Raw genomic sequence first — 43263 nt, 5'->3', positions numbered from 1 at the left:
CCGAAATGCCATCATTTTGTCCGGGGAACTCTGGTGCTCGATCACGCAATACACGTAACCGTCACCCTGCGCCGTTTTCAATGAATACAAAATGTCGGAATAATGCGCCCGCAGATTGTCTTCAATAAACGATCCTGATTCCAACCGCAATGTATCCAGATCACAAACTGCCCGTAATGTCGCAGGCAAATGAATCTCCAGGAAGTCTCTGGCCGTATCGATATGACTTAAAAACTTTTTAAAAACAGCGTCATGTGGCGTTGATGTCTTTTTTTTCTTCATCGGTGAATGGTAGCATACTTTCTTTTATATTGAAGGAATATTAAGCAAGAAACCGAGCTGACTGAGATGTCTTAAATTTTCTTTGACAAAAATGTTGATCGTATCTCAGATACTTTTATTTTCTTCTTAAGCGAAGTTCAGATTTATTATCTAATGATTTCTGTGATCATTAGATAATATTTTTATGGAATTTTTCATCATTAAAGCAATTTGATCATCCTATTTTTATAAAAAAGTAATTTTGACGATGACTGTTTTTAACTATATCAATGAAATACCTGACTCATGCGCTCTGAACCGGAGTTTAACTCCGGCTCTTTATATATTAATTTATTTTTTTATTTTATGAATAAAGCGCTTTTACTGGCAGGGAAAGAGAGTTGCCTGTGAGCACTTTTTGTAAAAAATCAGTCAGGTTTTTCTGATGGTTTTCAACCTCTTCTTTGCCAAACATTGCTGAATCAGCATCAAGATCAACAATTAATTCTCCGGCATCTACTTTCCCGCGATAGATAATGTTAAAGCTAAAGCAATCATAGAGCCCGCTGGTAAGTATATGGCGTTTAACTTGACAATCGACAAAATTGGGAGAGTCAAAAGGTAACACATTGATGAGTGGCGAAAATAAATAACGGGTATCTTGAGGTAGTTTATGATCTAAAAAGATCTGTTCTATACGATATCTGGCATGAATTCGTTGAGTATGAAGCGCATTGATTGTCTTTTTTAAAAAGGTTTCTAATGTTTCATCCGGATTGGTGTTTATCAATAAGGGAAGAATATTAGTCATTAATGCCGGTGTATTGGTTCTGAAACGGGTTCGGCGATTCATATAGGGTAGCCATAACGGCATTGAGTATTCACCATTTTGTGTCTGTGCAGCGAAATAGTGAAGCAGGTAGATGCTTGAAAGCGCTATTAACAGATCAGGCCAGGCGATACCTGTATCAGCCGATAAACGTGTTAAGCCTGTGACAATATTCCCGGAGAGCGCAAAACTGGTGTAATGGTGTTTGGTGCTATAGTCGGCACGGGCGATATCCACGGTTGGAAGGCGCGCGGATGAAAGATAATTTTGCCAGTATAAGCGATCCTTTTCATATTGCTCGCTGTTACAGTACTCTTGTTCTTCAGTAAAGTAGCTGCTGAGTGAGTGAAAAGAAGCATCAGCATTAGCTTTACCAAGATAGTACGAATAGAAATGCGCGCAACGATGTTCAATGAGCGCCATACCAAATCCATCAAGCAGAATATGATGAGCCCGGTTGTACCAGAGATAATGAGACTCGCTTAATTTAAATAGCCACTGAGCGGATAGCAGTTGAGTTAATAAATTCAGCGGAGATTCCACATCGGCCCGCATAAGTTGCAACGCTGTGTGGAAAGGATCGGGCTGCGTCTGTAAATCGGTGAATTTTAACTGTGGTATGGCGGCTTGATTCGGTTGTTGTAAAGGCAGCGGTTCTTCTTCAAGGCGTTTAAAACGGACAGAGAGCACATCTGTTTCATTGGTCACTGTCGTTATTGCTTTGCAAAGCGCTTCTTGATCGATATTGCCCTGAATATCAAGATAGTGAGCGATAGTCGAAACAACTTTTTCGGAATGCAGGCTGAACTCGTGCCAGTAATATTGTTGTGCTTGCGTCAATGGCATCCAGCTAGAAGTTTGATCGATGTTTAACATTGTAAACCTCATGAATTCATCATAGAAAATAGAATAAAAAATAAAAAAACAGATAAAGCTTTCTTCTATGTTTGTGATAGGTGTTCATACAATGTTAAGCCACGATATTCCCGTCTGAACAAGCCAATGCATAATCGCCTATTTATTCCCATGACATTTATTCTCCTGTTTGATCACCATTTTTCGTTGATTGTTTCTGGCTGAAATCTGAATTGGTTTTATATCTGAGAAAATGAAACATTTGTTGTGTGATACAACAAGAATGTGACGTATTTCGTGATCAGCGTTATTGTATATGATAATCATTATTAATCTCATTGTCGGATATTAGACAAAATGATACATTACGTCCACTTTGGATTATCTGAATGGGTATGCGGGGTTTCTGCATCGCAGATCCACAATCACTGTCTGAGAATGCCAGAATGAAATCGATATTAACCCTTGTATATGGCTTGGTAATTACTCTGGTCACTCTATTTGGGGGGACTGTTTATGCTGTAAACGCGAAAAATGCAGCTCAGACGGAAAGCCTTTCCTGGCCAAGAGATTTTAAAAATGCTGATGGCGCTATCACCACAATTCCGACAAAACCTCAGCGTATTTTATCGACCACTGTTTCGATAACCGGAATCCTGTTATCGATTGACGCGCCTGTGGTTGCGAGTGCAACGGCCACGAATGGGAAATTTTTTGCGCAATGGGACAAAGTGGCTCAAGAGCGGAAAATTGAAAAGCTCTGGTCAGCCGGCAATATTGATCTGGAAATGGCTTATGTTGTCGCGCCCGATTTGATCGTGGTTTCTATGAGCGGCGCTGATTCCGCATATGCTCAGGTAGAACAACTTAAACAAATCGCGCCTACGATTATCTTAGATTATGGTAAACAGACATGGCAGGATTTGGCGACTGAATTAGGAAAGGCGACAGGGCTTGAAGATAAAGTTGCGGCCAGAATTACTGGTTTTGATCATTATCTTGCTGAGTGCCGGGCAAAAATTGCTATCCCCGAAGGTAAGGTTAATATTATCAGCTATGCGGGGCCGGGAACCATTAACCCCATATCAACGAGTATAAGCCCGCATGCTTTGTTGCTTTCACAGCTTGGGTTTACTATCGAGTCGGCAGATCCGGCTTGGCATAATAATGCGAATAAAACCGGTGACTTTGTTTGGGCGCAATATGAAAATATTACTCAGTTAACCGCGCCAACGACATTTCTTTTAAGTGCAGGAGAGCGCAGAGCGGCTGAATTCTTAAAGGATCCTGTGCTCGCTAATTTGGCCTCAGTCAAAACAGGGCAAGTCTATGGTCTTGGTGTGAATTCGTTTCGAATTGACTATTACAGTGCAAAAGAAATTGCCGATAGCATTGTTAAACGGTTTGGCATTAAGCCGAAAGCGAAATAACTTAGCAATTGTTTGAGTTGGATATGAAAAAATTGATTTTTTCAGTTGCTAATTCTGTTGCGCAATCCGATAACCGGCAATTCAAATTTCAGCGAAAAGGGTTGCTGATTTGCGGGTTATTACTTGTGGTATTTTCAGTTTTTAGTCTTTTTGTCGGGACCCGCCCTGTCACGATTAAAGTTACCTGGGAGGCATTCACCGCTTTTAATCCTGCCAATAGTGAACATTTATTGGTTCGTTATCTGAGAGTGCCTCGTACTTTGCTGGCGATTATCGTTGGTTGTTCATTGGGTGTCGCTGGCGCCATTATGCAGGCGCTTACCCGTAATCCACTGGCTGATCCGGGTATCTTGGGCGTCAATGCCGGGGCTGCGCTTTCCATTGTCTCAGCAATTGCTTTTTTTGGCATTTCCGATGTTATTGGCTATATGTGGTTTGGTCTGGCAGGGGCGACAATTGCAGGTGGTGGCGTGTATCTGCTTGGGGGGATCCGGCATGGGTTGAACCCGGTAAGAATGGTATTGGCGGGCGCTGCACTGTCCGTTGTATTACTTGCTGTCACCCAGATTATCACCATAAACAGTGAAGATGAGGTATTTAATCAATTCCGGCACTGGGTGGTGGGTTCACTTCAAGGGCGAGGTTATGAGGTGCTTTTCCCTGTTTCTATACTGGCGGCCTCCGGAGTGATAATTGCTTTAATGCTGACAAAGTCTCTTGATACGGTAGCACTTGGTCATGATCTGGGAAAATCATTGGGTGTTAGCCAAACCAAAGTCTGGATTCTATCTGCACTGGTCATCATTATATTATCTGGCGGCGCTACGGCGGCGGCGGGGCCCATTAGTTTCATCGGTCTGACCGCCCCTCATTTTGCCCGTTTAATTGCAGGGCCTGATTATCGTTGGGTACTTCCTTATTCTATGCTGATATCTGGCGTTATGGTGGTAGCTGCTGATAGTCTGGGACGAGTTGTAGGATATCCTGGGGAAATTAGTGTTGGCATTATGGTGTCGCTAATCGGGGGACCGTTCTTTGTTTTCTTGGTCAGAAAATGGAAAATTGTTCAATTATGAGCAGACGGAATGATTGTGAGACCGAGGTTAATATTTCCGGTAAGGTCTGGCGACAAGGAAAAGTGTCTCTTGTTTTTGTTCCCAGAAATCTTATGGTGATTTGCGCCATATTGTTGTTGATTATGGTATTAGCGCTTTTTTCCATGACTATTGGTAAATTCAATATCACCATCGAACAAATTATCACTATTTTCTGGGGACGGGGCTCGGGTACAATCAGCGAAAAGATTATCATGGATATTCGTTTACCTCGCGTGTTAACCGCAATTTTTGTTGGCGCGGCGCTGGGGGTATCTGGTGCGGTTTTTCAGTCCATTTCCAGAAATGCGTTAGGTTCTCCAGATGTGATTGGTTTTACAGCTGGTGCGGCGACGGGGGCGATTCTACAGATAGTTTTATTTGATAATAGTGCAGTGCAAGTAGCGATTGCTGCTGTTGCCGGAGGGACGTTGACCGCAGTGGTAGTGTATCTGTTATCTTTAAAATCCGGTGCAATAGGTGGGTATCGCCTCATCCTGACGGGGATTGGTGTAGGTTCAGTGCTAAGTGCCTTGAATGGCTTATTACTGGTAAAAGGAAATCTCGATAATGCCGTGATGGCAAATTTGTGGCTTGCCGGATCACTTAATGCCCGAACATGGATACATGTTTTCCCTGTTTTAATGGGAGTTGTATTGCTGGTGCCTTTGGTTCTTTTTATGGCAAGGAAACTGAGCATTATCGAGATGGGGGATGATATTGCCAGTCAGCTTGGTATTAGGGTGGAACGCGTTCGTCTTATTATGATTTTTTGCGCTGTGGTTTTAGCGGCTCTTGCCACTGGCGCCGCAGGACCGATTGCTTTTGTTGCTTTGGCCGCTCCTCAACTTGTGGTTCGTCTGACCCGTTCGAGAAATATGCCGGTTATCAGTGCCGCACTAATGGGTGCTTGCCTTTTGCTGTCAGCTGATCTGTTTACGCAGCTTTTACCTTTACGAGCGGCAATTCCTATTGGGCTTATGACGGGGCTCATTGGCGGAATTTATTTGATTTGGTTGTTGACTCGTTCTCGGCAAATTTAGCAAAAACCGCCGTGAATTTTCTCCTAATGTGGGCGGAGATATCTGGGAGTAAGTCATTCAAGTAACAAATATAATAATATATTTGTTGGAGTCTTTATCTGTCTCAATTGATGGAATATTTTCGTTATTTATATTATTAACTTAGTCTGTGAATTATTTCTTTATTTTCCCGATTTTTTTAGGTTTCAAATTAATTCCATAAAATATAGGGATATACTTTCAGTCAATTTTTTCTGGCTAAATATCGTCCTAAGACCACAGATTTTATCGAATTATATTTTGTTTTTTTTATTTCCTTAAAATAATGAATTGTTTTATATAGGAAATTTATTTTTCTGTTGCATTGATCACAGTTAGTGATAATGATTTTTATTTACATACAATAATGCACCTTGTTATGATAATTATTACTATTTAAGAAATATTATAACAAAGAAACACCGAAGAGTAATAATAACATTACGAAACTACTCTATATGAAATTAGCATGGGTTGAATCGCACCATGTTTTTCCAGACTGGGATCCACCGGTCAGCAATGTCACGATTTAACTTATTTAATTTTATTAAAACGATTTCGTGTAAGCTGGCTAAAGGAGAAAGATGAATGAATAGGTTGCACTCAACTCTGCAACATGATGTATCAGAAAAAGAACATACTGAAAAATCGAATTTTGTAGGTATTTTTGGGGCTTTATTTTTTAGTGCTATTGTTCTGACAGGAACTGACGCTATTGCGGCAGAGGAAAAGAACACACAAAAAGCCCAAAAAGGAAATACCAAGGCAGAAGAAGATGTATTAGTGGTGACTGGAGAGAAAGTCAATCGCTCTATTTATGATAGTGGTTCAAGCGTCGAGGTTTATAATCTTCGCAAAATGAAATCTATTCCTAATCCTGATGTTAACATGCTGCTGCAAATGACGCCGAACGTGGTTGATAATGGTATTAGTAATGCTCTTCCCGCCGTTCGCGGTGTTGATGGTTCAGGTCCTTCACAAGGGGGAATGGCTTTCATTAGTGGGACGCGTCCCAGAATCAACGTCTCTATTGATGGGCGTTCGTTTACCTATAATGAATTAGCTTTCGGTACGCAATCTTTGTGGGATATAGAGAGTGTCGAAGTATTTCGTGATCCACAAAGTTATATTCAGGGAAGGAACGCAATTGCAGGCGCGGTGATCATTAAATCACTCGATCCTACCTTTTATTGGGAGAGCGCAATCAAAAGTGGGTTCGCTAATCAGGGCTATCAGCAAGTCGCTGCGATGGCTTCCGGCCCTTTGATTGACGATCAACTGGCTTTCCGTCTTAGTGTCGATCGCCAAAATCGCGATAGCTTTGCTAACCTGGTTTCTTATGATCCTGCTGGCGATCCGCACAAAATTGAATCAACAACGGTCCGAGCGAAGCTGCTGTTTGAACCACTGTCCATTCCTGAGTTATCCACGAAATTAACGGTTAACCATCTTGATAGTCGTGCTCCCCAGAACGAAGCATACAATCCAAGAGATACGCTTAATTTAAGGCATGAGCTGTTCAGGCCAGTTATAGAGCGAAAAACGACCAGTGGGATCTGGGATATTTCATGGGCTTTGTCGGATACTATGAGTCTGGAAAATAAATTAATTTATACCGATCTTGCTTATCACAGATTAACCTCGTCTAAAATTCCAAAGGCTGATACTGATGGTAAAGAGTTAGAAGTTGAACCTATTATCCGTTTTCAAGGGCTTAATAATAGGCTGAATGGTTTGGTGGGTGTGCGTTATTTCAATGGTAAACAGGATGAATCTATCAATCTTTTCGGGGGCAGCAAGTTTGATGATAAAACGGAAACAGCCTCTGCCTATACTGTCTTGACCTACACGGTTGTTCCTGAAATTGATGTGACTTTATCAAGCCGCTTTGAGCGTGAACACAGAACACGTAAAGGGGGAAGCGAAAGTGTAGCAATCGATTTTGATAAAACCTATAACGCTTTTCTGCCTAAAATTGATGTAGCCTGGAAACCGCAGAAAGATCAAACCGTTGGGGTATCTGTTGGTAGAGGTTATAACGCAGGAGGGGCGGGAGTGACCTTTGGCAATCCTGTCATTAGTTATACCTATGACCCTGAATATGTCTGGAACTACAGCCTTTATACACGTAACAGCTTGCTGGATGGTAAACTGGAACTCACCTCTAATCTTTTCTATAACGATTATAAGGACATGCAGTTACCTTACTATCTGTCACTCGATTCAACCATGATTCGGAATGCTAATAAGGTTGAAACGTATGGTGCAGAAATCGGTGCCCGTTGGCTGCCGGTCGAAAAACTTGAGCTAAACGCTAATGTTGGCTTACTGAAAACGAAGATTAAAAGTTTCGCGGAGAGTGGTGTTCAGGGTAATGAATTACCTCGGGCGCCGGGATATACCGCAAACCTCCTGGCTAAATATTTACTGACAGACGATATTGATGTTAGCGGCAATGTTATGTTCTCAGATACTTATTACTCTCAGTATGACAATTCTGCCCGTGGAAAAATCCCAGCATATTGGATAGCTAACCTTCAACTTGGTTATAACTTCAAGTGGGGACGCGCCACATTATTTGCTCAGAATCTGTTTGACTCTGATAAACGTTTATTAGTTCCGGATAATAACGTTAATTCGATAATTTATCAGCGTCCGAGAATGATTGGTGCAACGTTTGAACTGAAGTTTTAAGGTGATTAGTCAATTGGTTAGGACATTAATTCAATAAGTAACCGGACAGTGGTGTGAAACTTATTCTACCCGACAGAAAATGGAGGGCGGTTGTATGAGTGGGATCACATCTTCTGTCCGGAAAATGGTAAAAGATTAATATGTAGATGTAGCCCTGCGTTGACTGGAGAAGCGGGAATATGGCAAGAGAGTTTAAGCGGATACTGACAGATGATGAAGCATTGCTTTTGGATGAGGTATTCAATGCCCATGCTGATGGTCATTTATCTTCGGAAGCCCAAGAAACTGAAAAGGATTTAACTGAATTTGAAGAGATGGTGTGGCTTCATCATCAACAGGATCCTGATGTTTCAGGTCAGTTTGCCTGTGCCTGGTCATTGACAGGAAATATCAACATAGGCCGACTCATCAGGGCATTAGAGCTTCTTACTAAAGAGATAGTTGGAATTAATGTTAGGTATCGTTTTGATGATGAAGGCGATTTGCATAAATATTGCGATCCAACAGCGGATTCTCCTATCGAAATTTATCAGATTCAGTCTGATGAAGAAGCGATAAATAGGCTACTTAAGGATCAGTGCAAACCTATCAGGCTTGATGAACATCCACCTGTCAAATTCATGTTGTTTATGAATGGCAAGCATGGGGTTATTTTAGGTGTGATTGTGCATCATATTCTAAGAGATAGTGTGTCATGGCCTCAGATGTTTACCATGCTTTCTGATGTCTATAATAATGGCCTGAAGACTATCGGATTTGGCAAGGAAGATTTATTTCGCAAGGCAATCCCGGCTAAATGGTTATCATGTGAGTCTGGAAAGATTGGCATTCCCTGGCTCTATAAATCCGATACCGCCAGAGGGGCGCTAATTAAAGAAACGGGTAAAATCAGTTGCCTTGATGATTCTCTTCATCATCGTCTTGTGGGCAGATATCGTACTACAATCAATGTTGATGCACTTGCTCCATTGTTGCCTGCGGAAAACACAGCATATTCAGCCTTGGCAACAGTAACCGCATTATTTGGTTACTATATTGCTATGATAGGCTCTCATTTGGACGTGAATATCAGTGTGTCGTGCGACCCGGAATATACACATGATGAACTCAACAGCCCATTTTTCTACCCAGAATTAATGTCGTTGCGTGTGTGCCGGGATGACAAAAGCCTGGATAAAATAATTGCCGATCTTGAAAGGCAGATAGAAAGCGGCAATCTACAAACTGGCAATGAGATGGAGTTCGGGCATGACAGCCCGCATATCCTTGTGACTTGGCTTAATCAATCCCAGCCGTCGCTTAGGTTGAATGATGCAATGGTTGAGTTATTACCTATTCCACCGTTAAACGCGCATTTTGATATCTCGCTGGCAGCTGGAAATGTAAATGATGGGCGATGGTTTCTTGAATTAATAACGGGCCCGTCAGTATCCGCACATATTGGCGCGTTTTTGTTAGAAGGTTTTTGTACATTTATTCATGAACAAGATGTCACTATTGCGCCAGAACTTACGTCTGTTTTTTCGCTTCCAACGAAGAAAAAACATGAAGATATCAGTGATACAGCACTTATTATCGCCAAACAACAAAAAGAACATAAGGCAACTGACAAAAGCGATAGCCATCGTAAAATAGCCAATATTATCCTGAATGAATTCAGGCAAGCGCTCTCCTCACCGGAAATGACAGCCAGTGATGACTTTTTCGATCTTGGCGGGCATTCACTCATTGCCACCCGCGTGATAGGCAGATTACTGAGCTTACATAATATAGAGATCCATATTAACCATCTCTTTAGTTATCCGACCGCGTTGAAACTTGCCGAATATGCGCAATGTCATGATCCTATTGATGAAAACAAAGATGAATTGAGGGAAGAACAATTTGAAGAAGGTATTTCGGTTGTCGCCCCTTTATCTCTTGCGCAAAAATCTCTATGGAAAGCGTATGCGGCATTTGATTTCAACGATATCTTCAACTTACCTTTTATTTTAAAATTTTCTGCAATTATTAATGAGCAGGTACTTAAGCAAGCTTTTTTTGATGTACTGCAAAGACATTCTGTATTGCGTAGCCTATTTTATCAGGAAGAGGGCGAAGTCTATCAACGTGTCGTTCCAATGAAGGACTTATCGGGCTATCAGTGGTTTTGGGGTTCTCATGAATATGGTCTCCTTTCCTCAGAAGAAATATTAAAAAAAGAGGGGAAATATCTGTTTGATCTATCTGAAGAACTGCCTTTGCGCATTAAATTTGTCACCGATAACGCTTCAGGGCAGCAGTTTTTATCCATGTTATTTCATCATGTGGCACTTGATGAATGGTCTGTTACTTTGCTGATGGAAGAGCTGAAACATGCCTATAAATATAGGTTGATAAATGAGACGCCAACATGGCAAGAGCAACCTTTACCATTCCTTCAATATGCAATCAGGCAAAATAGTGAGGGAATGAATCAGTCTCATCTTGATTATTGGGTTAATAATTTACGGGGCGCGCCAAGCGGGGAACCCATTTTTAAAAATGCGGCCACCGAGTTATCTGGGCAGGCGAATTCCTGTGAAGGCATTGAGTTTGGGATTGAAAAAGTGGTGGCTCAAGGCTTGCAGTCACTTGCCAGAAAAAATGGCGCTTCATTCTTTAATATTCTTTACGCCAGTATTGTTGCATCGCTCAATTTACTGGGGGCAACCGATGATCTTATGGTGGGAACATCGGCTTCAGGACGTGATGACGCGAGCTTCTTTGACACTGTTGGTTATTTTACTACGGTTGTGATACACAGGGTTCGCTTTACTGAACAGATGACATTTACTGATCTGATCACTCAGGTTAAGAACAACATCAATGACTCGTTGCCTTATACCGATATTCCTATTGATCTGATTGAAGAAGCCTTATCAGGCCATGCAGATCAAGGAAAAGATCATTTATTCGAGGTATATATTCAGTTACATGCAAAAAATAGTTTGAGTGGTGAGTTCCATATGTTGGATGGAAGCCATATTGCATTTCAGCAGATTGTTTTGGAAAAGCAGGAATCGTTACTGGGGCTCCACTTTGAAATTATGGAAGAGATGATTGCAGGTGAAGAAATGGTACGTGTTTTGTTTAATTATCGTTCAGATCGTTATAGTGCGGCTCAAATTGCTCAAATATCAGAGACTATCAATGGTATTTTGAGGCTGTTTGCAAAAACACAGGATAGCAATATACCGCTTAGGACGATCTTGCCAAGATTATCCGAGCGCATAGAAACCTTTTGAATACCAGAGTTTCTATTCAACACTGAATAATCCTCTTGCAGTCTGCATTGATATGAATCTTGATGCAGACTGATTAATAACGTTTTTGTGAGAGAATTGATGACAACGCTAACGCTAAAACATGATAACCAAAGTGTTTTATCACCTTGTCGCTTGAGTGTGGAAGAATTGCGTCTGGGCTACGGTGAACATATTGTCTGTGATGAACTGAATCTGCGTATCCCTGATGGTCGTTTTACCGTGATTATCGGTCCTAATGGCTGTGGTAAATCCACGCTGTTGAGAAGTTTATGTCGTCTGCTGCGTCCGGAATATGGCAGGGTTTGCCTTGATGGTCATGATATTCACGCTATACCAACACGCGCTTTGGCCCGTCAGCTGGGGTTATTACCGCAAAGTGTGCAGGCTCCTCAGGGGATCAAAGTGGTTGATTTAGTCGCGCGCGGGCGTTTTCCCCACCAGCGGTTATTACGTCAATGGAGTCATGAGGATTATGAAGCGGTGCGCCAGGCAATGGATGCGACCGGTGTGACCCAGCTTGCTGAATGTGTTGTTGATGAACTTTCAGGTGGGCAGCGCCAACGGGTTTGGGTTGCTATGGTGCTGGCTCAGCAAACGCCATTGTTACTGCTTGATGAACCGACAACCTATCTTGATATTGCTCATCAAATTGAGTTGCTTGAGCTGTTTTGTCGCCTTAATCAAGGATCCGGATATACGCTTATTGCTGTGCTTCATGATTTGAATCAGGCTTGCCGGTATGCAGATCATTTGATTGTGATGGCGGGGGGACGGATTGTGGTGGAAGGGGCGCCTGGTGAGATCATTACAACAACGTTAGTCTCTGAGGTTTTTGGACTCGATTGTGTCATTATTGATGATCCCGTCAGCCATACCCCCTTAATTATTCCGCAGGGACGGCGTTTTACAAAGGGATAGATATGATTTTTAAATGTATTTTTTAATAATAATATTGATGATTATTATCATTAAAATAATATTAATATCGTTGAGCTATGCCTGATAGATTCAATCAACAACTTTTAATATCAGGCAGAATAACAGGATGGCGCGAAATGAGATCTCCAAATGGAATAAGGGGGGAATGTTTTAAATATATACATTTTTATAAAATTAAATCATATCGAAGTTTTATTATTGGCAATTTACGTCGTTATTTTATTTATAGCAAGTGGTGCAAAGTTATGTCGAGGCAAGAATTCCATTTTCGTGGTCACACGATTAACAGATAGAGGTAAAACTTGTGCCAGATCTATATAGAGATACTTTGCTGACTGGTTTTAATGATCTTAATAATAAGGATTTTCTGTTTCTTTCATCCAGTAAAAGTCTATTGGCACAAGGGCAATATGCGATTGTGTCAAGGCCACTTAATGATGCAGCAAACCCTGATAGCCTGATTCAGCAAGAAATACGTCAATTATTCCAACAAGCGAAGAGTGATGGGATTGAAAATCCTGTTCTGGTGGGGGCAATTCCATTCGATAAACAGCAAAATGCGGCGCTTTTTGTCCCTGAACAATGCAATTGGTTCCAAAGAAAGCAGTTTCCCTCGCTTATTGCCAATTCAATCTATACAGAAAAAAGACGTACCCAGTGGCCTGATAAAGCACACTTTAGCCAGATGGTGAACACTGCGATTGATGCAATGCGCAATCATACATTAGACAAAGTTGTTCTTTCGCGGCTACTCGATATTGAAACCCATCAGCCATTAGATTCAATTCAACTATTACGGCATCTTAATCGGCAAAATAGTTGGTGTTATAACTTCCATGTTCCGTTGGAAAATGGAGCATTGATTGGGGCGAGCCCAGAATTATTAGTGCGTAAACAGGGCAATACTATCTTTTCTCAGCCGCTGGCAGGCTCTGCAAAGCGCAGTGAAAACCAGCAAGATGATTACAAATTACGCCAGGCGCTTATTCAGTCCGTCAAAGATAATTATGAGCATCGGTTGGTAACCGATATGATGAGAAACGTACTTGAAAGCCGTTGTCAAAAATTACATATCTCTGAAATGCCTTCCACCATCAGCACGCCAGTACTTTGGCACCTTGCCACCGATATTGAGGGAGAGTTAAAGGCGCCACAGGAAAATGCACTTTCTGTTGCTTGCCTGCTTCATCCTACTCCGGCCCTCTGTGGCACACCGTATCAGACCGCGAAAAACTTAATTGAGGAATTAGAGCCGTTTAAACGAAACCTCTTTGGCGGCATTGTGGGGTGGTGTGACGAGAAAGGGAATGGTGAGTGGGTGGTGACTATCCGCTGTGGTGAAGTGAATGGTTCACGGGTAAGACTATTTGCGGGAGCTGGCATTGTGCCTGATTCGAAACCAGAGTCAGAGTGGCAGGAAACAGAGGTTAAGTTTTCAACGATGATGCGTGCATTCGAGTTTTCACAGGAGGCATGCCCAGCATGATAGTTGAATTTAATCGTTGGCCGAAAGCGCTGGAACAGCGCTATCGTCAGTGTGGTTATTGGATAGATCTCCCGCTTAGTGACATTTTGACCCGTCAGTCAAACAACGGGCAAATTGCGCTTATCTGTGGAGATCGTCAGTTCAGCTATGCTGAACTTAACCTGTTGGTGGATAGTTTGGCCGCAGCATTACAACGACAAGGCGTTAAACGAGGACAAACTGCCTTAATTCAATTGGGGAATGGGGCCGAGTTTTATATTGTTTTCTTTGCTTTATTACGGCTTGGGGTCGTTCCGGTCAACGCTATATTTAGCCATCAGCGCAGTGAACTTTGTGCTTATGCTGATCAGATTAACCCCGCACTGTTGATTGCTGATCGCAACCATTCCTTGTTTAGCGACGACAATTTTATTGATGAGCTCAGAGCCTGTACGCCGTCTTTGCGTCACGTTGTCTTATTTGGTGATAATGGCAGTATTCTGGATTTTGAGACGCTATTGGCAGAAGGCGCGGATGATTTTATCGCTGATCCAACACCGGCTGATGAAGTCGCATTTTTCCAATTGTCGGGGGGGAGTACAGGGACACCTAAACTTATTCCCCGAACGCATAATGATTATTATTACAGTATTCGCGCCAGTGTGGAAATTTGCCAGTTTAATGCTGAAACTCGCTATTTATGCGCACTTCCTGCTGCGCATAACTTTCCTATGAGCTCACCGGGGGCATTAGGGGCGTTTTACAGCGGAGGGCAAGTTATTTTAGCGAATAACCCCAGCGCTGATTGCTGTTTTCCGCTTATCCAACAACATCAGGTGAATGTTACTGCATTGATACCGCCAGCAGTCAGTGTATGGCTTGAAGCGATAGCGCTTAGTGGTAACCGTGACGCACTAAAAAGCTTGCGACTGCTACAGGTCGGTGGGGCAAGGTTAAGTGAGAACCTGGCAAGACGTATTCCAAAAGAGATGGAATGCCAGCTACAACAAGTTTTCGGTATGGCTGAAGGATTAGTGAACTATACCCGGCTGGATGATGACGAACGGCATATTTTTACGACGCAAGGCCGTCCGACCAGTCAGGATGATGAAGTTTGGGTTGCTGATAACGATGGCAATCCTGTTCCTCCCGGCGTCGCTGGCCGATTGATGACTCAGGGGCCTTATACCTTCCGCGGATATTACCGCAGTCCACAGCATAATCAGCAATGTTTTGACAGTAATGGGTTCTACTGTTCTGGTGATCTCGTCATCATAGCGCCTGATGGTTATTTACAAGTCGTGGGGCGTGAAAAAGATCAAATCAATCGCGGTGGGGAAAAAATTGCGGCTGAGGAAATTGAGAATCTGCTGCTTCGGCACCCTGATGTCATTTATGCCGCGCTTGTCGCTATTCCTGATTCGCTAATGGGTGAAAAAAGCTGTGCTTTTGTCGTATTACGAAAACCGATAAAAGCCGTAGTCTTACGGCGTTATCTGCGTGAGCAGGGAATAGCAGATTATAAATTACCTGACCGGTTTGAACCTATTCCCTCACTGCCGATAACACCTGTCGGAAAAATAGACAAGCAACAATTACGTCAACTTGCTAAACAATTTGTTCAGCCATCACTCGTTGGAGAAAGAAATGAGTATTCCTAAACTTAATAGTTATGACTTACCTGTGGCAGAAGGACTTCCGACAAACAAGGTCAATTGGTCGTTGGATAAAAATCGGGCTGCGTTATTAATTCATGATATGCAAAATTACTTTCTTAACTTCTGGGAAGAAAATAGTCCATTAATTGATCAAATCGTGACTAATATTGCCAAGTTGATAGAAATCTGCCGGGAAAATGGAATACCGGTATTTTATTCCGCTCAACCTAACCAGCAGAGTGATGAGGAGAGGGCGCTGTTAAATGATATGTGGGGACCAGGGCTGAACTGCCACCCTGAACTACAAAAAATTACAGATGCGCTTGCACCGCAGGCGGGTGATATTGTCATGGATAAATGGCGATATAGCGCATTTCAGCGCACTGATTTTGAGCAACAGCTCAAAATAGCTGGGCGTGATCAACTTATTATCTGTGGCGTTTATGCGCATATTGGCTGTTTAATGACGGCGACTGACGCGTTCATGCGTGATATACAGCCCTTTATGGTTGCGGATGCTTTAGCCGATTTCAGTTATGAAGAACATATGATGGCGCTTAAATATACCGTTGGGCGCTGTGGGCGTGTAGAGACTACCGAGCAGCTTCTTGTTGCCTTAGATGTAAAACAAGAGCAATGGAATAAAACCCGCCTCAAAGCGCTATTACTGCCTTTGTTAGATGAGGATAGCGATGATATTGGTGATGATGAGAACTTGCTTGATTATGGGCTGGATTCTGTACGCATTATGTCTCTCATTTCCCATTGGCGCCAGCAAGGATATGAAGTGGATTTCATTTCGTTAATGAAAAATCCGACAATAAATGGTTGGATGGCATTATTCACTGAGCGTCAGGGAGCCTGAAATGAGTATTGCGCTTGATTTTAGCGATAAAATTGTCTGGATAACTGGCGCTGGCAGCGGTATTGGTTATCAGACGGCTTACCGTTTTCAGCAAGCGGGCGCGAAGGTAATTGGGTTTGACATCACGTTCCCTGAGGGGGATTTGCCTTTTACGCCGTATTTGCTTGATATCAGTGATCCTATTGCCGTTTCGCGTTGTTGTGAACAACTCCTTGCACAACAACCGCAACTAGATGTGCTGGTCAATGGTGCAGGAATATTACGTCTTGGCACGATTGAAGAGACAACATTTAACGATTGGCAACAGTGCTTGTCTGTCAATGCGGGAGGGGTATTCAATCTATTTCAGGCGACTATTCCCCAGTTTCAACGCCAAAAGGCGGGGGCAATTGTCACTATTGCATCAAATGCGGCTCATGTTCCTCGTGTTGGCATGTCGGCCTATTGTGCTTCTAAAGCTGCACTGCGTAGTCTCTGCCTGAGTGTTGGGCTGGAATTAGCGCCTTATGGCGTTCGTTGTAATCTTATTTCACCAGGATCGACAGATACACCAATGCAGCGTGGTATGTGGCAAACCGGAGCGTCTAAACAGCAAGTCATTCAGGGATCTCCTGAATTATTTAAACTTGGCATCCCACTTGGGAAGATAGCGACGTCAACAGAAATTGCTGATGCGGTCTTGTTTATGGCTTCTGATCTCGCCGGCCATATTACTTTACAAGATATTGTCATCGATGGTGGTGCAACGCTTGGCGCTTAATCGCCTGTTATGATGAATAAAGTGCTGTATTAGAGATTGCTGGAAATGAAAATACTTTTTATCATTTCCAGCATTTGAAATCTTCAATACAGACTTAAGTTTTCGGGGCAGTTCATCAGGACTGGATTTTACTTTTTATGGTGATTTTCATCATGAAAAGTGATTTTTAATTGGTAGATTCAATTATTAGAAACCATTCCCTATAATTTATGCCAATTACTCATAAAATATCGATAAGCTCGCTTTTATACGAGCTTTTATTAAGTCAAAAAGAGGATTAAAAAACAGCTTTTTATCAACATTCAAAGATGGTGAAATTTTAACGCTATTATTCTTGCGGTTTTTCGGGCCAATTAATATCTGGTGCCGATGAAATATCAATCCGACTTAATAATACCAGATACTTTTTCCAACCCAACAATAACGTTTTTTCAGCTTCTGATGCCATTTCAGTTTCAACCGCATATTGCAGCACAGTTATAACTTCATCGGCTTGTCGGCGAAGAGCGGCACGTTGTTGTTCTGCCTGTTTAATTTGACTGACTTTTTGCGCTTCAACATCTATTACCCATATTTCACCATCCCACTTATCAAACTCGGTAGCCGGTTGCTTGAATGTCAATGTTTCTGGTAATTCGCCCAATTCAGTCACTTCTTGTTGTGCACCTGTCTGCGTGTTGTGAGCTATTTTCCCTCGGTGGTCAGGTATGATTTCCCAATAACTTCCGTCCTCACTGCGGCGCACTGCCATATTATCAGCATTGGGAAGGTCTGGCGCGTCAAGGTAAGAATGTGCTGACAAACCTACACCTTCTGCAACATATTCGAAATCAGTCCCAGCGAATTCCCTCGAATAAGTATTAGCATGATAAACCTTTATCCAGCCAGCTTGAGTTGCTAATCCATCTTCACCTAATATGGCGGTTTCTGAATCTGAAATATAATTTTGTGTCATTATTATTCTGCCTTTACGATGTAGTTAAATGCGATATTGCGAGGTCTTGATACGCCTAGATATCCCTTACTCGCTACTCCAGTCGGCCTACCTCCAGTATATTTAACTCTTGTCGAAATATCGCTACTTCCGGGAACATCCCACTTCAATTTTTCACGATCATTGAGTGAGAAGGTAACAATATTATCGCCATAACCAACTTCCTGTACCAAATAAGCCCCTTCTTGCCATGACAATAATGATCGAGATGGATCTACCCCTCTACTATCATCCCAGCCCCGGATAAACTCGCCTCTTAAATCGGGCAATCTACCGTCAGGATAAGCTTCCGCTAACGTTGGGTACTGTGATCTATTAAAAGCTGAACCATTACAAGTGAAATAGCCTATAGGTGGATTGGGCAATGGCCAGGGAATAGGAGCGCCAACAGGAACTTCACTGATTGTTTTAATCAGTTTATCTACCTCTGCTCGTGTATAGACTTCTGTTCGAGTATATGCTCCCACATCACTCGCATTTAGATTAATATCTTCAGTTAACGCCTTACCATTTATTTTCCGGCTATTGGGTATTTTACTGTTAATATTTTCACGCAATGAATTCATGATTTCCTGAGCAAGTTTTTGTGTCACTGCCAATGTGTCATCATTACCAGTCTCATTGGTCAGTTGAACAACACCTTTTTGTGTTAACGAGGCATCGGGAACTCCTACAGCAATTTTCTGTTCTAAGGCTTTGTTTAATTGAGCGGTGAGTTTGGCTATATTACCATCATCCAAAATATCATCACTAAATTGTGTCGCAATAAAATTGGCTACAACAGAGGCTATTGTTGATGATTGGCGTAATACCTTATTTAATACATGGGTGGAGATGTTATTTTGTGGAAACCCAGTCTGAATATTTTGACTTTCTTCATATCTTTCTTGACTCACTACATTAGCATGATCACTAATGGAAAAAGCCTTAAAATCATTCTTCTGGCTCATATACTCCTCTTGAGTTGAATAATGTTTCTATGTGATTAATATGTTAAATTATCGTACAGGTGATTTCTCTCAATTGGTACCAATTATAGTCTAGCTCAGAAAAATAATAATTGAGTGTTTTTATAACTTACAGGGTTAATTATTTTTGTATAAGGGAAAGGGAGTATTAATGGCTGTGAACTATTACCCACCTATTTCCTCTTGGGTTTTTTATATTTCATGATGTTACTGTGACTCACTGGAAAATAAATTCATATGACAATAAAGTTAAAATCTGAAAATCAGTATATCTGGGTTTTCATTAAAAAACTTTTAGTTGGAAGTATATAGGCAAGCCAGTTTTCCTTCGTCGCTTTTCAAGTCTTGAATATACTCACACACCGAAATCTTTCCCTCTAATACCTTGGTATTCACGCTTTTTAAATAATTATAGGAAATTAAGTAAATATAAAATAAGCAAAGTATAGAATCGTTGATAAATAAATTAAATATAGCAGGGTAAATTAAAGTGGAATCCTGTCCTGCTTTTTATGATTGTCAGGCTTTAAACTGTTATTAAAAGTCATTGTTTTAACTTGTGGCTTTAATCGGTATAAGGTTTTCACCGTTTTTTTACTGCTTTTAACGCCGTTTTTTGTTAATTTTAATCATTATCAGATATTGTGTTTTACCTTTTAACGAAGGTTAATCATACCTGTTTTTTCAGGGTTTAAATCCTGCTAAATGAACTGTTTTATCCTTTTTTTAATTGCGTTATTTTTAGCGTTTTCTCCGTAAAATAACCGACGAGAAAGCCTTTAATGCTATTTGTTTTGATAACATTATTTTACGTGCAGATTTATTTTCAACTATTTATTAATGGTTGATGGTTTTCGATTAAATGTGATTGATTCACTTTATTAAAAGTTACATTTATTGAGTTAAACCTACCTTTTATATAAAAGCTTTAATATCTCTGTGTTAGCGCTTTTAAATGATTATGGCGAGTTAATTAAATGTAAAATAAGCGAAGTATAGAATCGCTGATAAATGAATTAAATATAGCAGAGTAAATAAAATGGAATCCTGTCCTGCTTTTTATGATTGTCAGGATTTAAACTGTTATTAAAAGTCATTGTTTTAACTTGTGGCTTTAATCGGTATAAGGTTTTTACCGTTGTTTTTACTGCTTTTAATGCCATTTTTTGTTAATTTTAATCATCACCAGATATCGTGTTTTATATTTTAACGAAGGTTAATCATACCCGTTTTTTCAGGGTTTAAATCCTGCTAAATGAACTGTTTTATCTTTTTTTAATTGCGTTATTTTTAGTGTTTTCTCCGTAAAATAATCGACGAGAAAATCTTTAATACCTATCTGTTCGGATAATGTTCCTTTACGTGCGGATTTTTTAAAACTCTTTATTAATGGTTGATGGTTTTCGATTAAATGTGATTAATTCTCTCTATTAAAAGTTACATTTATTGAGTTAAATCTACCTTTGATATAAAGTCTTTAATGTTTCTGTATTCTCATTTTTAAATGATTATGGCAATTTAGGTAAATGTAAAATAAGCAGAATATAGAATCGCTGTTAAATGAATCAAACTTGGCAGGATAAACAAAGTGAAATCCTGCCATGGCTTTTTATTATTTTCCGCTATTATTTGTTATAACGAAACTCCGGTGAGAGTTTACTTATTCCAAGTCCATTAACTTTTTTAACTTTAATTTGTACTGGTATCCGTTCTTTCATGGCTTCGACGTGGCTTATAACACCAATGGTTTTCCCAGAAGCATTCAGATGATCCAGAGCGTCGAGCGCAATATCGAGGGTTTCCGGATCAAGTGTGCCAAAGCCTTCATCCAGAAACAGCGAATCAATACAGGTTTTATTGCTGACTAAATCAGACAAAGCTAAAGCCAGAGCGAGGCTGACCAGAAAACTTTCACCACCGGAAAGCGTTTTGGTATCACGAATAGCATCGGCTTGCCAGGTATCAACGACTTGCAGTTCAAGACCATCACTGTTTTTGCGTTGTAAATAATAGCGTCCGTGAAGTTTTCTCAGCCGTTGATTGGCAAGATAAACCAGATGATCCAATGTGAGTCCTTGAGCAAAACGGCGGAATTTAGCGCCATCGGCTGAACCAATCAGGTTATTAAGGTAACTCCAGTCATCATAATTTTGTTGGCAATGGCTGATCTCTTCCAGCAAGGATTTCTGCTGTTGGCGTCGTACTGCGTCATTACCAAGCAGGTTTCTCAATTCTCCTTGTTGTAAGGTGTTTCTTTTCAGCTCATCAGTGATGTTTTCCAACTGTTCAGTCAGTTGTGATTTTGTATGTTGAGCAAGGAATTCAGGACGATTTTTCAGATGTTGCTGCTGGGCTTCTGCTGCTTTTTGACACAAGGTTTTGATCTGTATCTGTTGTTGTTCGAGCCGTTCTTTGAGTTGTTGCAACTCCTTACGTTGCTCTGGTGATAATAGGGCTGCTTCAAAGGTACTTTGATCGGTAAATATACTTTCAGCTAATGCAGAGTTGAAATTCTGTTCTGACTGCTGTTTTTGTTGTTCAGCTTGTTTGCTGCTTTTTTCAGTCTCATGAATTGCGCCGGTAAGCTGGCTGATACTGGATTGTGCTTGTTGCAGATGTGACAGCGCCTGTTTGTATTTTTCTTCCAACTGCTGAGAATGTTGCTGTAATGCCTGAGTAATTTTCGCGACCGACTGTTCACCAAATAGTTTTTGGCGCTGTTGTTGCGTCTCTGCGAGTTGCTGTTTCTGTTGTTGTTCTTTTTGATAAAATACGTTTAAACGGGATGTATATTCTTCTTTTTGTTTATTCAATGATTCAATCTGACTTTGAACGATGGCTTGTTCTTTCTGAATCTGTTGCCAATTTTCACGACAGTTTTGATATACCTGCCACTCATTTCTACGTTGTTGCAGCCAGTTTTCAGCATCATTCAGGATTGGTAGTGATAAGCCATATTTCTGTAATTCAGAAGTCATTTTTTCGATAATATCAGCCAGTTTACTCTGTTGTTGCTGTATCTCTGGTTGCAGTTCAGACTGGCCCTTTTTCAGGGCATTGTATTGTTGTTTATTCAGTTCAATTTGTTGCTCAATTTTTTTAATTTGTTCTTTATGGACTGTTAGCGTTTTTTCTGTTTTTTGATGTTCTTTTTCTGCCAGTTGAAACTCGGCTAATTGGGTCAGACAAAGCTGATAAGCCGATTGGTTCTGCTGTACAAATGCTTCAAGTGCCGGTTTATCTGAAGGAGAAATTTCAGTTTGTAATGTTTCGCAAGTTTGTTGCCATTGTTGAATTAATGAATTCAATGCTGGTTCAGCATCAGCAATTTCTTGCAAAATATGGTTGTATTGTTGCTGTTGAAATTCGTTTTTATTAACTAATGATATTCTGGTAGTTTGTAGTTCTTCAAATTCCTGACGTAAATCTTTTAGGCGTTGTTCTGATTTTGGTAGTTCAATCTTTTGATAAGCTTGAATAGCCGGATGATGTTCGGAACCGCAAAGTGGACAAGGAACGCCTTCTTTGAGTTGTGCCCGTTCTTTTTCCAAGCTGACAATTTTTTGTTCTAACTGAATACGTTGAGAAAGATCGGCTAAATGTTGCTGTTTGTCTGAGAGTTGTTTATCAATAGATCCAATTTGAACAGGCAGTTCCTTTAATAATTTTTCCGGTTGTTGTAAACGAACACGATTACTGGCAATTGTGGTTTGTAATTGCAGGATCTGCGGGGATAGTATTTCCAGTTTATGTTGTAGTGGCTGTCGTTCCTGATATTTAGTTAATTGTTTTTGTAATTTCTCCGGTGAATATTGTTTTTGCAGATGAAAAAATTGCTGCTCTGCCAGTTCAAATGCCAGTTTCAGAGGTTGGTTATTTTCAATCTGTTGTTTTAGGTCTGCTTCTTGTTTATGCAGGTTAGTGTTGAGCTGTGTGATTTCGGCGGTGAACTTGTCAATTTTTTGAGTCTGGTGATTAATCTGTTGTTGCTGTTCTTGCCACCAAGAGAATTGGTGTTGCCAGAAAGCAATTTTTTCACCGAAATATTGATGGTAAGTCTGTTGTTCGAAATAGTTTTCTAGTTGTTTTCTTTGACTGGTTAATGATAGGGCGTGCTGGTTTGCCGCGTTATATTGTTGATCATTGTTTTCAAACGCTATTTTCTGTTCGCCGATTTGTTGCAGTGTAAGATTAAGATCTTTAATCTGACTATCAATCTGATGCTCCAATGGGATCACCTGTTCTGATATCAGTTTTTCTTGTTGTTGCCGGTGTTGTTGATGTGCTTCTCTGGCTGAATCGGCATCAGTCACTTTTTGTTGTATCGGCGTGAATATCTGCTGCTGTTGATGAAGTTGCTGACGCATATCTTCCAACTGTTTATTGATTCTCTGATGTTCATACTGAGTTCGGTTTTTGTTATCCAATAATGGACGAAGTATTTCTGCTGGTTCACTGTTGGCCAGTTTTTGCAGCTGCGGCTCTGCATGGGTAAGCGCTTTTTCTGCTTGTTGTAAAGCAACCTGATTTTCAGTAGCAAATTGTTGAAGTTCTTCCTCTCGAATCAGCCATTGCTCCGAATGTTGCAGGGTTTTTATTTGTTGATTCAGTCGTGATTCAGAATCAGCGAGTTGTTGCTGTTGTTCGAGATATTGTTGATGCTGTTCTTCCGTTAACAAATCAATGGCAGAGGTTTTGGCTTGCAAAATACCCAGTTCTGACTGGGCTTCTTTATGTTGCTGGTAAATTTGTTGGGATAAAATACCGTAAATTTCAGTGCCAGTTAATTCTTCTAATAAATCAGCCCGTTCATTAGGTTGGGCATTGAGGAAAGCAGCGAAGTCTCCTTGGGATAACAGCATGGATTTGGTGAAACGACCGTAATCCAATCCGGTAATTTCGATAATTTTCTCTTTCTTATCCTGGATCTTATCTGCCAGAATTTTGCCGTTGCTGCTGAATGCGAGTTCCACTTTGGGGGCTTGCAGATTGCCGTCCGGCTGGTTGCGCGCTCGCCGTTGGCTCCAGAAAGCGCGGTAAGCGACACCTTTCACTTCAAACTCAACTTCTGCCAGGGATTCTGCTGTGTGGCGGGTCATCAGCTCATTTTGTGATGCTGAAACTGTCAGGCGCGGGGTTTCGTGATAAAGGGCAAGGCAGATGGCATCCAATAATGTGGTTTTACCTGCACCGGTAGGGCCGGTTATTGCGAACAGGCCACTGCTGGCAAACGGCTCTGTTGTGAAATCAATCTTCCATTCGCCTTGTAATGAATTAATGTTTTTCAGCCGCAGACTCAGAATTTTCATGCCTGTTCCTCCTTGTTTTTATCCTGATAGATATTATTCAGTGTTTGTTCGAAAAGGGTGGTCAGACGTTTTTTGTGTTCTTCATCTTCAAGTTCTGACTGTTCAAGCCGCCGGGTAAAAACTTCGTTAACGCTGAGTTCTGTCAGGGTTTCTCTGTTTTCTTGCGCCAGCATATTTTGTCGCTGTGTTTTACTACGCCGTAGCAGAATGACTTCAACAGGAAGTTTTGTAACCATCAATTGAACTCTTTTCTGGATATCGTGGAGATAATCTTGTGTGGCAACTTCAATATCTAACCAGACGGGTTGCTCGCCTTTATAGTCATTAAAAGTCTGTAACTGTTGCTCAATTTGTTGCAGATCACCCCTGATAAGTTGCATGGGCTGATATTGAGGAATAGGTAAAAGTGTAATGGATGCCAGTTTGTCTTGGGTGAATTCCACCAAACAGACGCTTTTTTCCTGCCCGACTTCATCAAAACTGAGCGGTATGGGGGAACCGCTGTAGCGAATATGTTCAGATTTAGCCACGATTTGTGGCCGGTGAATATGCCCAAGTGCAATATAGTCCGCCGGTGGGAAAGCTTGCGCCGGGAAGGCATCAAGTGTACCAATATAAATATCCCGGACTGAATCTGTGGCTGAGGCGCCAACGGTGGTTAGATGCCCGGTGGCAATAATAGGTAAGGGTAAATCCAGTTCATCACGTAATTTACGTGCTTGCTGATAGAGTTGATCATAGTGTTCTGCAATTGCTTCCTGTAACGCCAGTTGTTTTTGTTCTCCTGACTGACCTGACTGGCTGGTCATAATATCTCTTGGCCGCAGAAAAGGGATTGAGCAGAGAATGGCGCCAGCTTGACCTTCCCTGGTGTTAAGTGTTTTTATCTGTTTTTGTGGATCTTCGTCAGCATTCGCAATGACGGTGGTATTCAGGCAGGAAAGCAGTTCTTTTGATTCATTCAACGTTGCCACGGAGTCATGATTACCACCAAGGATAATTAACTGACAGCCAGTAGGTTGCAGTTCAACAACAAAGCGATTATATAGCTCACGGGCGTAACTGGGCGGCGAGCCGGTATCAAACACATCTCCGGCAACAATTAATGCATCAACCCGGTAATTTTCAACCTGTTTAATCAGCCAACGCAGAAAATGTTGATGTTCAACAGCCCGGCTTTTTGTAAAAAAATATTGACCAAGATGCCAGTCCGAAGTGTGAATAATACGCATAGTGCCGCCGCAATGGATTAAAGTGAATGATGATTATAATGGCTATATTCTGAATGTCGCCTTTAAATCTGGCTTCGTGAATATATCTCCGAGCCGCTTCGCATTCATGATGAAATATGATAGTTGTTTGAATTAATTATTGCGAAACAGATTGCAGGTGGAGGATAACCGAGGCAGGATTTCATAAATCTGTCATAAAACTGACGCATAATGCCTTTTAAAACTCAGTCGCGTTTATCTCAATATTTAACAGGATTAACCCATGACAAGACGTATTCTGGTCGTTGAAGATGAAGCTCCGATTCGTGAGATGGTCTGTTTTGTGCTGGAAAAAAATGGCTATCAACCGGTAGAGGCGGAGGATTATGATTCTGCGCTGGCATGTTTATCTGAACCCTATCCTGATTTGGTGTTATTGGATTGGATGATCCCTGGTGGTTCTGGTTTGCAGATGATCAAGCAAATGAAACGGGATAATAATGTCCGTGATATTCCGGTGATGATGCTGACCGCACGTGGTGAAGAGGAAGATCGGGTTCGCGGCCTCGAAGTTGGGGCAGATGACTATATAACCAAGCCTTTCTCTCCTAAAGAGCTGGTTGCCAGAGTCAAAGCGGTATTGCGGCGTATTTCACCTATGGTGATGGAAGATATCATTGAAATGAATGGCTTGGTTTTGGATGTTACTTCCCATCGTGTGACCAGTCAGGACCTGGCTCTGGATATGGGGCCGACCGAGTTTAAATTACTTCATTTCTTTATGACTCATCCTGAGCGGGTCTACAGCCGTGAACAGTTGCTCAATTATGTTTGGGGAGCAAATGTTTATGTTGAAGACAGAACTGTTGATGTGCATATTCTCCGTTTACGTAAAGTATTAGAGATTGGTGGTCATGATAAAATGGTGCAGACCGTTCGCGGTACTGGTTATCGTTTTTCTACCCGTTACTGAGTTTGCGCGCCGGAGAACATGATGTGTTAGAACGTTTATCCTGGAAAAAACTGGTTTCAGAACTGTTTCTTTTTTGTTTGCCTGCATTAGTTTTGTCGATATTTATTGGTCATTTGTCCTGGTGCTTGTTTGCTTCGGTATTTTTGGCGCTGATATGGCATGGCTATAATTTGCTGAAACTTTCGGATTGGTTATGGTTAGATCGTAGGATGTTGCCGCCGTCGGGAAGGGGGGGATGGGAGCCGATTTTTTATGGTATTCACCAAATGCAGCAACGGAACCGGAAACGGCGCCGTGAACTGGCGCTGTTGATCAAACGGTTTCGTAGCGGCGCTGAGTTATTGCCGGATGCTATTGTTATGATGACAACTGAGGGTAATATTTTCTGGTGTAACCGTTTGGCCCAGCATTTACTGGGTTTTCGTTGGCCTGAGGACAATGGGCAGCCTATTTTTAATTTACTTCGTTATCCTGATTTTAATCGGTATATGCTTTCCAGGGATTTTGTACGTCCGTTATCAATAGAATTAAATAATGGTTTCACTGTTGAGTTTCGGGTTATGCCTTACTCTGGAGAGCAACTATTAATGGTTGCCAGGGATGTGACGCAGAAACGGGCCCTGGAAAATGCCCGCCGTGACTTTTTTGCCAATGTCAGCCATGAAATGCGTACCCCTTTAACTGTATTGCAGGGTTATCTGGAAGTCATGCAGGATCAGGAGGTGTCTGGCTCGCTGAGTAATAAGGCGCTGAATACAATGCAGGAACAAACTCGGAGGATGGATAGTCTGGTGAAGCAATTATTGCTGCTTTCTAAAATCGAAGCGGCTCCTCAGATTGATATGAATGAAGTAGTTGATGTGCCTTTGATGCTTAAGGTATTGCGTCAGGAAGCCGCCGCGCTTGGTAATGAATGCTATAAAATTAATTTTGATATTAGTGAAAAACTAAAAGTTTTCGGCAATGAAGAGCAGATTCGTAGTGCAATGTCGAATCTGGTTTATAACGCGGTTAATCATACCCCGAAAGGCACTCAGATTGATATCAGTTGGAAAAAGAACTCCCACGGCGCCGAGTTTATTGTGAAAGATAATGGACCAGGTATCAGTGCAGAACATTTACCCCGTTTGACTGAACGTTTTTATCGGGTAGATAAAGCCCGTTCCAGGCAAACGGGTGGAAGCGGTCTCGGTCTTGCTATTGTTAAGCATGCTTTACATCACCACCATTCCCACCTTGAAATCTCCAGTGAAATAGGTCAAGGAACAACTTTCAGTTTTACTTTATTGTCAGGATTGATTGTACCGGCTAAATTAACCAGTAAAAGAGATAATAATGATTTAATTAAAAGCAATAATTAACTTGTGAAATTAATTATTAGCTTTGAAGGTTAAAAAAAACACAAATCATATAGTGTGTATTCAATGATAGCTAACAGCAATCACTGGTTTTGAAAAAGAGTGCAGTATATGACTCTGCATTCTGGTTTATCTATTGCCTTCTGACACTATAAAAGTTTTACTTGTGGGCAGTTGCTGGCGATTCTATCTATAATAACCACTATGGTTCTGTATTAAACAGGTACAGGTGAATATTATTTTGATAATAAATCGTTAAATTAGGGTTCAATATTGCCAATGCGGGCTTAACTATTGGCGGTATTTATATTATTCAAGCCATTAAAATGGTAACAAAAAATTAACAATTATTATGACAAATCGTTTATCATCTAAGGATATTTGGGCGTTAGGGTTTATGACCTTTGCCCTGTTTGTAGGAGCGGGAAATATTATTTTTCCTCCTATGGTGGGATTACAATCGGGTGAATATGTTTGGGTAGCTGCATTAGGCTTTCTGGTCACCGCGGTTGGTTTACCGGTAATTACAATCATCGCGTTGGCAAAAGTAGGCGGTGGTATTGAAGAGCTGAGTTCACCCATTGGTAAGGCTGCGGGGTTGCTGCTGGCGACAGTTTGTTATCTGGCTGTTGGTCCTCTATTCGCAATTCCACGTACTGCGACGGTTTCTTTTGAAGTGGGTATTGCTCCCCTTGCCGGTTCGGGTGAATTATCGCTCTTTATTTACAGCCTGATTTATTTTGCTTTGGTGATTGCTGTTTCGCTTTACCCTGGTCGTTTACTTGATACTGTCGGGCATGTGCTGGCGCCCATTAAAATGCTGGCGTTAGGTATACTTGGCGTTGCCGCTCTACTTTGGCCTGCGGGGGGAGCAATTCCTGCAATTGAGGCTTATCAACAAATCCCATTCTCTAGTGGTTTCGTTAATGGTTATCTGACGATGGATACCTTAGGCGCTATGGTATTCGGTATTGTTATCGTTAACGCGGCGCGTTCAAGAGGTGTTGCTTCAGCTTCATTGTTGACCCGTTATGCGACGTGGGCAGGGGTGATTGCCGGGTTTGGTCTGGTGCTGGTTTATCTGTCTCTGTTCAAACTGGGTTCTGGCAGCGGGTCATTAATTCCTCATGCGGAAAATGGCGCTGTAATTTTGCATGCCTATGTTCAGCATACTTTTGGTGGTGTTGGCGCTCTTTTCCTCGCCGTGTTGATTTTTGTCGCCTGTATGGTGACTGCGGTGGGATTGACTTGTGCGTGTGCTGAGTTTTTCAGCCGTTATCTGCCTCTGTCTTATCGTTCATTGGTTCTGATCCTTGGTTTGTTCTCCATGCTGACTTCTAACCTTGGTTTGAGTCATTTGATCAATATTTCTATTCCAGTACTGACTGCGATTTATCCACCTTGTATCGTTTTGATTGTTCTGAGTTTTACTCTGCGCTGGTGGAATAATTTTAGCCGTATTTTGGCTTCGGTTATGCTAATCAGTCTGCTGTTTGGTATTTTAGATGCTATCAAGTCATCAGAAAACCTGGTGTATTTATTACCAAATTGGGCAACTCGTTTACCATTGGCTGATCAAGGGTTAGCTTGGTTAGCGCCATCCCTGTTGGTTCTGGTTGTGTTTGGTATTTATGACCGTATTTGGGGTCGTTCTGGTTCACAAGAAAGTCAAAGTCATTAGTGATAATGGTCCGTTTATTTAACCGTTTGTCATCGTCAGATAGTTAGAGAAAGCGCGGGATGGCGTGCCTGAGAAAGGTGTTCCATCCCGCTATCTTGGTATTCTTTTACATGGTTTGCTGAATTACCTATTGTTAGTAACCAATAGCGGCACCTGCTGGGCGCCGAACATCATTGGCGCCATAGAAATAGTTTTCACGAACTTGACCAGATACAGCAGCATCATTACCTGAAGAACCTGTATTTGAAATGTTAGCGGCTTTTGGTAAACCGACCATAATCAACTCAGCTGCGCCCCACGGTGTTTGTTCCACCATCTTATATCCCATTTTTTCCAGCAAATTCAGTGAGTCTTTAGAAATACCTCGTTGTTCATAATAAACTTCATCTGGTAACCATTGGTGATGAATGCGAGGGCTATTGACCGCTTCCTGAGGAGTCATACCGTGATCAATGATGTTTAAGGCAGTTTGTAGCGTGATAGAGATAATACGGGAGCCTCCGGGTGAGCCCAGGACAAGGAATATATTATTGTCTTTAGTGACGAGTGTCGGGCTCATTGATGATAGTGGGCGCTTACCAGGGGCGATAGAGTTAGTCGCACCTTGAACGAGTCCATACAGATTCTTCTCACCAATTTTTGTCGTGAAATCATCCATTTCATCATTGAGGAAGAAACCTGTTCCCGGTGCAATGACGACAGCACCGAAAAGCCCATTGATTGTATAAGTGGTTGAAACTGCATTACCTTCTTTATCTACAATGGAGTAGTGCGTGGTTTCTGGTTTCTCATGTGGTTCAATACCCGGCTGAACATTTTCTGATGATGTTGCTTCTCCTGGTTTTATTTTTTTACGCAGAGATTCGGCATAGCTCTTACTCAGTAAACGATCGATTGGGTTTTTGACAAATTCTGGATCGCCAAGGTGAGTATTTCTGTCCATATAGGCATGACGCATCGCTTCCGTCAGTGTGTGAATATAATCAGCAGAGTTGAATCCCATTTCTTTGAGGTTGTAGCCTTCCAGAATATTCAGGGTTTCACACATTGTTACCCCTCCTGAACTGGGTGGCGGTGAAGAGATAAATTTATAACCGCGGTAGCTACAGGTGACGGGGGCTGTTTCTGAGATCTTATAATTGGCGAAATCGGCTTCGGTAATAATGCCGCCTGATTTTTTAGCTGCTTCTGCAACCCGTTTAGGAATATCCCCATGATAGAATGCTTCCTGTCCTTTTTTGGCGATTAATTCCAGTGTATTTGCCAGATCGGTTTGTATCAACTTATCGCCCGGTTGATAAGGGGAGCCATCTTTACGCAGGAAGATACGGGCTGCTTCTGGATCTTTGCGGAAACGTTTGATTGACGTGTCCAGAATATCTGTGTCTGCTCGGGTCAGTATATAACCTTCACGTGCTAGTTTAATTGCCGGCGCCATGACCTGTTCGCGGCTCAATTTGCCATATTTCTTTAAGGCACTCTCCAGCCCCATGACGGTTCCCGGCACACCGGCAGCCAGGTAGCCATATAAACTGGCTCCTTTAATGACGTTGCCTTCTTTGTCCAGATACATATTGGCACTTGCCGCATTTGGTGCGGTTTCGCGGAAGTTAATAAAAGTATTTGTGCCATCAGCCAGGTGAATTGTCATAAAACCACCACCGCCGATATTGCCGCAGCATGGGTTTACAACGGCCTGGGCATAGCCAACAGCAACAGCTGCATCAATAGCATTTCCACCTATCTTGAGGATATCTACACCAACTTGTGAAGCAAGGTGTTGGGCTGAGACAACCATACCATTTTTAGCTTCAACGGCAGGTTCTGAAGCGGCATAAAGATGAGAAGAGATAAGTAAGGATATTATTACCAGTGGTGTTTTCCATGTTTTCAACATGTTGTGAGCTCCTGTCGTTTTGCGGGATGATTTTTATAAAGTGGAAGCGCTTATTTTATTTACACGAATTTTAATGTTAATCAATTGTAAATTTAATTATAAGTGATGATAATTATTAGAAAGATTTATTTTTTGTGCGCAAGGTGGCAAAACGAGGAATTTCAGCGATAAAAAAACCAGTTGGCAGCAACCAACTGGTCTGAATTATGGGTAACGTTTGAGGTTACAGTTTAGATGCGTTCTGAGACAGGTATTTAGCTACGCCGTTTGGAGACGCGCCCATACCTTCTTTACCTTTTTCCCACTGCGCAGGGCATACATCGCCGTGCTCTTCGTGGAATTGCAGTGCGTCAACCATACGTAGCATTTCGTCAATGTTACGGCCCAGTGGCAGATCGTTAACAACTTGGTGACGGACAACGCCGTTTTTGTCGATCAGGAAAGAGCCACGCAGAGCTACGCCAGCTTCTGGGTGCTCAATACCGTATACTTTTTGAATTTCACGTTTAGTATCAGCAACCATTGCATATTTAACTTCGCCGATACCACCGTTATCGATAGGAGTTTTACGCCATGCGTTGTGGACAAATTCAGAGTCGAAAGAAACACCAACAACTTCAACACCGCGTTTTTTGAACTCTTCGTAGCGGTGGTCGAATGCGATCAGCTCAGAAGGACATACGAAAGTAAAGTCCATCGGCCAGAAGAAGATAACGGCAGGTTTACCGTTCAGGTGTTTTTTCAGGTTGAAATTCCCAACTATTTCGCCGTTGCCAAGGACAGCTGCTGCTGTAAAGTCAGGGGCTTGACGAGTTACCAGAACCATGAGTTACTCCTGTAGTTTTAACCGAGGTTTATGTAAAAATTGGATGTAGAATAAGGAATTAGCGTACATCAATAAAGGGTAAAATACTAATTTTTGCAATAGATTTTACCTATCAATACTTTATTTTTATTTTCTTTACTGTAACGCTTTACCCATGTTGTTAATTGGGTGAGGTTTCCAGTTTCATTTGGGGGAGGTTATAAAAATCTTTATTTTCCGCTTTTTCTATCATATAGGGATAAAATTGCCAGAATAACGCTTCGAGGTCAGAGTAATGTTGTTCTATATCCTGAAATGATCCCGATAAGGCAGATAATCTGGGATGTCTTCGGGCCATGCCATTTAGTACATTGGCGATAAATGCAAGATCTGCATAGCGGATCAACCAGTTTTGCGACCATAAAAACTCATTCATTTCCTGAAATTTTTCGGGAGTTTTATGGAGATGAGGTTCTATCTGATTGCGGGCACGGTGAATAAATGCGGGTAATGAGTCATCGGGAACCAGTTTATCCCAATATAAGGAAAGGAAGTGATCCCAAATAATATCCAATGTAATCGGCGCAACCCGTCGGTATTGGCTACTGAACAGGTGGCGGGCTTGAATAACCAACGGGTGGGTATCTGTTAATACATCAACCCGTCGATGCATGCGAATGCCTGCAACTACGTCAGCGCTGTATTGCCCCTCTGGATTACCGCGAACAAAATCCGCCATCAGATTCCCTAACAGGGAGCTTTCAGCCAGAGTAGCTAAATGAAGGTGAGCGAGAAAATTCATCCGGCGATTATAATATAAATCAGCGAAGTTATGTGCTTATTTGTTGCACCCTCAGAGTTGCGGCACTAGACTAGTCCGCCTGTTTTTCTGAATGATTAAATATAATGCGAGTCTCCGATTTTACTTTTGAACTTCCTGACGAAATGATTGCTCATTATCCTCAACCACAACGCAGTGGCTGCCGTCTGCTCTCTCTTGATGGTGAAACGGGGGCGTTAGCGCATGGTGTTTTTACGGATGTTCTTGATAAGCTGAATGCCGGGGATTTGCTGGTTTTCAATAATACCCGAGTTATACCCGCGCGTATTTTTGGCCGGAAGGCCACCGGCGGTAAATTGGAAGTTCTGGTTGAACGGGTGCTGGATGATAAGCGGGTACTTGCACATGTGCGTGCTTCCAAAGCGCCAAAAGAGGGGGCGGAGCTGTTGCTGGGTGACAGTGAGAACGTTAAAGCGACGATGCTGGCCCGCCATGACACGCTGTTCGAAATACGTTTTGATGATCAGCGTGATGTGCTGTCCATTCTGGATGATGTCGGCCATATGCCCTTGCCGCCTTATATTGATCGTCCTGATGAAGAGGCGGACCGCGAGCTGTATCAAACGGTATACAGTGAGCGCCCAGGCGCAGTAGCCGCGCCAACGGCAGGCCTTCATTTTGATGAGCCATTATTGGAAGCCCTGCGTGAAAAAGGGGTGGAAATGGTTTTTGTTACCTTGCATGTTGGTGCCGGTACTTTCCAGCCAGTGCGTGTGGAAACCATTGAAGACCATATTATGCATGCTGAATATGCTGAAGTGCCGCAGGATGTGGTTGATGCGGTCCTCGCATGTAAGGCCCGGGGGAATAAGGTTGTCGCTGTCGGAACAACATCAGTCCGCTCGCTGGAAAGTGCAGCAAGAGCTTGCCAAAATGGATTAATTGCGCCATTTTTTAATGATACGCAGATTTTTATCTATCCGGGGTTTGAATATCAGGTTGTTGATGCGCTGATTACGAATTTCCATTTGCCGGAATCGACACTTATCATGCTAGTTTCTGCATTTGCTGGTTATAAAAATACCATGAGTGCTTATAAAGAGGCGGTGGCAGAGAAATACCGTTTCTTTAGTTATGGCGATGCCATGTTTATTCGCCGTAATCCTTTGGCTTTCAAGGAAAAAGTTTCTTAATTTATTGTCATAATGTATGAAATCAGCATCAGACTGTTTATCTGATGCCTGGAGGTTAAGTGAAATTTGAATTACAAACTACCGATGGTCGGGCCCGGCGCGGTCGTCTGGTTTTTGAACGTGGTGTTGTGGAAACGCCGGCATTTATGCCAGTGGGGACTTACGGCACAGTAAAAGGCATGACGCCGGAAGAAGTAAAAGAGACCGGTGCGCAAATCCTGCTTGGCAACACTTTCCATCTGTGGTTGCGTCCAGGGCAGGAAATAATGAAGCTGCATGGCGACTTGCATGGATTTATGCAATGGCATGGCCCGATTTTGACGGATTCAGGCGGTTTTCAGGTATTCAGCCTTGGCGCGATGCGTAAAATCAAAGAGGAAGGTGTGCATTTCCGCAACCCAATTAATGGTACGCCTGTTTTCCTCAGCCCGGAAAAATCAATGGAAATCCAGTATGACCTGGGTTCTGATATTGTGATGATTTTTGATGAATGTACGCCATATCCTGCTGACTGGGATTATGCGAAACGTTCGATGGAAATGTCCTTGCGCTGGGCGGCTCGTAGTCGTAAGCGTTTTGATGAGTTACAGAATAAAAATGCTTTGTTTGGTATTATTCAAGGGAGCGTTTACGAAGATTTACGTGATATCTCAGTAAAAGGTCTGGTAGAGATAGGCTTTGATGGGTACGCTGTAGGTGGTCTGGCGGTTGGGGAGCCTAAAGAAGATATGCACCGTGTTCTTGAACATGTCTGCCCGCAAATCCCGCAGGACAAACCGCGTTATCTGATGGGGGTAGGAAAACCAGAAGATTTGGTGGAGGGGGTTCGCCGTGGCATTGATATGTTCGATTGTGTAATGCCAACCCGTAATGCCCGTAATGGTCATCTTTTTGTCACCGAGGGTGTCATTAAGATCCGTAATGCCAAACATAAAGAAGATACTTCGCCGCTGGATGAGCAATGTGATTGCTATACTTGTCGAAATTATAGTCGGGCGTATTTGCATCATCTTGATCGTTGTAACGAAATTCTCGGTGCAAGGCTGAATACTATCCATAATTTGCGGTATTATCAGCGTCTAATGGCTGGGATCCGTAAAGCCATCGAAGAAGGTAATCTTGAACAGTTTGTTGAAGATTTTTATCAGCGGATTGGTAAACCTGTTCCGCTATTAAATATTTGACTTAAGTAGTAATTGACTGACCTCAGTGTGTATAGCATATTGCGGTTGGTTTTTTTGATTACTATCAATTTTGATAACAATGAGGGAAAAGTTTAATGAGTATTATTTCTGAAGCAACGGCATCTGCTGGCGCACCGGCGGCTCAGGGAAGTCCATATTCTCTGATCATCATGTTGGTTGTTTTCGGTCTGATCTTCTACTTCATGATCCTGCGTCCACAACAGAAACGTACGAAAGACCATAAAAAACTGATGGATTCTATTTCCAAAGGTGATGAGGTTCTGACCAATGGTGGTTTGATTGGTCGTGTAACTAAAGTTGCTGATACGGGTTATGTCGTTTTAGCACTGAATGACACCACTGAAGTGACTATTAAACGTGATTTCGTCGCTGCCGTTCTACCGAAAGGTACAATGAAGGCTCTGTAATTTCTGATTTTCCCGAAGGGAACTGCCGTGCTAAACCGTTATCCTTTGTGGAAGTATCTGATGCTGATCGCTGCGATCCTCATCGGTTTGCTTTATGCACTTCCCAACCTTTATGGTGAGGATCCGGCTGTACAAATCACTGGCGTGCGAGGTATTGCCGCCAGTGAGCAAACGCTGGACCAAGTCCGTAATATTTTAGAGAAAGATCAAATCACGAGTAAATCTATTGTGCTGGAAAATGGCGCGATTCTTGCTCGTTTCAATAATTCTGATATTCAGCTTCGTGCCCGAGAGGCCTTGATGCCCGCATTGGGCGATCAGTATGTGGTGGCATTGAACCTGGCGCCGGCAACACCAGCCTGGCTGGGCAAATTTGGCGCAGAGCCAATGAAACTGGGCCTTGATCTGCGTGGTGGCGTGCACTTCCTGATGGAAGTGGATATGGAAACCGCATTAGGAAAACTGCAAGAGCAGAATATTGATGGCCTGCGTACTGATTTACGCGAAAAAGGTATTCCTTATTCCACTGTCCGCAAAATTGATAATTACGGTGTAGAGATCCGTTTCCGTGATGAAAACGCCCGTTCTGATGCGGAGAGCTATCTTACCAATCGTCACCGTGATTTAGTTTTCAGTGTTGGAGCCAATAATACCCTGAAAGCGGTGATGAGTGACGAGCGCCAGCGTGAAGCCCGTTCTTATGCAGTGCAGCAAAACATTACCATTCTGCGTAATCGCGTTAACCAACTGGGGGTGGCCGAACCGTTAGTTCAGCGCCAGGGAGCTGACCGTATCGTGGTTGAATTACCAGGTATTCAGGATACTGCCCGCGCTAAAGAAATTCTTGGCGCGACAGCAACCTTGGAGTTCCGTTTGGTCAATACAAGTATTGACTATACTGCGGCTGCATCAGGTCGGGTACCGGGTGATTCTGAGGTGAAAAATACCCGTGATGGCAGTCCGGTTGTGTTATATAAGCGCGTTATTCTGACCGGGGATCATATTACAGATTCAACCTCTGGTACTGATGAATATGGTAATCCGGAAGTGAATATTTCACTGGATAGCGCCGGAGGCGCTGCGATGTCTAATTTCACCAAGGACAACGTTGGTAAGCCAATGGCAACGCTGTTTGTGGAATATAAAGACAGTGGTAAGAAAGATGCTAATGGTCGTGCTGTGTTAGTCAAAAATGAAGAAGTGATTAACATTGCCAATATTCAGGTTCGTCTGGGAAGTAATTTCCGTATCACCGGTATTTCCAATGCAACTGAAGCCCGTCAGTTATCCTTGTTACTGCGTGCTGGCGCTCTGATTGCGCCGATTCAGATTGTGGAAGAACGTACCATTGGGCCAACCCTTGGCCTGCAAAATATCGAGCAAGGTCTGGAAGCCTGTTTGTGGGGCTTGGTCGCATCAATCCTGTTTATGGTGATTTACTACCGTAAATTCGGTTTGATTGCGAGTAGTGCGCTGTTGGCTAACTTGGTGCTGATTGTCGGTGTTATGTCTCTGTTGCCGGGGGCTACGCTCACTATGCCGGGGATTGCAGGTATTGTTCTGACGCTGGCGGTGGCAGTCGATGCTAACGTGTTGATAAACGAACGTATCAAAGAAGAGCTGCGTAATGGCCGTACCATACAGCAAGCGATACATGAAGGCTATAAAGGCGCTTTCTCCAGTATTATCGACGCCAACCTGACTACGCTGATCACTGCGGTCATTCTTTACGCTGTTGGTACAGGGTCAATTAAAGGCTTTGCGATAACAACGTCAATTGGTGTCGCTACTTCTATGTTCACTGCTATTGTAGGTACTCGGGCTATCGTGAACCTGCTATATGGCGGTAAGCGTATTAAGAAGCTGTCAATCTAAGGAGCACGTTGTGGCACAGGATTATACTGTTGAACAATTGAACTATGGCCGCAAAGTCTATGACTTTATGCGCTGGGACAACGTTGCTTTCGGAATTTCGTTGCTGCTGTTGGTGGCTTCTGTTTTTGTGATGGCAACCCGCGGGTTTAACTGGGGATTGGATTTTACCGGTGGTACGGTAATTGAAATCAAACTCAGTAAGCCGGCTGATTTGGATAAGATGCGTGATAGCCTGGCGAAAGCGGGTTTTGAAGATCCTTTGTTGCAAAACTTCGGTAGCAGCCGTGATGTGATGGTGCGTATGCCACCGCTGATGGGCGCTGCTAATGAAGAATTGAGCAAAAAGGTTATTAAGGTCATCAATGACTCCGTTGATAAAGACGCGAGTGTGAATCGTGTTGAAATTGTTGGGCCAAGTGTCGGTGCTGAACTTGCTCAAAATGGTGCGATGGCGTTACTGGCGGCCCTTATCTGTATCTTGATTTATGTTGGGATCCGTTTTGAATGGCGTTTGGCGTTGGGGGCGGTTCTTGCGCTTGCGCATGATGTCATCATTACGCTCGGGGTTCTGTCGTTGTTTCATATCGAGATTGACCTGACGATTGTGGCGTCGCTGATGTCCGTTATCGGTTATTCATTGAATGACAGTATCGTGGTTTCTGACCGTATCCGTGAAAACTTCCGTAAGATCCGTCGGGGTACGTCGTATGAAATTATGAACGTCTCTTTGACGCAAACACTGAGCCGTACCATCATGACTTCTGCGACTACCTTACTGGTGGTGCTGATGTTATATATTTTCGGTGGTGCGATGCTGAAAGGCTTCTCGCTGGCGATGTTAATCGGTGTTTCTATCGGTACGATATCTTCTATCTATGTTGCTTCCGCATTAGCGTTGAAACTGGGTATGAAGCGTGAACACATGATTCAGCAAAAGGTTGAGAAGGAAGGGGCTGATCAGCCATCTTTATTGCCTTAACTATTCTGCCTTGATGCTGTTCAAACACCCTGTGAGTATCTGGCTGGCAGGGTGTTTTTTGTTCAGATTAAGGTAAACTGTAAACCTAGTTCGGACTAACCATCAGGAAGTGATATGCATTGCCCATTTTGTGCCGCTGTTGATACCAAAGTGATTGACTCCCGTTTGGTGGGGGATGGCTCGCAGGTACGCCGGCGTCGCCAGTGTCTTGAGTGTCATGAACGATTTACCACTTTTGAAATGGCGGAGTTAGTTATGCCGAGAGTGATAAAAAGTGATGATATCCGGGAGCCATTCGATGAAGAAAAACTGCGCCGAGGGATGCAAAAAGCATTGGAGAAACGTCCGGTCAGTTCTGATGATGTAGAAGTGGCGATTAGTTATATTAAATCTCAGTTACGTGCTACTGGTGAACGGGAAATTCCATCTAAAATGATTGGTAATCTGGTGATGGATGAATTGAAGAAATTGGATAAAGTCGCCTATATCCGTTTTGCTTCCGTCTACCGCAGTTTTGAGGATATTCGTGAATTTGGTGAAGAGATTGCTAAATTACAGGATTAATAAGTAGTGAATAACGATGAAAAATATATGACGCGTGCTTTCGAATTGGCGCGTCAGGGATGCTTTACTACGTCACCTAATCCTAATGTCGGTTGTGTGATTGTGAGTGATGGGCAGATTGTTGGGGAAGGTTTTCATTTACGTTCTGGTGAGCTACATGCCGAAGTCCATGCTTTACAGGTGGCCGGTGATAGAGCTAAAGGCGCAACCGTTTATGTCACTCTTGAGCCGTGCAGTCATCACGGTAAAACGCCTCCTTGCGCTGATGCCCTGATTGCTGCTGGCGTTAGTCGTGTGGTTACGGCTATGCAGGACCCTAACCCTCAAGTAGCGGGAAGAGGGTTTTATAAGCTGCAACAGGCGGGGATTGAAGTCGAACACGGATTGATGATGGAGGCGTCGGAATCCCTCAATAAGGGGTTTCTGAAGCGGATGCGTACAGGGTTCCCGTATGTTCAGTTGAAGATGGCGGCTTCTCTTGACGGAAGAACTGCGTTAGCTTCTGGAGAAAGCAAATGGATTACATCATCCCAGGCTCGTTATGATGTGCAAAAGTTCCGGGCTCAGTGCAGTGCGATTCTGAGTTCCAGCAGTACTGTTCTGGCTGATGATCCTAGCCTGACTGTTCGCTGGAATGAGTTGGATGCAGAAACTCAGATGATTTATCCTGAGGAAAATCTTCGTCAGCCGGTGCGTGTCATTGTTGACAGTCAGAACCGTGTTACCTCGCAGCATCAGGTCATACAACAGCCGGGCTATTGCTGGTTAGCCCGCACCAAAGCGGATGAATATAACTGGCCTGAAAATGTAGAGCAGATACTGTTGCCTGCTCATGGTGCTGGTGTAGATTTAGTGTTACTGATGATGCAATTGGGTAAGCGTCAGATTAATACTGTCTGGGCCGAATGTGGTCCGCTGTTGGCGGGGGCATTACTGACTTTGGGGCTGGTAGATGAGTTGATACTTTATGTTGCGCCAAAAGTGCTGGGTGATGCCGCCTGTGGTTTGTTTACCATTCCTGAACTTAAAAATCTGGCGGATGCGCCGGAATTTAACATTTTTGATGTACAGCAAGTCGGGCCTGATCTTCGTCTGTGCCTGCGGCCTGTATACTGACTGAATGTGTGAGTGTGGGTTAACCCGCCTGTTTTTATGCTCTGTTGCTAAATCGGCAGGCGCGGCTAACGAAAGAATATGATAGAATCCGCCCCCCTGCGGATATGAACAGATATAAGGAAGGCTATGAACGTAATCAAAGGTATTGTTGCGGCTCCACAAGCTCGTGTGGCGATTGCCATTGCACGTTTTAACAACTTCATTAATGATAATCTGTTAGAAGGCGCGGTAGATGCACTTGAGCGTATCGGTCAGGTTGCCTCAGAAAATATCACTGTTGTCTGGGTTCCTGGCGCATATGAATTGCCGTTGACGGTAAAAACATTGGTCGAAACCCAAAAATATGACGCAGTTGTCGCGCTGGGTACCGTTATCCGTGGTGGTACCGCTCACTTTGAATACGTTGCTGGTGAATGCAGTTCCGGTCTGTCTGATGTGGCAATGACCAGTAAAATCCCAGTGGCATTTGGTGTTCTGACTACAGAAAGCATTGAACAGGCGATTGAACGCGCGGGAACCAAAGCGGGTAATAAAGGCGCAGAAGCTGCATTAACCGCACTGGAAATGATCAATGTAATTAACGCCATTAAAGGCTGATTTTAGTTTTAATAAGGGGAATCTTGTGAAACCTGCTGCTCGTCGTCGTGCTCGTGAGTGCGCTGTTCAGGCTATATACTCATGGCAATTATCTGGCAATGACATTGCTGACGTTGAATTACAGTTTCTGTCGGAGCAGGACGTCACTGGTGTTGACGTAACCTATTTTCGTGAATTGCTGTCAGGAGTAGCTGTGAACGCAGTTAAGCTGGATGCTTTGATGGCTCCTTATCTTTCCCGTCAGCTTGAAGAGTTAGGTCAGGTAGAAAAAGCCATTTTGCGTGTTGCTATGTTTGAACTAAGTTATCGTGATGATGTCCCTTATAAAGTGGCTATTAACGAAGCTATCGAATTGGCAAAAGTCTTTGGTGCTGAAGATAGTCACAAATTCGTGAACGGGGTACTGGATAAATCTGGCCCAGCAGTACGCAAGAAAAGATAATTCTCACTGCTCACCGGGTTTTTCCCACCGTAGACGATGATTTGTAAGGCCGGGATACCGGCCTTATGTTCATAATCGTCAGTAATTTTTTGGGATTTTATTATGGCATGTGGCGAATTTGACCTCATTGCGCGTTATTTTGATCGCCAAGCAACTAACCGGCGTGACGTAAATCTGGGTATTGGTGATGACTGTGCACTGATGACGCTGGCCGATAAACAGCAATTAGCTGTTAGCACGGATACCTTGGTTTCAGGCGTTCATTTCTTACCTGATATTTCTCCTGAAGATTTGGCTTATAAATCTCTGGCGGTGAATTTAAGTGATCTGGCTGCTGTCGGTGCTGATCCTGCCTGGCTTTCACTTGCGTTAACATTACCGGAAATAGATGAATGTTGGCTAAGTGGTTTCAGTGACAGCCTCTTTGAACAATTGCGTTATTACGGTATGCAGCTTATCGGTGGTGACACCACCCGTGGCCCGATGAGCCTGACGCTAACGATTCATGGTCTGGTTCCCGCAGGCAGAGCATTGCGGCGTGCCGGCGCAAAAAATGGCGATTGGATTTATGTGAGTGGCTCGTTGGGTGACAGTGCGGCAGGTTTGGCTCTGTTACAAAACCATTTGCAAATTTCTGATCCAGTGTCTCGTGATTGGCTAATTCAACGTCATCTCCGGCCGCAACCCCGTATTTTGCTAGGGCAGGCATTGCGTGATCTGGCAACGTCAGCAATTGATTTGTCTGATGGCTTGATTTCCGATCTGGGCCACATACTGAAAGCCAGCCGATGTGGAGCCAGAATAAATCTGGATGCGATCCCTTACTCTGGTGCAATGAAACAATATGTTGAACCGCAACAGGCGCTTATGTGGGCTTTGAGCGGCGGGGAGGACTATGAATTATGTTTTACTGTCCCGGAGAGAAATCGTGGCGCGCTGGAAATCGCTTTGGCTCATACCGGCGCCGGTTTTAGTTGTGTCGGACAGATTATGCCTGAATCAGAAGAGATTCGTTATTACAGCAAGAATAAAGAGATTAAATTGGATCTGAAAGGGTTCGATCACTTTATTGCCGAGGAAGCACATGGATGAGGCAAAACGCCGTTTACGGATGAAGAATCCCTGGCATTTATTAGCGACGGGTTTTGGTAGTGGGCTATCGCCAGTAATGCCAGGAACAATGGGGTCTGCTGCTGCTGTTCCATTCTGGTTATTACTGGTTCAGTTTCCAGAATGGATTTGCTGGCTGGTGATTATTGTCGGAATATTGTTCGGGATAATGATTTGTCAACGTACTTCTGATGATATGAAAGTTCATGACCATGGCAGTATTGTCTGGGATGAATTTATCGGTATGTGGATCACATTGATGGCTATTCCTGTGATTAATTGGCAGTGGGTTTTTACTGGTTTTATTGTATTCCGTATTTTGGATATGTGGAAACCGTGGCCGATTCGCTGGTTTGATCGTTATATTCACGGCGGATTAGGTATCATGTTGGATGATATTATCGCGGCTGTGTTCTCGTTCGTCATTGTTTGGTTATTGGCGTTTTATCAGATTTTGACTTTTTGATGTGCGGTGCGTTTGATTATTAAATAACCTGAGGTTTGCTTAAGAAGGGAACTAAGTGCCTGAGGCACGATCAAAGTTTTTGTCAAAGAAAACAAAATCGTGGAGATCCTCAGGCATGTTTAATTTAGAAGAAC

At 42.8% G+C, this 43263-nt stretch carries 33 protein-coding genes; 24 read left to right on the top strand and 9 right to left on the bottom strand.

Annotation, left to right across the window (positions count from 1 at the left end; translation table 11 throughout):
• Together ABR397_RS17020 and ABR397_RS17015 are read right to left on the bottom strand one after the other, a co-directional pair.
• Nucleotides 1–282 (bottom strand): Rpn family recombination-promoting nuclease/putative transposase (locus ABR397_RS17020; RefSeq protein ID WP_350306804.1); only part of this gene is annotated, 282 nt, incomplete at its 3' end.
• Between the two features lie 343 nt (nt 283–625).
• On the bottom strand, nt 626–1966 hold the full coding sequence (locus tag ABR397_RS17015) for a condensation domain-containing protein (protein WP_350306803.1): 1341 nt from the start codon (nt 1964–1966) through the stop codon (nt 626–628).
• A gap of 425 nt (nt 1967–2391) precedes the next feature.
• Here ABR397_RS17015 and fepB point away from each other — a divergent pair, with 425 nt between their 5' ends.
• The 10 genes from fepB to dhbA all read left to right on the top strand — a co-directional run bounded on the left by fepB (nt 2392) and on the right by dhbA (nt 17198).
• Complete coding sequence (fepB, locus tag ABR397_RS17010) at nt 2392–3375, top strand: Fe2+-enterobactin ABC transporter substrate-binding protein (RefSeq protein WP_350306802.1); 984 nt, start codon at nt 2392–2394, stop codon at nt 3373–3375.
• A gap of 23 nt (nt 3376–3398) precedes the next feature.
• Nucleotides 3399–4451, top strand: a complete 1053-nt coding sequence (locus ABR397_RS17005; RefSeq protein ID WP_350306801.1) for a FecCD family ABC transporter permease — start codon at nt 3399–3401, stop codon at nt 4449–4451.
• The gene (locus ABR397_RS17000) at nt 4448–5512 is read left to right on the top strand and encodes a FecCD family ABC transporter permease (RefSeq protein ID WP_350306800.1); all 1065 of its coding nucleotides are present in this window, start codon (nt 4448–4450) and stop codon (nt 5510–5512) included. The genes ABR397_RS17005 and ABR397_RS17000 overlap by 4 nt, the downstream gene beginning before the upstream one ends.
• Nucleotides 5513–6118: 606 nt before the next feature.
• Entirely contained in the window at nt 6119–8224 is a 2106-nt protein-coding gene (locus ABR397_RS16995) for a TonB-dependent receptor (protein WP_350306799.1), read from the top strand.
• Nucleotides 8225–8403: 179 nt separating this feature from the next.
• Nucleotides 8404–11490, top strand: coding sequence for a condensation domain-containing protein (locus ABR397_RS16990; RefSeq protein WP_350306798.1), 3087 nt, complete (start codon nt 8404–8406; stop codon nt 11488–11490).
• A 99-nt stretch (nt 11491–11589) separates the two neighbouring features.
• Nucleotides 11590–12429, top strand: a complete 840-nt coding sequence (locus ABR397_RS16985; RefSeq protein ID WP_350306797.1) for an ABC transporter ATP-binding protein — start codon at nt 11590–11592, stop codon at nt 12427–12429.
• A gap of 325 nt (nt 12430–12754) precedes the next feature.
• On the top strand, nt 12755–13936 hold the full coding sequence (locus tag ABR397_RS16980) for an isochorismate synthase (RefSeq protein ID WP_350306796.1): 1182 nt from the start codon (nt 12755–12757) through the stop codon (nt 13934–13936).
• Nucleotides 13933–15576: a (2,3-dihydroxybenzoyl)adenylate synthase gene (locus tag ABR397_RS16975; protein ID WP_350306795.1), complete on the top strand. Its 1644-nt coding sequence runs from the start codon at nt 13933–13935 to the stop codon at nt 15574–15576. The genes ABR397_RS16980 and ABR397_RS16975 overlap by 4 nt, the downstream gene beginning before the upstream one ends.
• Nucleotides 15563–16438: an isochorismatase family protein gene (locus tag ABR397_RS16970; RefSeq protein WP_350306794.1), complete on the top strand. Its 876-nt coding sequence runs from the start codon at nt 15563–15565 to the stop codon at nt 16436–16438. The genes ABR397_RS16975 and ABR397_RS16970 overlap by 14 nt, the downstream gene beginning before the upstream one ends.
• Nucleotide 16439: 1 nt before the next feature.
• The gene (dhbA, locus tag ABR397_RS16965; RefSeq protein WP_350306793.1) at nt 16440–17198 is read left to right on the top strand and encodes a 2,3-dihydro-2,3-dihydroxybenzoate dehydrogenase; all 759 of its coding nucleotides are present in this window, start codon (nt 16440–16442) and stop codon (nt 17196–17198) included.
• A gap of 328 nt (nt 17199–17526) precedes the next feature.
• Here the strand turns inward: dhbA and ABR397_RS16960 are convergent, their stop codons facing one another.
• The 4 genes from ABR397_RS16960 to sbcD form a co-directional block, all read right to left on the bottom strand.
• Nucleotides 17527–18153: a tail fiber assembly protein gene (locus ABR397_RS16960; protein WP_350306792.1), complete on the bottom strand. Its 627-nt coding sequence runs from the start codon at nt 18151–18153 to the stop codon at nt 17527–17529.
• Between the two features lie 2 nt (nt 18154–18155).
• The gene (locus ABR397_RS16955; RefSeq protein WP_350306791.1) at nt 18156–19142 is read right to left on the bottom strand and encodes a tail fiber protein; all 987 of its coding nucleotides are present in this window, start codon (nt 19140–19142) and stop codon (nt 18156–18158) included.
• Nucleotides 19143–20785: 1643 nt separating this feature from the next.
• A complete protein-coding gene (locus tag ABR397_RS16950; RefSeq protein ID WP_350306790.1) occupies nt 20786–24469 on the bottom strand; it encodes an AAA family ATPase in 3684 nt (1227 codons plus the stop codon).
• Entirely contained in the window at nt 24466–25701 is a 1236-nt protein-coding gene (gene sbcD, locus ABR397_RS16945; protein ID WP_350306789.1) for an exonuclease subunit SbcD, read from the bottom strand. The genes ABR397_RS16950 and sbcD overlap by 4 nt, the downstream gene beginning before the upstream one ends.
• A 262-nt stretch (nt 25702–25963) precedes the next feature.
• Between sbcD and phoB the strand changes: the two genes are divergently transcribed.
• The 3 genes from phoB (at nt 25964) to brnQ (ending at nt 29692) form a co-directional block, all read left to right on the top strand.
• A complete protein-coding gene (gene phoB / locus ABR397_RS16940) occupies nt 25964–26653 on the top strand; it encodes a phosphate regulon transcriptional regulator PhoB (RefSeq protein WP_350306788.1) in 690 nt (229 codons plus the stop codon).
• Between the two features lie 23 nt (nt 26654–26676).
• The gene (phoR, locus tag ABR397_RS16935) at nt 26677–28014 is read left to right on the top strand and encodes a phosphate regulon sensor histidine kinase PhoR (protein WP_350306787.1); all 1338 of its coding nucleotides are present in this window, start codon (nt 26677–26679) and stop codon (nt 28012–28014) included.
• A 349-nt stretch (nt 28015–28363) separates the two neighbouring features.
• Nucleotides 28364–29692 (top strand): branched-chain amino acid transport system II carrier protein, encoded by a 1329-nt coding sequence (brnQ, locus tag ABR397_RS16930; RefSeq protein ID WP_350306786.1) that lies wholly within the window; start codon nt 28364–28366, stop codon nt 29690–29692.
• 133 nt (nt 29693–29825) lie between these two features.
• On the opposite strand, the gene ggt is transcribed toward brnQ, so the two are convergent.
• The 3 genes from ggt to ABR397_RS16915 all read right to left on the bottom strand — a co-directional run bounded on the left by ggt (nt 29826) and on the right by ABR397_RS16915 (nt 33196).
• Nucleotides 29826–31589 (bottom strand): gamma-glutamyltransferase, encoded by a 1764-nt coding sequence (gene ggt, locus ABR397_RS16925; RefSeq protein ID WP_350306785.1) that lies wholly within the window; start codon nt 31587–31589, stop codon nt 29826–29828.
• Nucleotides 31590–31812: 223 nt separating this feature from the next.
• The gene (locus tag ABR397_RS16920) at nt 31813–32415 is read right to left on the bottom strand and encodes a peroxiredoxin C (RefSeq protein ID WP_350306784.1); all 603 of its coding nucleotides are present in this window, start codon (nt 32413–32415) and stop codon (nt 31813–31815) included.
• 160 nt (nt 32416–32575) lie between these two features.
• The gene (locus ABR397_RS16915; protein WP_350306783.1) at nt 32576–33196 is read right to left on the bottom strand and encodes an acyl carrier protein phosphodiesterase; all 621 of its coding nucleotides are present in this window, start codon (nt 33194–33196) and stop codon (nt 32576–32578) included.
• 104 nt (nt 33197–33300) lie between these two features.
• Between ABR397_RS16915 and queA the strand changes: the two genes are divergently transcribed.
• From queA to pgpA, 11 genes are all read left to right on the top strand, one after another.
• Nucleotides 33301–34368: a tRNA preQ1(34) S-adenosylmethionine ribosyltransferase-isomerase QueA gene (gene queA / locus ABR397_RS16910; protein WP_350306782.1), complete on the top strand. Its 1068-nt coding sequence runs from the start codon at nt 33301–33303 to the stop codon at nt 34366–34368.
• Nucleotides 34369–34427: 59 nt separating this feature from the next.
• Complete coding sequence (gene tgt, locus ABR397_RS16905; protein WP_350306781.1) at nt 34428–35552, top strand: tRNA guanosine(34) transglycosylase Tgt; 1125 nt, start codon at nt 34428–34430, stop codon at nt 35550–35552.
• A 95-nt stretch (nt 35553–35647) separates the two neighbouring features.
• On the top strand, nt 35648–35980 hold the full coding sequence (gene yajC, locus ABR397_RS16900) for a preprotein translocase subunit YajC (RefSeq protein ID WP_021323460.1): 333 nt from the start codon (nt 35648–35650) through the stop codon (nt 35978–35980).
• 27 nt (nt 35981–36007) lie between these two features.
• Nucleotides 36008–37855, top strand: coding sequence for a protein translocase subunit SecD (gene secD, locus ABR397_RS16895; RefSeq protein WP_350306780.1), 1848 nt, complete (start codon nt 36008–36010; stop codon nt 37853–37855).
• Between the two features lie 10 nt (nt 37856–37865).
• Nucleotides 37866–38834 (top strand): protein translocase subunit SecF, encoded by a 969-nt coding sequence (gene secF, locus ABR397_RS16890; RefSeq protein WP_350306779.1) that lies wholly within the window; start codon nt 37866–37868, stop codon nt 38832–38834.
• 114 nt (nt 38835–38948) lie between these two features.
• A complete protein-coding gene (gene nrdR / locus ABR397_RS16885; RefSeq protein ID WP_132353811.1) occupies nt 38949–39398 on the top strand; it encodes a transcriptional regulator NrdR in 450 nt (149 codons plus the stop codon).
• 6 nt (nt 39399–39404) lie between these two features.
• Nucleotides 39405–40514 carry a bifunctional diaminohydroxyphosphoribosylaminopyrimidine deaminase/5-amino-6-(5-phosphoribosylamino)uracil reductase RibD gene (ribD, locus tag ABR397_RS16880; protein ID WP_350306778.1) on the top strand — a complete coding sequence of 370 codons (1110 nt, stop codon included), beginning with the start codon at nt 39405–39407 and terminating at the stop codon, nt 40512–40514.
• A gap of 126 nt (nt 40515–40640) precedes the next feature.
• Nucleotides 40641–41111: a 6,7-dimethyl-8-ribityllumazine synthase gene (gene ribH, locus ABR397_RS16875; RefSeq protein ID WP_350306777.1), complete on the top strand. Its 471-nt coding sequence runs from the start codon at nt 40641–40643 to the stop codon at nt 41109–41111.
• 25 nt (nt 41112–41136) lie between these two features.
• Entirely contained in the window at nt 41137–41553 is a 417-nt protein-coding gene (gene nusB, locus ABR397_RS16870; RefSeq protein WP_021323465.1) for a transcription antitermination factor NusB, read from the top strand.
• A 102-nt stretch (nt 41554–41655) separates the two neighbouring features.
• Nucleotides 41656–42645, top strand: a complete 990-nt coding sequence (gene thiL / locus ABR397_RS16865) for a thiamine-phosphate kinase (RefSeq protein WP_350306776.1) — start codon at nt 41656–41658, stop codon at nt 42643–42645.
• On the top strand, nt 42638–43129 hold the full coding sequence (gene pgpA, locus ABR397_RS16860; RefSeq protein WP_350306775.1) for a phosphatidylglycerophosphatase A: 492 nt from the start codon (nt 42638–42640) through the stop codon (nt 43127–43129). Before thiL ends, pgpA begins: the two co-directional genes overlap by 8 nt.
• The last annotated feature ends 134 nt before the right edge of the window (nt 43130–43263 follow it).

The sequence above is a fragment of the Photorhabdus viridis genome, assembly GCF_040256935.1.
GTDB lineage: Bacteria > Pseudomonadota > Gammaproteobacteria > Enterobacterales > Enterobacteriaceae > Photorhabdus > Photorhabdus viridis.
This window is presented reverse-complemented; position numbering and strand designations above follow the sequence as displayed.

What these genes read in the sequence shown, in the direction of transcription:
- ABR397_RS17015 (WP_350306803.1), bottom strand. Translation starts at nt 1,966, where the DNA reads ATGTTAAACATCGATCAAACTTCTAGCTGGATGCCATTGACGCAAGCA.
- fepB (WP_350306802.1), top strand. Translation starts at nt 2,392, where the DNA reads ATGAAATCGATATTAACCCTTGTATATGGCTTGGTAATTACTCTGGTC.
- ABR397_RS17005 (WP_350306801.1), top strand. Translation starts at nt 3,399, where the DNA reads ATGAAAAAATTGATTTTTTCAGTTGCTAATTCTGTTGCGCAATCCGAT.
- ABR397_RS17000 (WP_350306800.1), top strand. Translation starts at nt 4,448, where the DNA reads ATGAGCAGACGGAATGATTGTGAGACCGAGGTTAATATTTCCGGTAAG.
- ABR397_RS16995 (WP_350306799.1), top strand. Translation starts at nt 6,119, where the DNA reads ATGAATAGGTTGCACTCAACTCTGCAACATGATGTATCAGAAAAAGAA.
- ABR397_RS16990 (WP_350306798.1), top strand. Translation starts at nt 8,404, where the DNA reads ATGGCAAGAGAGTTTAAGCGGATACTGACAGATGATGAAGCATTGCTT.
- ABR397_RS16985 (WP_350306797.1), top strand. Translation starts at nt 11,590, where the DNA reads ATGACAACGCTAACGCTAAAACATGATAACCAAAGTGTTTTATCACCT.
- ABR397_RS16975 (WP_350306795.1), top strand. Translation starts at nt 13,933, where the DNA reads ATGATAGTTGAATTTAATCGTTGGCCGAAAGCGCTGGAACAGCGCTAT.
- ABR397_RS16970 (WP_350306794.1), top strand. Translation starts at nt 15,563, where the DNA reads ATGAGTATTCCTAAACTTAATAGTTATGACTTACCTGTGGCAGAAGGA.
- dhbA (WP_350306793.1), top strand. Translation starts at nt 16,440, where the DNA reads ATGAGTATTGCGCTTGATTTTAGCGATAAAATTGTCTGGATAACTGGC.
- ABR397_RS16960 (WP_350306792.1), bottom strand. Translation starts at nt 18,153, where the DNA reads ATGACACAAAATTATATTTCAGATTCAGAAACCGCCATATTAGGTGAA.
- ABR397_RS16955 (WP_350306791.1), bottom strand. Translation starts at nt 19,142, where the DNA reads ATGAGCCAGAAGAATGATTTTAAGGCTTTTTCCATTAGTGATCATGCT.
- ABR397_RS16950 (WP_350306790.1), bottom strand. Translation starts at nt 24,469, where the DNA reads ATGAAAATTCTGAGTCTGCGGCTGAAAAACATTAATTCATTACAAGGC.
- sbcD (WP_350306789.1), bottom strand. Translation starts at nt 25,701, where the DNA reads ATGCGTATTATTCACACTTCGGACTGGCATCTTGGTCAATATTTTTTT.
- phoB (WP_350306788.1), top strand. Translation starts at nt 25,964, where the DNA reads ATGACAAGACGTATTCTGGTCGTTGAAGATGAAGCTCCGATTCGTGAG.
- brnQ (WP_350306786.1), top strand. Translation starts at nt 28,364, where the DNA reads ATGACAAATCGTTTATCATCTAAGGATATTTGGGCGTTAGGGTTTATG.
- ggt (WP_350306785.1), bottom strand. Translation starts at nt 31,589, where the DNA reads ATGTTGAAAACATGGAAAACACCACTGGTAATAATATCCTTACTTATC.
- ABR397_RS16920 (WP_350306784.1), bottom strand. Translation starts at nt 32,415, where the DNA reads ATGGTTCTGGTAACTCGTCAAGCCCCTGACTTTACAGCAGCAGCTGTC.
- ABR397_RS16915 (WP_350306783.1), bottom strand. Translation starts at nt 33,196, where the DNA reads ATGAATTTTCTCGCTCACCTTCATTTAGCTACTCTGGCTGAAAGCTCC.
- queA (WP_350306782.1), top strand. Translation starts at nt 33,301, where the DNA reads ATGCGAGTCTCCGATTTTACTTTTGAACTTCCTGACGAAATGATTGCT.
- yajC (WP_021323460.1), top strand. Translation starts at nt 35,648, where the DNA reads ATGAGTATTATTTCTGAAGCAACGGCATCTGCTGGCGCACCGGCGGCT.
- nrdR (WP_132353811.1), top strand. Translation starts at nt 38,949, where the DNA reads ATGCATTGCCCATTTTGTGCCGCTGTTGATACCAAAGTGATTGACTCC.
- ribH (WP_350306777.1), top strand. Translation starts at nt 40,641, where the DNA reads ATGAACGTAATCAAAGGTATTGTTGCGGCTCCACAAGCTCGTGTGGCG.
- thiL (WP_350306776.1), top strand. Translation starts at nt 41,656, where the DNA reads ATGGCATGTGGCGAATTTGACCTCATTGCGCGTTATTTTGATCGCCAA.
- pgpA (WP_350306775.1), top strand. Translation starts at nt 42,638, where the DNA reads ATGGATGAGGCAAAACGCCGTTTACGGATGAAGAATCCCTGGCATTTA.